The 57,671-nt window shown below is 50.5% G+C and carries 48 protein-coding genes and 2 tRNA genes (1 of these 50 running past the window's edge); 20 read left to right on the forward strand and 30 right to left on the reverse strand.

What is annotated here, in order from left to right; all coding sequences use genetic code 11:
• Nucleotides 1–4 precede the first annotated feature (4 nt).
• The gene (locus tag AAC022_RS01905; protein WP_339727443.1) at nt 5–1,489 is read right to left on the reverse strand and encodes an HlyD family efflux transporter periplasmic adaptor subunit; all 1,485 of its coding nucleotides are present in this window, start codon (nt 1,487–1,489) and stop codon (nt 5–7) included.
• The gene (locus tag AAC022_RS01910; protein WP_339727445.1) at nt 1,479–3,665 is read right to left on the reverse strand and encodes an ABC transporter ATP-binding protein; all 2,187 of its coding nucleotides are present in this window, start codon (nt 3,663–3,665) and stop codon (nt 1,479–1,481) included. Before AAC022_RS01910 ends, AAC022_RS01905 begins: the two co-directional genes overlap by 11 nt.
• A 449-nt stretch (nt 3,666–4,114) precedes the next feature.
• Here AAC022_RS01910 and AAC022_RS01915 point away from each other — a divergent pair, with 449 nt between their 5' ends.
• The 11 genes from AAC022_RS01915 (at nt 4,115) to AAC022_RS01965 (ending at nt 14,136) form a co-directional block, all read left to right on the forward strand.
• Nucleotides 4,115–4,939 carry a glycerophosphodiester phosphodiesterase family protein gene (locus tag AAC022_RS01915; RefSeq protein ID WP_339727447.1) on the forward strand — a complete coding sequence of 275 codons (825 nt, stop codon included), beginning with the start codon at nt 4,115–4,117 and terminating at the stop codon, nt 4,937–4,939.
• A gap of 62 nt (nt 4,940–5,001) precedes the next feature.
• Complete coding sequence (locus tag AAC022_RS01920; protein ID WP_339727449.1) at nt 5,002–5,982, forward strand: hypothetical protein; 981 nt, start codon at nt 5,002–5,004, stop codon at nt 5,980–5,982.
• Nucleotides 5,983–6,139: 157 nt separating this feature from the next.
• Nucleotides 6,140–6,661 carry a MarR family transcriptional regulator gene (locus AAC022_RS01925; RefSeq protein ID WP_339727451.1) on the forward strand — a complete coding sequence of 174 codons (522 nt, stop codon included), beginning with the start codon at nt 6,140–6,142 and terminating at the stop codon, nt 6,659–6,661.
• Nucleotides 6,662–7,068: 407 nt separating this feature from the next.
• Nucleotides 7,069–7,578 carry a diaminobutyrate acetyltransferase gene (ectA, locus tag AAC022_RS01930; protein WP_339727453.1) on the forward strand — a complete coding sequence of 170 codons (510 nt, stop codon included), beginning with the start codon at nt 7,069–7,071 and terminating at the stop codon, nt 7,576–7,578.
• Nucleotides 7,579–7,600: 22 nt separating this feature from the next.
• Nucleotides 7,601–8,896, forward strand: coding sequence for a diaminobutyrate--2-oxoglutarate transaminase (gene ectB, locus AAC022_RS01935; RefSeq protein WP_339727455.1), 1,296 nt, complete (start codon nt 7,601–7,603; stop codon nt 8,894–8,896).
• 30 nt (nt 8,897–8,926) lie between these two features.
• Entirely contained in the window at nt 8,927–9,322 is a 396-nt protein-coding gene (locus tag AAC022_RS01940; protein ID WP_339727457.1) for an ectoine synthase, read from the forward strand.
• Nucleotides 9,323–9,369: 47 nt separating this feature from the next.
• Entirely contained in the window at nt 9,370–9,900 is a 531-nt protein-coding gene (locus AAC022_RS01945; protein ID WP_339727459.1) for a TRAP transporter small permease, read from the forward strand.
• A 56-nt stretch (nt 9,901–9,956) separates the two neighbouring features.
• On the forward strand, nt 9,957–11,219 hold the full coding sequence (locus tag AAC022_RS01950) for a TRAP transporter large permease (RefSeq protein WP_339727648.1): 1,263 nt from the start codon (nt 9,957–9,959) through the stop codon (nt 11,217–11,219).
• Between the two features lie 124 nt (nt 11,220–11,343).
• Nucleotides 11,344–12,303 (forward strand): TRAP transporter substrate-binding protein DctP, encoded by a 960-nt coding sequence (gene dctP, locus AAC022_RS01955; protein ID WP_339727461.1) that lies wholly within the window; start codon nt 11,344–11,346, stop codon nt 12,301–12,303.
• Between the two features lie 193 nt (nt 12,304–12,496).
• Nucleotides 12,497–12,568, forward strand: a tRNA-Met gene (locus AAC022_RS01960).
• 461 nt (nt 12,569–13,029) lie between these two features.
• Nucleotides 13,030–14,136, forward strand: coding sequence for a slipin family protein (locus AAC022_RS01965; RefSeq protein ID WP_339727463.1), 1,107 nt, complete (start codon nt 13,030–13,032; stop codon nt 14,134–14,136).
• 77 nt (nt 14,137–14,213) lie between these two features.
• On the opposite strand, the gene AAC022_RS01970 is transcribed toward AAC022_RS01965, so the two are convergent.
• Nucleotides 14,214–14,690 carry a hypothetical protein gene (locus AAC022_RS01970; RefSeq protein WP_339727465.1) on the reverse strand — a complete coding sequence of 159 codons (477 nt, stop codon included), beginning with the start codon at nt 14,688–14,690 and terminating at the stop codon, nt 14,214–14,216.
• Nucleotides 14,691–14,964: 274 nt separating this feature from the next.
• Between AAC022_RS01970 and AAC022_RS01975 the strand changes: the two genes are divergently transcribed.
• The gene (locus AAC022_RS01975) at nt 14,965–15,423 is read left to right on the forward strand and encodes an NADAR domain-containing protein (protein ID WP_339727467.1); all 459 of its coding nucleotides are present in this window, start codon (nt 14,965–14,967) and stop codon (nt 15,421–15,423) included.
• 7 nt (nt 15,424–15,430) lie between these two features.
• Here AAC022_RS01975 and AAC022_RS01980 read toward each other — a convergent pair whose 3' ends face one another.
• The 12 genes from AAC022_RS01980 to AAC022_RS02035 form a co-directional block, all read right to left on the reverse strand.
• A complete protein-coding gene (locus AAC022_RS01980) occupies nt 15,431–15,976 on the reverse strand; it encodes an RNA 2'-phosphotransferase (protein WP_339727469.1) in 546 nt (181 codons plus the stop codon).
• Nucleotides 15,977–16,021: 45 nt separating this feature from the next.
• Nucleotides 16,022–16,618 (reverse strand): bifunctional nicotinamidase/pyrazinamidase, encoded by a 597-nt coding sequence (gene pncA / locus AAC022_RS01985; RefSeq protein ID WP_339727471.1) that lies wholly within the window; start codon nt 16,616–16,618, stop codon nt 16,022–16,024.
• A gap of 38 nt (nt 16,619–16,656) precedes the next feature.
• Nucleotides 16,657–17,346: an NUDIX domain-containing protein gene (locus AAC022_RS01990; protein WP_339727473.1), complete on the reverse strand. Its 690-nt coding sequence runs from the start codon at nt 17,344–17,346 to the stop codon at nt 16,657–16,659.
• A gap of 114 nt (nt 17,347–17,460) precedes the next feature.
• Nucleotides 17,461–19,443: an NAD(+) synthase gene (nadE, locus tag AAC022_RS01995; protein ID WP_339727475.1), complete on the reverse strand. Its 1,983-nt coding sequence runs from the start codon at nt 19,441–19,443 to the stop codon at nt 17,461–17,463.
• Between the two features lie 43 nt (nt 19,444–19,486).
• A complete protein-coding gene (locus tag AAC022_RS02000; RefSeq protein WP_339727476.1) occupies nt 19,487–20,959 on the reverse strand; it encodes a nicotinate phosphoribosyltransferase in 1,473 nt (490 codons plus the stop codon).
• A 218-nt stretch (nt 20,960–21,177) separates the two neighbouring features.
• The gene (rfbA, locus tag AAC022_RS02005) at nt 21,178–22,062 is read right to left on the reverse strand and encodes a glucose-1-phosphate thymidylyltransferase RfbA (RefSeq protein WP_339727478.1); all 885 of its coding nucleotides are present in this window, start codon (nt 22,060–22,062) and stop codon (nt 21,178–21,180) included.
• Nucleotides 22,063–22,436: 374 nt separating this feature from the next.
• On the reverse strand, nt 22,437–22,910 hold the full coding sequence (locus tag AAC022_RS02010) for a prepilin peptidase (protein WP_339727479.1): 474 nt from the start codon (nt 22,908–22,910) through the stop codon (nt 22,437–22,439).
• A gap of 231 nt (nt 22,911–23,141) precedes the next feature.
• Nucleotides 23,142–24,365, reverse strand: a complete 1,224-nt coding sequence (locus AAC022_RS02015; protein ID WP_339727480.1) for a serine hydrolase domain-containing protein — start codon at nt 24,363–24,365, stop codon at nt 23,142–23,144.
• Nucleotides 24,362–26,332, reverse strand: a complete 1,971-nt coding sequence (locus tag AAC022_RS02020; protein WP_339727481.1) for a sulfatase — start codon at nt 26,330–26,332, stop codon at nt 24,362–24,364. Before AAC022_RS02020 ends, AAC022_RS02015 begins: the two co-directional genes overlap by 4 nt.
• 86 nt (nt 26,333–26,418) lie before the next feature.
• Nucleotides 26,419–27,897, reverse strand: a complete 1,479-nt coding sequence (locus tag AAC022_RS02025) for a sulfatase (protein ID WP_339727482.1) — start codon at nt 27,895–27,897, stop codon at nt 26,419–26,421.
• 413 nt (nt 27,898–28,310) lie between these two features.
• The gene (locus AAC022_RS02030) at nt 28,311–28,730 is read right to left on the reverse strand and encodes a hypothetical protein (protein ID WP_339727483.1); all 420 of its coding nucleotides are present in this window, start codon (nt 28,728–28,730) and stop codon (nt 28,311–28,313) included.
• A gap of 118 nt (nt 28,731–28,848) precedes the next feature.
• On the reverse strand, nt 28,849–29,295 hold the full coding sequence (locus AAC022_RS02035; protein ID WP_339727484.1) for a MarR family transcriptional regulator: 447 nt from the start codon (nt 29,293–29,295) through the stop codon (nt 28,849–28,851).
• A 283-nt stretch (nt 29,296–29,578) separates the two neighbouring features.
• Here AAC022_RS02035 and AAC022_RS02040 point away from each other — a divergent pair, with 283 nt between their 5' ends.
• A complete protein-coding gene (locus AAC022_RS02040; RefSeq protein WP_339727485.1) occupies nt 29,579–30,937 on the forward strand; it encodes an alkyl/aryl-sulfatase in 1,359 nt (452 codons plus the stop codon).
• A 147-nt stretch (nt 30,938–31,084) separates the two neighbouring features.
• Here the strand turns inward: AAC022_RS02040 and AAC022_RS02045 are convergent.
• From AAC022_RS02045 to AAC022_RS02060, 4 genes are all read right to left on the reverse strand, one after another.
• Nucleotides 31,085–31,157: transfer RNA gene (locus tag AAC022_RS02045), tRNA-Asn, on the reverse strand.
• A gap of 155 nt (nt 31,158–31,312) precedes the next feature.
• Nucleotides 31,313–31,840, reverse strand: coding sequence for an ATP-binding protein (locus AAC022_RS02050; protein ID WP_339727487.1), 528 nt, complete (start codon nt 31,838–31,840; stop codon nt 31,313–31,315).
• 108 nt (nt 31,841–31,948) lie between these two features.
• Entirely contained in the window at nt 31,949–32,305 is a 357-nt protein-coding gene (locus AAC022_RS02055; RefSeq protein ID WP_145220013.1) for an STAS domain-containing protein, read from the reverse strand.
• A 482-nt stretch (nt 32,306–32,787) separates the two neighbouring features.
• On the reverse strand, nt 32,788–32,949 hold the full coding sequence (locus AAC022_RS02060; RefSeq protein ID WP_339727490.1) for a hypothetical protein: 162 nt from the start codon (nt 32,947–32,949) through the stop codon (nt 32,788–32,790).
• 124 nt (nt 32,950–33,073) lie between these two features.
• On the opposite strand from AAC022_RS02060, the gene AAC022_RS02065 reads away from it, so the two are divergent.
• Nucleotides 33,074–34,261 (forward strand): hypothetical protein, encoded by a 1,188-nt coding sequence (locus AAC022_RS02065; RefSeq protein ID WP_339727491.1) that lies wholly within the window; start codon nt 33,074–33,076, stop codon nt 34,259–34,261.
• On the opposite strand, the gene AAC022_RS02070 is transcribed toward AAC022_RS02065, so the two are convergent.
• Nucleotides 34,223–35,050 (reverse strand): arginine deiminase-related protein, encoded by an 828-nt coding sequence (locus AAC022_RS02070; RefSeq protein ID WP_339727493.1) that lies wholly within the window; start codon nt 35,048–35,050, stop codon nt 34,223–34,225. The two genes, AAC022_RS02065 and AAC022_RS02070, sit on opposite strands and share 39 nt — an antisense overlap.
• Nucleotides 35,051–35,269: 219 nt before the next feature.
• Here AAC022_RS02070 and AAC022_RS02075 point away from each other — a divergent pair, with 219 nt between their 5' ends.
• The 3 genes from AAC022_RS02075 (at nt 35,270) to metW (ending at nt 39,305) form a co-directional block, all read left to right on the forward strand.
• Entirely contained in the window at nt 35,270–37,084 is a 1,815-nt protein-coding gene (locus AAC022_RS02075) for a M3 family oligoendopeptidase (RefSeq protein ID WP_339727495.1), read from the forward strand.
• Nucleotides 37,085–37,347: 263 nt separating this feature from the next.
• Nucleotides 37,348–38,550 carry a homoserine O-acetyltransferase gene (locus AAC022_RS02080; protein ID WP_339727496.1) on the forward strand — a complete coding sequence of 401 codons (1,203 nt, stop codon included), beginning with the start codon at nt 37,348–37,350 and terminating at the stop codon, nt 38,548–38,550.
• Between the two features lie 59 nt (nt 38,551–38,609).
• Nucleotides 38,610–39,305: a methionine biosynthesis protein MetW gene (metW, locus tag AAC022_RS02085; RefSeq protein WP_339727497.1), complete on the forward strand. Its 696-nt coding sequence runs from the start codon at nt 38,610–38,612 to the stop codon at nt 39,303–39,305.
• A 109-nt stretch (nt 39,306–39,414) separates the two neighbouring features.
• Here metW and AAC022_RS02090 read toward each other — a convergent pair whose 3' ends face one another.
• On the reverse strand, nt 39,415–39,558 hold the full coding sequence (locus tag AAC022_RS02090; protein WP_339727498.1) for a hypothetical protein: 144 nt from the start codon (nt 39,556–39,558) through the stop codon (nt 39,415–39,417).
• 161 nt (nt 39,559–39,719) lie between these two features.
• Here AAC022_RS02090 and AAC022_RS02095 point away from each other — a divergent pair, with 161 nt between their 5' ends.
• A complete protein-coding gene (locus AAC022_RS02095; RefSeq protein ID WP_339727499.1) occupies nt 39,720–40,544 on the forward strand; it encodes an AAA family ATPase in 825 nt (274 codons plus the stop codon).
• Here the strand turns inward: AAC022_RS02095 and AAC022_RS02100 are convergent, their stop codons facing one another.
• The 4 genes from AAC022_RS02100 to AAC022_RS02115 all read right to left on the reverse strand — a co-directional run bounded on the left by AAC022_RS02100 (nt 40,545) and on the right by AAC022_RS02115 (nt 44,512).
• Nucleotides 40,545–41,990: an NADH:flavin oxidoreductase gene (locus tag AAC022_RS02100; protein WP_339727501.1), complete on the reverse strand. Its 1,446-nt coding sequence runs from the start codon at nt 41,988–41,990 to the stop codon at nt 40,545–40,547. It lies immediately after the preceding gene.
• A 137-nt stretch (nt 41,991–42,127) separates the two neighbouring features.
• The gene (locus AAC022_RS02105; RefSeq protein ID WP_339727502.1) at nt 42,128–42,811 is read right to left on the reverse strand and encodes an SDR family oxidoreductase; all 684 of its coding nucleotides are present in this window, start codon (nt 42,809–42,811) and stop codon (nt 42,128–42,130) included.
• Between the two features lie 31 nt (nt 42,812–42,842).
• Nucleotides 42,843–43,700: a ThuA domain-containing protein gene (locus AAC022_RS02110; protein WP_339727503.1), complete on the reverse strand. Its 858-nt coding sequence runs from the start codon at nt 43,698–43,700 to the stop codon at nt 42,843–42,845.
• Between the two features lie 92 nt (nt 43,701–43,792).
• Nucleotides 43,793–44,512 carry a DUF1080 domain-containing protein gene (locus AAC022_RS02115; RefSeq protein ID WP_339727504.1) on the reverse strand — a complete coding sequence of 240 codons (720 nt, stop codon included), beginning with the start codon at nt 44,510–44,512 and terminating at the stop codon, nt 43,793–43,795.
• A 358-nt stretch (nt 44,513–44,870) separates the two neighbouring features.
• Here AAC022_RS02115 and AAC022_RS02120 point away from each other — a divergent pair, with 358 nt between their 5' ends.
• Entirely contained in the window at nt 44,871–45,152 is a 282-nt protein-coding gene (locus AAC022_RS02120) for a hypothetical protein (protein WP_339727505.1), read from the forward strand.
• Between the two features lie 179 nt (nt 45,153–45,331).
• On the opposite strand, the gene AAC022_RS02125 is transcribed toward AAC022_RS02120, so the two are convergent.
• From AAC022_RS02125 to AAC022_RS02140, 4 genes are all read right to left on the reverse strand, one after another.
• On the reverse strand, nt 45,332–45,997 hold the full coding sequence (locus AAC022_RS02125; RefSeq protein ID WP_339727506.1) for a SpoVG family protein: 666 nt from the start codon (nt 45,995–45,997) through the stop codon (nt 45,332–45,334).
• 37 nt (nt 45,998–46,034) lie between these two features.
• Entirely contained in the window at nt 46,035–46,952 is a 918-nt protein-coding gene (ispE, locus tag AAC022_RS02130) for a 4-(cytidine 5'-diphospho)-2-C-methyl-D-erythritol kinase (protein ID WP_339727508.1), read from the reverse strand.
• Between the two features lie 252 nt (nt 46,953–47,204).
• Entirely contained in the window at nt 47,205–54,173 is a 6,969-nt protein-coding gene (gene uvrA / locus AAC022_RS02135) for an excinuclease ABC subunit UvrA (RefSeq protein WP_339727510.1), read from the reverse strand.
• A gap of 86 nt (nt 54,174–54,259) precedes the next feature.
• Entirely contained in the window at nt 54,260–54,703 is a 444-nt protein-coding gene (locus AAC022_RS02140; RefSeq protein ID WP_339727511.1) for a hypothetical protein, read from the reverse strand.
• A 174-nt stretch (nt 54,704–54,877) separates the two neighbouring features.
• On the opposite strand from AAC022_RS02140, the gene AAC022_RS02145 reads away from it, so the two are divergent.
• Complete coding sequence (locus tag AAC022_RS02145) at nt 54,878–55,897, forward strand: DUF368 domain-containing protein (RefSeq protein ID WP_339727512.1); 1,020 nt, start codon at nt 54,878–54,880, stop codon at nt 55,895–55,897.
• 15 nt (nt 55,898–55,912) lie between these two features.
• On the opposite strand, the gene AAC022_RS02150 is transcribed toward AAC022_RS02145, so the two are convergent.
• Nucleotides 55,913–57,671: the 3' portion of a VCBS repeat-containing protein gene (locus AAC022_RS02150; protein ID WP_339727513.1), read on the reverse strand. 578 nt of this gene lie beyond the right edge of the window; the window shows 1,759 of its 2,337 coding nt (coding positions 579–2,337); its start codon lies off the right edge, out of view; its stop codon occupies nt 55,913–55,915.

Genomic DNA, 57,671 nt, shown 5'->3' on the forward strand with positions numbered 1-57,671 from the left:
ATTCTCACTTAGGCAGCTTGGGAGGCTTGCTCTTATTACTTTTCTGGCCTGGCTCATTGATTGAGACCACAGGTGGGAACCCATTGAGCTTTCTCCAGACTTCGTACCAGAGAGGAACCCGTTTCAGCAAAACCCAGGCGTTCGTACGCACGCCCTGTCTAAGAAACCGATCTTGAGGCCAGGGTATGTCTGCGGGATCCGGGCGAACCAGAATTCGGAATTTTCCGTTCCCGTTGTCGGTGGCATCAACAGAAACAACTGTTCCGCCAAAGGTCCCGACGGCCACCGAAGGCCAACCGGCAAACTGGACTGCCGGCCATCCCTCAAACTGCAGCCGCACAGGCTGCCCTGGTTCAACGAGTGGTGCGTCATTCCCATCGAGCCAGACTTGAACAGAACGTTCGGTCGTATAAGGCACAATAGTACAAATCGGATCACCCTCTTTCAGGATCCCGGTTCCCAGATTCGGCGTGATCTGAACAATGTAGCCATCGAAGGGGGCCTTAACCACCTGAGTCTCTTGCCGCGAAACTTTGACCCGCATATCGAGTAGTTCCTTTTCGGCCTTGTTCAGCCCCTGTTGCGCCTTGGCGATATCGCTTTCGGCTTTGGAGACATCCCCGTTCGCTTTTCGTAACATTGCTTTCGTTTTGTCGATATCCGCCTGAGCTTTCTCAATTTTTGCTTTTCGCTCACTCTGCTTTCCTGACAATTCATCTTGGGCGGCCCCGTAGTAAAACTTGGCTCCTTTCGCTTTACTGGCTGCTTCTTTTAGCTTTCGATTCACTTCCTGTAGTTTCTGCAGCGAGATATTGTTCTCAGCCTGTAGTGTTTTCATTCGATTATACTCGGCCTGCAATTGCGGTAATGCGGCTTCATATTCAACCAGTTTCTGGTTCTCGGCCTTCACTTTTTTGGCGACCATTTCGATATAGGCATCCTGGGCGGCAATCGTCTCCCGCTTGACAATTTCATAAGCCTGAACTTGTGCCTGATAGGATTCAACGATCGTCTTCGCCGCATCCAGTGCGTGCTGACTCGCTTCCAGTTGCTGGCCGGCAGCTGTCACTGACTGCTGGCTGTTCATCAACTGCAAATCCAGACGCTCCGCATACGATTCGTCCAAATCACTTATCTGAGCAATCACTTGTCCCTTATCGACGCGCGCATTTTCAAAGATTTTATCCCCCCAGCGTGCAATCCGTCCTTTAATCGGTGCTTGAATTACCTGTTGACGCTGATCCGGGGCATAAGCCAGCACATTACCCGTGCCGGTCACAGACTGCTGCCACGGAGCAAACGCCATCAAAATAATAGTTAACAGCAGCGTCACAAACAGAAATCGGGCAATTTTTCGCGCAAGCCGCGATGATCTTGCCAGCCTCAACGCTGGCATACTAGATTCACTATAAGCCACGGGTACCAGCATTGACCAACGTTGATTCTGAGTCTGTGATGCAGGCGTATCAAGCTGCTGTTTAGCTGACATGACTTCCCCCTTCTCCCGAAGTGACCTGTCCCCCGAACTCCTGTTTTGCCGTTCCCAGTTCAGCCAGATTGAGACGCCCGGTGACCATGACCAGTGTCCAGAGACGCGCTGGATCGACCAGCATTTGAGTCAACTGCTCTGCTTCACGATCGGGAAAGACATCGATTATTCCGTCAATCAGTAATAGCCTGGGACGTCCGACGATGGCACGTGCCAGCATCAATTTGCGCGCCTGATTTGATGTGAGAGGATAACCGGTCTCTACAAGATGAGTATTCAGCCCTTCGGGGAGCCGCAGGATATCATCAACCAGTCCCACGCGTTGCAGTGCTTCACGCACATCACTCGTGGAAACGTTGGGGCGTTCCAAATGAACATTCTCCTCCAGAGATCCTGAAAATATTTCAATATCCCGCACCAATGCCACATGTTTCCTGAGCGCATCAGGGCGTAGATCGTGAGGATCAATCCCATTGATGGAAACATGTCCTTCCGCTGGTGTCCTCAGTCCAAATAACACATCCAGTAATTGACTCTTACCTGTTCCACTGGGCCCCATCAACATTAATCGTGCGCCAGCCTCAACCTTCAGGTTGACTTGCTCTGTAGGAGAGGCATGATGAGTCGCCGCGTAGCTGACATGGCTGACTGTCACTTCAGCAGGTTGATGATGCGGCATTTTGAGGAGTCCATCCTGGCGTTCCATAGGCAGATCAAACAAAACCCCGAGTTTGTCAACTGAAGCCAGGAGATCATAATAGCTCTGCAAATGTTTGCCCATTTTGGCAAAAGAGCCTACAATGACAGTCACAATTAACTCTGCCGCCACAAGCTGCCCCAGAGTCAATTGCCCAGAAATGACAAGCCAGCCTCCCAAGCCCAGTAAAACGGTACTGGCAACGGCCTGCATTCCCAACGCAAAAATAATCTGTCTCATTACAATCCGAAAATGCTTCTTACGCGCGCTCAGATATTCGTAAGTTAAATGATCTGCCTGATCCAAGGCAAACTCAGCGGCCCCCCGATATCGAAAAGCAGTTCCGCAACTGACCAGATCTTCCAACCAGGCTGCTACTTTATACTTTGCCTTGGACTGTTTAATACTGCTATTAACGGCACCACGCCCCAGCACGAAGATCACAAAGACAATCAACATCAGCAACACAATATCAAAGCCCAGCAACCAGGGATGATAAAAAGCCAGAACTGTCATACCAATCAAGGTGCTCAGCACCAGCGAAATGCCGTCTAACAGGAGCGAAGCTGTCGCTTTTTGGACTGTCATGACATCAAAAAAACGGTTGACCAGTTCCCGCCCCGACTGACCATCCAGAGCAGCAGGAACCACGCGCGGCAATCGAAACGAAAGATCTGCGGCCACGCGCGCGAAGAGACGTCGTTGAATGATCTCTGCAACATAGATCTGCAATCCGAGCAAAGCCGCGGAGAAGGAAAGAAAGGCGAGCAGCATTAACGCCAGTATAACTACGGGTTGAAGTAGCCGACCGAAGGCGACTGTATTTACCAGCGTTTCGACAGCCAAAGGCGTCGCCAGTGCCAGCAAGCCCGTGACGAGCGCAAAAACCGTGATAATCCAGATGTCAGAAAACTCTGGCTTCAACAACTTTAGCACTCGATCAAGCGGACGATGGGCGTGAGTATCTCCTGATACTGCATGAGTCGCTGAGAGCTCTGGTTCAATAACCAGGCATCGTACCACTTGCTCCTGATCCGAAAGCTTTAAGACACTCCGTATCCTGCGGGAGCTGATCCAGATCCGGGTTCGATCTCGCTGTGGTTGTAGAATCTGGAACCGACGCCGTTTTGCCGAAAGGATTGCAGTCCAGCGATGCTCATCGCCTACACGGGTGATGACTCGCCCCCCTTCACTGGTGATTGCAACCAGTTCATGGAAAGTACAATCCATCACTTTGTATTGGAGCTCTAAACTGCGGCTTGCTTCGACTAACCAATTCCACCAGTCATCGTCAGTTTCGGAGGCCCTCGCAGAGGCTGCTTCAATCAGTGCACGTCGAATTCGTGTCCGATCAGCTGAATGACCGGCATCAACGGCCAGTTGCTCAAACAACCAGGCAGCCGCTTTGATATCGATTTGGACCGACTTCGCATCAGCGTCTGCCAAGATGTCCGCGTTGTCAGGTGGAGTGGTAGACATGAGCAGTTCGTAAGTACAGGACCATCAAATATAGAAATTTTCGACTTTGACCTGCTGAAACACGTTCAACAAAGCCAGTGAATCTTCAATAGGCAGGGCACGACCATCCCAAGTCACATCCGATGCAAAGCAGTTTGCAAACAGACAAACGTGGACACTTGTATGGATCGCAAGAATAGCACTTCATTTTCTATCGTCTATTTACTGCATGGCATCCCATAAAACTTACTACAACACTGCTCTTGAGAGCATTCTCGTCAAATTCTAGACACCCCAAACCGAGAGACAAGAAATGATCTCCCAAGGTAAGCACAATTTTCGATCCCGCATTTCACAAGAATGGATTTGCATAACCGATGATTGAACAATTGATTCCCGACCTGTACCCTGAATGAATCAGTTTGAAAAACAACGCGTATTGTAAACCATCATGAAAAAAGAAGACAGGCATGAAAAGACTTTACGACTTTTTGATTCTGGTAATCGCAGCTCTCTCCTTGCAAGTGAACATTCACTCTACACCTGCGGGACAACCTTTGATCGTCGCTCATCGGGGACTATTGAAAGTCGCCCCGGAAAATACGCTGTCAAATTTCCGGGCCTGCCTGGAATTGCGGCTCGGCTTTGAATTTGATGTGCAACGCACAAAAGACGATCATCTGGTTTGCATTCACGACAGTACCGTCAACCGCACCACGAATGGCTCGGGAAAAGTGAGCGACCTGACGCTGGCAGAAGTCAAACAACTTGATGCGGGGAGTTGGTTTGGTTCCCCTTTTGCGGGTGAAAAGGTGCCGACGGTGGAACAGGTTCTACAGTTAGCCGCCGGTTATAAACAGCATCCCATTTTAATCGCCGTTGATTTCAAAGATGAGAACGTCGAACAGGACGTCGTTCGCCTCGCGAAAAAACATGGCATCTTGAGCCGGCTGATTTTCATTGGCAGAACCATCCAAGACCCCAAAGTACGCGCGAATATCAAAGCCACTTCCCCCAAAGCAGAAACCGCAGCCGTCGCGAATAATGCCAGTGAATTTCCCACTTCGCTGGCCGACACCAGTGCCGACTGGGTGTATGTGCGATATATCCCTTCGAAGGCAGAAATGGAACGCGTGCATCAAGCCGGCAAACGGGCCTTCATCGCAGGTCCGACTGTGGGTGGGAAGATGCCAGAAAACTGGCAACGTGCAGCGACCGTGGGCATCGATGCAATTCTGACCGATTATCCTCTTGCCTTACGAGCAGTGCTCAAACAGAATGCGGTCCGCGATTAGCTTCGTCTCATGACCTCCAGTCGGAAATTGCTTGACCGTGACACTCTGACAGGCGAAGATTGATGTATGCATCATCAATGGGAGCGCAAACCATGATTGAATTCGATTACCTGTATAAGGGCACCTGTGGACTGGCCCACTCGCATCTGGCAGGAGAGATGGCCGGGCACTTGGGCGCTGCGGTCGCCGCCGGTTATTTCTTTGGCGAAGACCAAAGCGAGCTTCCCGATGAAGTCTTTGTTGGCATCACCGGTGAGCTGAAACGCATCATCGCGGGTGAGGAAGCATTCTGGTTCAACGCGAAAAAAGCGGGCATCACACCTACCGAACTGTTTAAACCATACCCACAGGAAGCCTCAAATGAAGCTGCGATCGACTCGATTGTGCGGGCCCTGCAAAAGAATGTCGGCCAGACGCGGCAATCAGGTCACAATATTATTTTCGCCTCGATCGGCGTCCGTGCCTTGCGTGACCACACTGATTTTGCCACGCCTCAGATCATCGACGGCATTCGCAAGCTGACCGCAGGATTCAACAACACGCATGCGGGCCGCGGCTATTATGGTAAAGAGAAAGGCTGGCGGACCGGGAAACAGATCAAGCTTGCTGAAATCAATAACTTTCCCAAGTATGACTCGATTCAGGCAATGGTCGATGTCACGATCGCCGAGCTAATCTCGACTGCTGCGATCAAAAAGCAAGGTTTCGGCGGTTTATGGCATATCATCAACCATGCGGCTGCGATTACCGAATTGAACCGCTTTGGCTACGAAAAGGTCGCCCAACTGGCGTTGCCCGCACATCATCAGCATATCCGCTTATGGCGTTCACTGCCCGATGTGGAGCACGAACTCGGACCCGTAGTCAAATCCGCACACGATCCCCGCGAACCGATCTACTGGGAAGGCATGTTCAAGCGAGACGAAGCCCGTCTGACACACCGCATCAAAACGCTGTATGGGTATTACACGATCCGGCGTTTCATCGAAAATGACGACACAAAGCAAAAAGCCGATGACGCGTTCCTGTTTCTGATGGCATAATCGCAGTCTGATCGAACAACCATCTTGAACATCGTACATATTGCTTTTCACATCAGATCTTGAACCAAGTTGAAAACCGTTGCTTTGTCTGCATAATATCGAGTAAGATCTGCTTTGCTCTCTATTTATTTCCAGAAAACATCGAGAACCCCATCCCATGTCGCCTCTTAGTATTGAGGACCAGGTCCTTGTCGCGTTGCGACGAATTACGCGTGCGATTGATTTACATTCCCGCGGCCTGATGCAGGAAATCGGCCTGACCGCACCACAACTGGCATCACTACAAACCATCGCCCGCATGCAACCGATTACAGTGGGGGCTCTGGCAAAATCCATTCATTTGAGTCAGGCCACGATGACCGGTATCCTGAGTCGACTCGAAGCACGCAATCTTGTTTCCCGCTCACGGAGAGGCACAGACAAACGCACTGTTGTCGTCGAACTCACCGAAGAAGGTCGGGCAGTACTGAAGAATGCCCCATCCCTGCTACAAGACCGCTTTCGTCGAGAACTGCTTAGACTTCAGGAATGGGAACAGACGCAGATGTTGTCGACCTTACAACGAATCGCTTACATGATGGACGCAGAAGATCTCGATGCATCGCCCGTATTGTCGGCAGGTGAAGTCACACCGACCACAGAAGAGGAAAATACGGCTTACCTGAACGAACAGCCATAGGCATCCTCGCCCCAATCTCCGCATACTGCTGAGAAACCAACCTCTTTCATCTCCTCAATGGGAATTGCTTGCGCAAAATTAATGCACTCAGGGAAACTGCGATTCGTATAACCCTTGCTCCTTTCATCTGCATTTAAAAACAGTGGGGGGTTGACACTCCCAACTCATTTGCATACAAAGCATCGTACACAAACCATTCAAACAGAACGCTTGTACCCATCCGCTCTGTAAAACCTTCGACAACACACGTTAATTTCCGTATTTTATTTAACAGCACAGATAAAACACCCCTTATTACTGAAAATTTATCAAGAAGTAATAAACAAACAAAACCATCCATATACTTTGGACACTAAACATATTTTTGCAAGAGAAACGTTCTCAGAAGCTAATTACTACAAAGTCCCATGGAACAGGCCATCCAATTGATTTTTCGCGAGCCCCGGTTGACCGATGCCCTCGCAATAACCAACCTGATTAAGAGTTGCCCCCCGCTTGACGTCAATTCCCATTACGTCTCGCTCTTGCTGTGTCGTGACTTTCATGACACCTGTGTGATTGCGGAATCCGATTCAAAAATTGTCGGTTTTCTTTCCGCCTATCATCCTCCCCAACAAGAGAATACCCTTTTTATCTGGCAGGCAGCCGTCGATAGTAACGCGCGTTCCTGCGGCGTCGCATCGCGTATGCTTGATGCACTGCTATCTCGCCAGATCAACTCCAATGTGAACCACCTCGAAACGACGATTACACCATCCAACCAATCGTCTCAAAAACTATTTCGCTCACTAGCGAAACGGCTCAACGCAGAATGCCGAACTTGTAACGGTTTTTCTTCGGAACTGTTTGGTCAAGCTGAAGAACACGAACCCGAAGAACGATACCAGATCGGCCCCTTCTCACTGAATCTAAATTAGAGAGAGAGAAATCACCAGTATCATGTCCATATTCAATCGACTCGAATCAAATGTTCGCGGTTACTGTCGCTCATTCCCCACTACTTTTACGAAAGCTCAGAATGCTACTTTGCACGATGAAGCGGGTAACAAATACATCGACTTCCTTGCTGGCGCAGGAACCTTAAACTACGGTCACAACAACCCAAAACTGAAAGAGAAACTCATCGAGTTCCTGGAACGTGACGGAATGCTGCATGGGCTCGACATGCAAACCGATGCAAAGGCCCACTTCCTGGAAGTTTTTGAAAAACTAATTCTCTCCCCGCTGGAACTCGATTACAAAGTCCAGTTCACTGGTCCGACTGGGACAAACGCTGTGGAAGCCGCATTGAAACTGGCCCGAAAAGTAACTGGGCGCACGAACGTTATCTCGTTTACGAATGGTTTTCATGGAGTAAGCCTGGGATCCGTTGCCGCTACGGGAAACAGCCATTTTCGTGATGCTGCAGGCACCCCTCTGAATAACGTGACCTTTATGCCTTACTATGGTTACATGGGCTCCAACATGGACACGCTGGAATACTTTGAGGCGATTCTCAAAGACAGCAGTAGCGGTTTAGACCTGCCTGCCGCTGTGATTGTCGAAACGGTGCAAGGTGAAGGTGGTGTGAATGTCGCCAGTTCAGAATGGCTGCAACAACTTGAAACACTCTGCCAGGAACACGGAATCTTGTTGATTATCGATGACATTCAAGTTGGCTGTGGTCGTACGGGGAACTTTTTCAGCTTTGAAAAAGCGGGAATTGTGCCTGATATTGTCACGCTTTCGAAATCTTTGAGTGCTTATGGTTTACCAATGTCGCTGGTACTAATGAAATCAGAACTGGACCAATGGAAACCGGGTGAGCACAACGGAACCTTTCGCGGCAACAACCTGGCATTTGTCTCTGCTACCGAAGCGATCGAGTTGTACTGGAGCGATTACCGCTTTGCACGCGAAGTCCTTCGTAAAGGAGCCTTGATTCAAAATCGACTGGAAGAGATTGCAGAAAGCGTGAATGACGTTGAACTGGAAGTGCGCGGTACCGGCATGATCTGGGGACTGGCCTGTCAGGAATGTCCTGCATTACCAGAAAAGATCTCAGCCGCTGCATTCGAACGCGGATTGATTATCGAGACGAGCGGGACAGATAGTCATGTCTTGAAATTTCTCCCACCGTTAACCATCGAAGATGACCAACTGCTACAGGGTCTGAATATTGTTGCCGACAGTCTTGAAGCAGTATTCAACGACGAGAACACCTTAAAAGAGCTGGGCCTGGTTCACGCAGACTGATTTGCACAGCACAAAAGAAAGACAGACATCATGATTGTACGTCAACTAAATGAAATTCTCGGAACTGATCGCGATATCCAGGCCAAAACCTGGAACAGTCGACGGTTATTACTCGCGGATGAAAAAATGGGATTTTCCCTGCACGATACGATTATTCATCCGGAAACGGAAACCGAAATCTGGTATCAAAATCACCTGGAAGCCGTCTATTGTATTGAAGGGGAAGGCGAGATTGAACTCATTCCCGATGGCCCCACCCATCCGATTTCCCCCGGCATGATGTATGCCCTCGATGAGAATGATCGTCACCTGTTAAGAGCGAAAACAAAGCTGCGCATGATCTGTGTCTTTAATCCTCCCGTCACCGGCCAGGAAGTTCACGACGAAAACGGCGCCTACCCGTCTGCTTCTGCGACTGAAAACTGAATCAACAAAATACAACCGTTTCCTGCAAGTAAGCTAAAGCCGTTTTGATGAACCTGCTCTTCCGCTTTATCCAACGTATTGAATCATTTCTACTTGCCTGGTCGATCATCGCGATTGCCGTGCTGTCGATCGGCAATGTGTTTTGTCGTGCGTTCCTCGGCTTCAGTTTAGCATTCACCGGCGAACTTTCACAATTTCTCATCATCATCGTCACATTCATCGGTCTGAGTTACGCGACCAGCCGCGGCAGACACATCCGTATGACTGCCTTTTACGATCAGCTCAATCTACGCTGGCGTAAAATCTTGATGACTTTCATCAGCGGATTCACTGCCCTGTTGATGTTCGCGTTGACCTGGTACTCATTTGAGTATATTTCCACCGTGTATTTCCTTGGGACGGTCTCTCCCGTTTTACAGGTTCCCCTGTATCTGGTTTATCTATGCGTCCCGCTGGGGTTTACGCTGTCAGGTATCCAATACACGTTGACGGCTGTACGTAACGTAATTTCTCCCGATGTTTATATTTCGTTCACACAAAAGGACGAATATGAAACACCTGTGGTTGGAGAAGTGTAACTTGAACTTTTCCGATCTGAGGTAAATTCGTGGAAGCGTTACTCATCGTCGGGGTTATGCTCTTGCTGCTGATGACAGGGTTCCCAATGAAGGTGCCCCTCATCGTGGCTGCATTTGCCGTTCTGCTGGTCTTTCATCCGGATGTCACCCCCGCAGTCCTCATTCAACAGATGATCGGTGGGATCAAGCCGGCGGCACTGATTTCCGTCCCGATGTTCATCTTCGCCGCCGACATTATGACACGAGGCAATTCAGCGAATCGACTACTGGATCTGGTGACAGCGTTCGTTGGACACCTGCGCGGAGGATTACCGATTGCCAGTGCCATCAGTTGCACACTGTTCGGAGCGATGTCAGGCTCAACGCAAGCCACCGTGGTGGCGATCGGCGGCCCGTTACGCCCACAGCTTTTAAAAGCCGGCTATCCCGATTCCTTCACGACAGCCCTCATTATCAATGCCAGCGATATTGCCCTGTTGATTCCCCCCAGTATCGGCATGATTGTATATGGCGTGGTTTCCGGTACTTCGATCGGAGAACTGTTTATCGCCGGTATCGGTCCCGGACTGCTGGTGCTGTTTCTGTTTTGTATCTATTGCTGGATCGCTTCGATTCGGATGAAAATCCCACGACAACCGAAGGCAGACTCCGCCACACGCAAGACAGCAGTGAAACGAGCCTTGCTCCCACTCGGATTCCCCGTCATCATCATTGGCGGCATCTATTCAGGAATATTCAGCCCCATCGAAGCGGCAGCAGTTTCGGTACTTTACGCGGCGATTCTGGAAATTCTCTTTTTCCGTGAACTTTCGTTGAAAGACATTCCGGAGATTGCCCTCTCGACAGGTTTAGTCACCGCTGTTGTGTTTATCCTCGTTGGAGCCGGTGCATCCTTCAGCTGGGTGATCTCATTTGCACAACTTCCCGATGCACTGATCAATGACTGGCTGGGGCTCTCTGCCGCTTCCGGCTACTGGACGATCATGCTTACGATTGCCATCGCATATTTTATCGGTTGCATGTTTGTCGATCCGATCGTGGTGATTTTGATCCTGACCCCCATCTTTCACCCCGTTGCCGCCGCAGCCGGCATTGATCCCGTACTGGTCGGAATCGTGGTCACACTGCAAGTCGCCATTGGTTCTGCTACGCCTCCCTTTGGCTGTGATATCTTTACGGCGATTGCCGTCTTCAGGCGTCCCTATCTGGAAGTCATTCGAGGCACCCCGCCGTTCATTGCGATCCTGTTATTTGCAGCCGTGTTACTGATTGCCTTTCCCGACATTTCCCTGTTCCTGCGCAATCTTGCCTTTGATTGATCGAAGTGGACTCGCCATGGTTTTTTTTCAGCGACACAGATTATTCCTCATCGTCAGTACTCTGATCTGCCTTGCTCTGCTTCCTGCGTGCAGTTCAGAAAACATGACGCAGTCCAGGAAACCAGTGCAGTGGCGATTTGCGATAGAAGAAACCATCGGCAGCGTCCAACACAAATACGCTCTCAAATTTAAGGAACTCATCGAAGCACGTTCTGAGGGGCAAATAGAAGTGACGATTTACCCCTATGGGACGATGGGAACGTCAGACCAGATCACCGAGTTGGTCGATATGGGGGTGATTCAGTTTGCCATGGCATCCCCGGGACATCTCGGCAAGCTGATCCCGGAAGTGCAGGTCTTTTTGTTACACTTCCTGTTTTCAGACGACGACGAAATCAATAATCAAGTTCTCAATGAAGACCCCCAATTACGCGAGACCTTCAACGAACTCTACGCCCGCAAGAACTTGAAGCTACTCTCCATTTTTTCAGAAGGCTGGCAGGTCTGGACCACCAAGAAATCGATTCAAACCCCCGATGACTTCCGCGGCGTTAAAATGCGTGTAATGACGTCTCCCTTACTTCTGGCCGCGTATCAAGCCTACGGAGCAAGTCCGACTCCGCTGCCGTATTCCGAAGTCTATTCGGCTCTGCAATTAAACATGATCGACGGCCAGGAAAATCCGGTGTTTGCCATTCAGGAAATGAGCTTTTACGAAGTCACCAACTGGATGATTTTCGCCCGGCATGCCCCCTTTATTAGTACCTCGGTGACCAATCGGGAATTCTTCGACTCGCTTCCCCCAGATCGCCAAACGCTGATTACTGAAGTCGTCGGCGAATTGAACGGATATATTCTTGAAGTACAGAAACAGTTTAACCGTGATCGCCTGGACTTAATTCGTAAGAATAAACCCAAACTGAAAATCATCACCGAACTCACTCCTGAGCAACGTGAATTATTCCGCCAGGCAAGTCAGCCGGTGCGAGAGCAGTTCATTGAAATGACCGGTGAAGACGGACAACGCCTGCTGGAAATGATCAAAACAAAAATCAGGGCCTTGGAAGCTCAACGAGACGATTAGATCCAGTCCGCTGATTTCTAAACAGCATCCATCGTTTCGTTTCATCTTCTGTATCGCCCCCGAACCACGGCCTCTCCCTGCTTGTCCAAGTGGGAAGTGTTGTATGTCGTCTGTCCAGCGGCGTGCGGGCCACCGAACAGGTTAGGCGCTGCACGTCCCGTGTATGGGTTCTAAACCAGATGACGTCAACGTCAGGATAGCTCAAATGGCAGAGCATCAGACTCATAATCTGAAAGTACGGGTTCGAGTCCCGTTCCAACTACCAGAGCCGGCCAACCGCCGGTTCACCAAATGCTTAAAAAGCATTACCCTAGAAACCGGACGAAGGCAGATGTTTTGCAGATCGGCTTCAGAGGACGGACTAAATGTAAATCGCTTGCGACTTGCATCAGGAACGTTGTCTGAAGCAGCACGCGGCGACGCTTTGCAGTACGTGGATACCGTGTTCGCACTTCCGTAGTGGAAGCGCATCGAAACAAAGTGGAGTTTCCAAATGGAATCCTGCGGGAGACCAGGACGAAAATCGACCGCGTGACGGTGTGTGGACGCTATAGAAGACGTTCACTCAAGCGTACTCCGTGATTCGCGCGTGTGATCGGCGAACATTCTGTCTTCGAAAGGTGTCTGAATCGAACAGTTCGCGGTACTGAAGCCGCATTTATGTTGTATGTGCTCCCAACCGAGTGGAGACGAAAGGACCAGGGACATTCCCTGAGGAGGTATGAGATGTTTGGTATCAAACGCTATGAGATTCGCAGCTACGAACTGGGTCTGCTGTTCCAGAATGGGGATTTTCAGGGACTGCTCAACGAAGGAACGTACTGGTTTTTCAAACCATTCTCAGACTTCTACGTGGATGTGATCTCGCTGCGCGAACCATTGCTGGTTCATCAGCATCTGGATCTGATCGTCAAATCGAAAGCGATCCAGGGACACGCCATCGTACTGGACCTGAAAGACCACGAACGCGGTCTGGTCTGGATTGAAAATCGGTTCAGACACATTCTATCACCCGGCCCTTATGTTTACTGGACGGGCCAGAAAGAGGTGCGGGTTGAAGTGGTTGACATGCACGACGTCCGTTTCGAGCACGTTGATCTGAAACTGATCGCGCGCTCTCCAACGGCGAAGCAGTTGCTCGATATCTGCACGGTAGTGCGTGACCGCGTGGGTGTTTTGTTTATCGACGGTCTTTATGTCGACACGCTGTCACCAGGACTCTACGCCTTCTGGCTGGGTCAGTCTAATGCACTGGTGGTTGAAATCGACATGCGGGAAACGACGATCGACGTGAACGGTCAGGACATCATGACGGCTGACAAAGTCACGCTGCGTGTGAATGCTGCGGTAACGTACCGCGTGATTGACGCGCAAAAAGCGGTCAGCCAAACCGACGATGTGCGGCAGGCGCTGTACCGTGAAACGCAACTTGTGCTGCGTGCGGTTCTGGGTACGCGTGAGCTGGACGTATTCCTGACGGAAAAGGATGCGCTGGCGAACGACATCGAGGAAAGTATTCGTCGTCGTGCAAGTGAACTAGGTCTGGAAATTGCTTCGGTCGGCATTCGCGATGTCATCCTGCCGGGCGAGATGAAGGACCTGATGAACAAGGTCACGGAGGCCAAAAAAGCAGCCGAGGCTAACCTGATCGCACGCCGTGAGGAAACGGCGGCAATCCGCAGCCAGGTGAATACGGCCAAGCTGCTGCAGGACAACCCGGTTCTGATGCGGATGCGGGAACTGGAAGTCCTGGAAAACATCGCTTCGAAAAACAAGCTCAACATCGTCCTCGGCGAGAAGGGCCTGGCAGATCGAGTGGTCAACCTGCTGTAGACCGTCAGATGGTGTCATCTGCTCCCCGGGGTTCGAGAAATCGACCCCCGGGATTTTTTCAATCAACGAATTCGATTTTAATCATCTTCATTGATTGAAATCCGGCTCTTCACAAACGCAGCCAGATTTTCGGCATCGTCGCTGCCAACTCTTAACGTTCCCTTGCGAAGCTTGAGCACAACGCAGTCGCGCCCCCAGAGATTCCAGACCCAGCCTCCACGCAAACTGAGATGAATGCCCCAGCCATCTAGAAGAGTTGTGCGGCCGACTTCGGCACTGAGAATGTCTTCATACGGAACTGCTCGTTGAAAAATCGGCAGTGGTCCAAAGCGAATACGCAGGCAATCAATTTCATCGGCCACCGTCAAATGATGGAAGGCGGATGCGACAACCGTCAGTAACAGCCCCACCCCGAAGAAATAGAGACTCATGTAGGGTTGAGGCGGCTCGTTCTGCGTGAACCATGCTGCCAGATAGAGCAGCCCCGCGGCTGCATAGATCAACAGACAGAGCGGCCCCCGCTGCGTATGATAATAGATGGCCAGGCTGTTCATTGTTCTCCACTCTCATGCTCAAGACGGACTCTAAAAGAGACTCAATCACTTTGAGACCTCTTCTAATACTTTAACGCATTCATGAGTATCCCGAATAGAGAACTTTCTTCTCATAGTAAGCTTCATTGTTCACTCTGGTGTCGTAATCAGAGTCCCGGTAAAATAGAAGTTTCATTTAATGAACCATCATTAAATGAAGCGTGTCACTCCTCGAGTAACTCTTCCCAAAGCACTTCCCTTTTTAACGCCGTAATCCCAGAGCAGTCAGACCACAATGTCAGAATCAGGCAATGCCATCATATTTTACAGTGTAACTGAAGAGTATGGGGAGTTCTCCAATTTTGCCGCGTATCCAATTCAACTGGATAGAAAGCGCTGGCCGACCTCGGAGCATTATTTTCAGGCGATGAAATTTCAGGATGCATCACACCGGGAAGCCATCCGTAAAGAGAAATCTCCGATGCGTGCGGCGCGTATGGGCCGTGATCGGAAACGTCCGCTCAGAAAAGACTGGGAGTCAGTCAAAGTCTCTGTGATGCGAAAGGCGGTCATCTGTAAATTCACTCAACACGAAGATCTGCGCGAACTGCTGCTTTCAACAGGTAATGCCAAGCTGGTTGAGCACACGACGAATGACGCTTACTGGGGAGATGGAGGAGACGGGAGCGGCAAGAATATGCTGGGGCGGATTCTCGTGGAACTTCGCGAACAACTCAGGCAAGAAATCGAGTGATGCCTGCTCAGGGAAAATCGATATACGACGCAGGCACACTCTCGGTCAGCCAGACTTGATTGGGGGTCACGAAAAATTCGCAACCCGCCTGATGCATTTCGAGTGACCGGACTTTCAGCAACACCGGCACACCCCGCCTGCGTCCTACTGTCAGGCTGGTCTGCTCGTCAAGGTGCAGATGCACATGGTGCCGCTGCATTTTTTTGAGTCCCTCACGAGCGATGGGATCCACAAACTGTCGAGGCGTGCCGTGAAATAATATCTCTGGAGGGATAGCGGATTCATAACCCAGATCAATTTTGACCGAATGCCCCTGATTAGCGCGGATCCGTGTGCCCGTTTCATCAAAGGAGAACCGCTGTTTATCGTTCGTCCGCACCACCATCTCCAAAGTGTCCCGCGACATCGATTTACCGTGTCGCGTCATGGAAGTGAGCAGCTCTTCTACATCAATCCAGCCCGACTCATCCAGGCTGATTCCAATTGTTTCCGGCTGATGTCGCAGCACCAGACTGAGAAATTTGCTTTTTCTTCGTACTTCTTTTTCATTCATTCTGCTACTCTTTTTTCTTTCTTAGTTTTCGATTTATTATTTGTATTAAATGTGTTTCACACCGGCAGCCTGCATTTCTTCACAGGCACGTTGTACATCGCCGGGATTTAAATTCACCCCGCGACACCCTTCCAGAATCAGACTGGTTTTCAAACCCAGTTTGATCGCATCAAGGGCCGTATATTTGACGCAGTAATCTGTGGCGAGGCCCATGATGGAGACTTCGTTGACGGCTCGTTCTTTTAAATATTCCGCCAGACCCGTGGAATGCTGATGGCAGTTATTGAAAAATCCGCTATAGCTGTCGACATAGATATCCGTGCCTTTCTGAAATACTCGCGTAATACGATCCGTGTCCAGATCGGCATGGAGTTCCGCGCCAGGCGTTCCCTGCACACAGTGATCAGGCCACAAGACCTGTTCCAGGCCTTTCAATTCAATCAGGTCGCCAATCTGTTTGTCAGCATGTCGACTGGCAAAACTCTGATGATTCAGAGGATGCCAGTCCTGCGTCGCGACAACAAGTTCAAAACGAGGCATCCAGTCATTGGCAATCGAGATAACTTGATCTCCCTGGGGAACAGCCAGCGCCCCACCCGGCAGGAAATCATATTGCAGGTCAACCAGGATCAATGCTTTCATCGTTCTAGAACTCTGTTTAATTTGAATAATGGTCCATGTCAGATCTCGAAGTGAAATCCCTGTTTGGTGAGACGCCGATACTTACGGCGATCAAATTTATAAAGTCGGGCCGCGCGATGGGCGACGTCCGTTTCAACTTCATCCAGTTCGACAAGAATGCCCATGCTCAGAATTTTTTTGCGGAAGTTTCGTTTATCCAGTTGTCGATCGAGAATGACCTCGTATAGATGCTGAATCTGCCGCAGTGTGAACTTGGCAGGCAGTAGCTCAAACCCAATCGGTTGATAGCGGACTTTGCTTCGCAGTCGCTCATGCGCCATCTTCAATATTTTGGGGTGGTCAAATGCGAGAGAGGGCACATCATCAATAGCAAACCAGGCCGCATTTCGGGCATCGGTGGCGGCATGCACGCGGTGATCGGAAAGATTCACTAGAGCATAATAGGTCACCGTCACCACGCGTTCGCGCGGATCACGGTCGACATCGCCGATTGTGTAGAGTTGCTCCAGGTAGACGTTTTCGATGCCGGTTTCTTCACCCAATTCACGACGGGCCGCTTCTTCCAGTGTTTCTTCCAGACGGACAAAACCGCCGGGTAAAGCCCAGCAACCTTCGAACGGTTCCAGATCGCGCTGAATCAGCAAGACTTTCAAATCTTCCTCATCCAGACCAAATACAACGCAGTCAACTGTGAGTGCGGCCCGTGGATATTCATATTGATAATTCATCTTCAAACCTTTAGTGTATAGTAAACACTAATATTAGTGTCTATACAACACCATGACAATCAAAAAAGAAACAGGTTCACAAAATTCATACTCTTAGTCGAATGCTGACTGAAATTACAATAGATCTCGCATTTCGCCCAACTCCTGCTCATAACCACCGGAGAGAATCGGAAAGCGGCACCAGGTTTTCGGATCCAGATTCTCATCGTCCACATGAAACGAGGGTGCATAGCGCTCGCGTTTCCACTGATTCCGTGACCAGAGCCGAAAAAAACGCTCAATCCACTCCGCAAGCTGTGCTGGAGAGTAAACTGGAAATTCAACTCGTGCCATGCGAAATAGATCAACGGGGCCCTGCTTGTCTCGAATCGCGGCCCGCTCAATCCAGTCGAGCAGATCATAGGGCATCAGGTCCCCTTCGTCCGTCTGCTCCGCTTTCTGCGGGCGTAATTCCGCCGTCGGTTCCTGCCGATTGATCAACTCCAACACGGGAAGACTCCCCGTTTCCTGCGGCCCGGCCTCACACATCCAAATCAGCCAGCTGCGTAAAAACGCTTTATCGATTCCTGAAATCGGCGAAAGCCCACCGCAGGTATCACCGTCCATCGTCGTATATCCCACCGCCGCCTCTGATCGATTACTTGTCGCCAGCAACAGTGAGTCGCGCAGATTGGCAACCAGCCAGACGCCCGGGGCACGCACACGGGCCTGGATATTCTGCAGTGGAATGTCATCTTGATCCCAATTGAGATCCCGGCCCATCGCTTCTGAAACAATGCCCACGTACGATTGTACGATCGCATCCACATCCAGCCTGAGATATTCCGCCCCGACTGCTTCCGCAAGTGATGCGGCCGCCTGCGCAGTCGTCTCGGAACTGTTGCGCGTCGCCTGATAGACGCACGTCAGCAGTTTTTGAACGATTGCTTCGGGCGTCTTCAGCTCCGCCAGACCTTCGATATAAGCCAGTTTGGACAAGAATATTTGTGTCCCCAATTCATCCAGTCCAAGCTGCACCAGCAGCCAGACCAGCACCGCCGCCGCAGCCGAATCCGCACCGCCACTCAAAGAGATCACGAAACCCTTCGCACGACTTTTACGCAAATAATCAAACAGCCCCAAAGCGACAGTTCGAGAAAACTCCTCTTCTTTGATTGAGGCGCTCTGTTCCCACGCGGGAATTCTGTTTTCTGTCTTTTCTGGTTCGATGTCCACAAATGAAAACGGAACATCTATTTGATTAGCTGACTGGAGAGTTTGACGCGGTTGAAAACTCATCAGCCGTGCACGGTTCATGCGTGTGAGATCGATGTCGACGACCGTCGTGGTCACCACAAAATCCGCAAAGGATAGTCGGCGTCCTTCTGCCAGCAGTATTCCACTACTGGCGATCAGCGCGGCACCATCGTAGATAATGCGCCCTGCTTCATTCCCGAGCAGATTCGTATACACATAAGTCACGCCGTACGCCCGAGAGCTTTCGAGTACCAGCCGACGACGAATCTCCTGCTTGCCAAATGCAAAGTGACTGGCACTCGGATTCAAAATAATATCGACGGCCGCCTGCGATAACGCATGCGCGGGACGTCGTGCCGCCCAGGCATCTTCGCAGATTTCAAAACCGATCCGCACGCCTTCACAGTTGAAAATCAGATTCCCGACCGGATAGGACCGATCCCCAATCTCAACTTCGCTCACCTGCTGGGCATCCCAGGGTTTGAACCAACGGGGTTCATAATGAATCCCATCACCGGCGAGCTGATTTTTGGCGACAAATCCCAGGATCTGCTGATCGGCGATCAGACAGGCACAATTGTAAAGGGCGCCGCCATGAAACAAAGGCAGCCCCAGCGAAACAACAATCCCTTCCGTTAGTGGAACCAGATCCTGCAACGTTCGCAGCGCCCGCTGTTGAACATCCTCTGAGAGAAATGCATCTTCACAACCATAACCAGTGATGCACAATTCCGGCAGACAGATCAGACTCGCTCCCTGATCGCGGGCTGCGGCGATCGCAGACTGAATGTTTGCTGTGTTGCCTGCCCAGTCCAGTGGTGTCTGATTCAGGGCTGCTGTTGCGACTTTGATGAGTTTCATCGTCGTGTCATTTCATATTCTACGGTTGAGTTGTCAAGTTCTATCATTGTAGGGTATGTGAATCGCGTGCCCGAAAAATCCGTTCTGTTTTTAAATCATGCAGTTCCTGCTCTAAGCCCACCGGGTAGTGGTGCGGATTCACTTGTCGCCGCACCCCTACATGAAATAACTCGAGTTGCTGTTGAACCCGCTGTCGAATCGTTATTAGTGGCTCGTGTTGATATACCGTCTCGCCGCTACGGACCACAGGAACCAGCAGATCAACGGAGTTCAGATCATCTTCCAAAATTCGACGCCTTGTTGGATCCAGCGGATCAACCATGACGATCGCATCCAGTTTGGCGTTGAATTCATTGTAGATCACATCGGCAACCGCGCCGGTTTCGTTCTGGAATCGCCGCACCTGCAGCATACCGGGTGTCGAGGTTTTGATCGCCTGCTCTGACAATTTCAGCTTCGGCTCCCAGTTGCCGGCTTCATTTTTAATCGCTCCCAGTTTGTAGACGCCTCCCAATGCGGGCTGATCATACGCGGTGACCAGCTTGGTCCCGACGCCCCAGACGGCAATCGTCGCCCCCTGCGCTTTCAAACTGGCGATCACCGTTTCATCAAGATCATTACTCGCGACGATCGCCACATTGGTGAGCCCGGCTGCATCCAATAGTTGCCGTGCTTCGATACTCAAAGAGGCCAGATCACCGGAATCAAGCCGAATGCCTACCATTTCGTGGCCTGTTTCCCGCAACCTCAAACCAACCTGGATCGCATTTTGGACGCCATCCAGCGTATTGTAGGTGTCTACAAGAAAGACACAATTATTCGGCATCGCGTCGGCGTACTCTTCAAACGCAGTGAGTTCATCATCGAATGACATGACCCAGCTGTGAGCGTGTGTCCCTTTGACGGGAATCTTAAATAATTTTCCCGCCAGCACATTCGAAGTGGCCGCACAACCGCCAATATAAGCGGCTCGGCTGGCAGCTAAGCCACCATCGATTCCTTGAGCGCGTCTCAGCCCGAATTCCAGAACAGGATCGCCTCCCGTGGCAGCACAAATCCGCGCGGACTTGGTGGCAATTAACGTCTGGAAGTTGATGAGATTTAACAGCGCCGTCTCCATTAGCTGACACTGCAGGATCGGGCCTGTTACACGCACCAGCGGCTCATGTGGAAACACAACCGTTCCTTCAGGGACCGCATCCAGATCGCAGCTTAATTTGAGTTCCGACAAATAAGTCAGAAACTCCCCGGCGAACAGCGGCTGCCCGTCGTTACCTTCCAGCTGTGAAAGGTACTCGATGTCGTCTACTGAAAACTGGAACTGCTTCAGATACTCAAGTACGTATTCCAAGCCCGCAGCAATGGTATAACCCCCTTGGAACGGATTGCTACGGAAAAATAAATGAAATACCGCTTCCCGTTCGGATCGCCCCGATTTCCAATAGCCCTGTGCCATCGTGAGCTGATACAGATCTGTCAGCAGCGCTAAAGAGGTTTCATAGATTTTGGTCAGCATAATTGTTTCTCCTTGAACACTTAGTGTATATTACACACTATCGTAAGGAAAATCAAGATTTCTTGAGTCCTATTTGAAAAATCAGCCAACCGCCTGGTACTCGATCCTAAGGACCGGCGCAATCAAAGGGCAGACAGACTATGAATACGCCACAGCAAATCATCGTTGATGCGGGATGAGAATGGAATGAAAAACGAGATTATCGCGCTGAATTGGGGCTAATCGCTGGTGAGGCTGTCCCTGATTTTCAACAGGTATTCCCCATAATTGGTATTGGCCAGTACTTCCGCCTGCTTTGCCAACTCTGCTTTGGAAATCCAGCCTTTTTGGTAAGCAATTTCTTCTAAACAGGCAATCTTGAGTCCCTGACGTTTTTCAATCGTCTGAAAGAAGTGTCCCGCATCCTGTAGACTCTCATGCGTCCCGGTATCAAACCAGGCGTGTCCCCGGCCTAGTAGTTCGACTTTTAATTCACCCTGTTTTAAATAGGTATTATTCACAGAGGTAATTTCCAGTTCCCCCCGCGCAGAAGGTTTCACATTTTTGGCGATCTCGACCACATTGTTATCATAAAAATAAAGCCCAGTCACCGCATAGTTGGACTTGGCAACTTGAGGTTTTTCTTCGATGGAAATCGCACGCTTATCCTTGTCGAATTCCACTACACCAAATCGTTCCGGATCATGCACCTGATAACCGAACACAGTGGCCCCGGTTTCCCGTTCCGCAGCCGCCCGCAAACTTTCGGTCAGACCATGACCGTAGAAGATATTATCTCCTAGAACTAAACAGACCGGATCCGGACCAATAAAGTCTTCACCAATCAGAAACGCTTGCGCGATGCCCTCTGGTGCAGGTTGTGCCGCATACTCAAACCGAACGCCCCATTGTTCTCCAGTTTCCAGCAAGTCCTGAAACATGGGAAGATCGTGCGGAGTGGAAATGATCAAGATGTCTCTGATTCCCGCTAACATCAAAGATGAAAGCGGATAATAAATCATCGGTTTATCGTAAATCGGAAGCAACTGTTTGGAAATGACTTTTGTAACCGGATGCAGCCGGGTACCGGCTCCGCCTGCTAAAATAATACCTTTTCGCGACATTTATTTTTCCTGTATCTCGCTTTAAATTCCAGTGGTGATATTAAGCACCGAAAAGGCGCGGGGTCTCTGTGAAAACGAAGACGGTTGCTCGCTCCCACAATCAACTTGGTTCAGAATACGACAACCATATTGATATTGCAATATACCAAAATAAACGTAGCTCAACACCCCTATTTTCGACAAACGTTTCGGCATTCGAAACTGCAGTCAACTGCTTTGCCCGATGCGTGGGAATCAGACCGCGTTCATAAAAGGGAATCGAAAAAACTAGTGGAGCGTCATTTTTAAATTTTGGGTTGATCGATATCACGAGAGTGCGACAACGGAGCACGTAAACAACACCCCCAACCCTCAATTCCTAGCTTGACAAAGCACTAGTTCCAAGGCTGATACAGAAGCAGAAGCCCGAACAGAGTTACCACGAGAAGAAATAACGATCCCTTCACTAGCCCATCCGATGTTTGCTCTTCTTCATATTCCAACTCGGGAGGTACTTTAAATTTGTGATAGAGATAACCGCAGATAGTGAGCAAGCCCCCTAAGATCAGTGAGACCAGAGCGACCACAGGCCCCATGATTGTACTGAGCGCGATCAATAATTTCACAAACCCTGCAGAAGCAAACCCTTTTCCCCATGCGAAGACACCGATCACAGCCCCCAGGAAGAAACCAGACAAATGCAGAGACCATTGCTGGTCAATAGCGGAAATCACAAAACCGGTAATAACCCCTGCCAGCGTTAACCAGTTTGGAATGCGGCGAGTCCGAAGTTCGAACCAGATGGACACACAAAGTAGAACAGTGAGACTGCAAATCACAGATAGAGCATAAACAGGAACATCAAACATAAAAAGAATGGCTCCGCAGTCGATACGACACACGAATCAGATGATCCGCAGAACGACTAAATCAACGTGAAGGGAAATAGATTCCAAGCTGGTAAATACCCTTTTAGATATAAAGCCTGGCCAGCTCAACCCAAAACACCCGGTAATCGAACACTTCAGAACCGAATGTTCTCTCACCAGTGGCATCGAGATCGAATTGAATCAGTCCCCGTGCTCAATTCGAACGAACGCTCAACGCGGCGTTTTCTCCCCTGGAATAAATCGATAGATCGTATCGATGATGCGATTATGATGTTTCGTGCGATTCACTGTGTTACTCTGCATAAGCAGTACACCCACCAGTTCGCGTTCAAAATCAACCCAGGCGACCGGGCCCGAATATCCGGGATGTGACAGAATCCGCGAGTTGCCATTCACTTTGCTTTCTTTAATCTGAAAAGCCAGTCCGTAACGGCCGTTGGTGCCGGGCTGCGACTGGTAAAGTTGCTGTAATGACTCCGCGTTGATGAGCTGCTTCCCCTTGTGAACTCCGCGGTTCAAGTGCAATTGCATCAGCGTGCCGATATCATCGAGCGTCGAATACACACCGCCGCCAGCAGTCGAAAACCGCTGATTCTGGCGTTCGGCCACGTCCAGACCAAAGTTATCTGGCTCAAAGACGCCTGCTTTTTTCGACTGATACAAAGGCGCGAGTCGTTTCAATTCTGCTTTCGTCGGTTGAATGGTGGTATTCTTCAAATTGAGCGGCTTGAAGACGCGTTCCTGCATTAATTCGACAAATGTTTTTCCCGTAATTTTTTCTGCCACGCAGGCAGAGAGATCGATGGGGCGACCATACATCATCCGCGTTCCCGGCTCGATAACGAGGCCCTGCTTCAAACAGCCATTCACAAAGTCCTGGGATGTCTGTGGAAAGATATAGTCTTTGAGTTCAGAGCTGGTTTTCTCAAGCTGCTTTTCCGATTTCAGCCAGTTGTCATTCGGAATGCCCGACGTGTGGCTGAGCACGTGACGTAAACGGACTGGTTGTTTCGGTTTCGAACCGTCGAGCAGACGGATCTCGGCAAACTCGGGAAACGTTTTTGCGATCGGATCATCAAACGCAAGCAGACCGTCATCCACCAGAGACGCCATCAAAGTCGCGGTGAACAATTTGCCGGTTGAGGCCAGCCAGCAGAGTTGATCTACGGTAAAAGGCTGCTTTGTTTCAATATCAACAACACCGTGTGCTTCACGCATGATGACTTTGCCGCGATGGATGAGCAGCACTGAGATCCCTGGATAATAACCTTCGTTGATCACGGCCTGAATTTCTGAGCGGATGGCAGCACGCGCCTCCTCCGACAGTGTGAATGGGGGACGCTCTTGACGAATCGTCGGTTCGTCGGCTCTCACAGAAACAGGCATGCTAGAAAAAAGAAGCAGAACAAGCAGCATTCGTGTCATCAAGTTCATGGTTGCACCCTTTCAAAAGACCAGCTTTTTTCTCCCGATCCCTTACCGGTAAATCGGATTGTCTGAATTTCCACAGGAGACGCGGTTGCCGGCAGATAGAGCCGCACGATTCCCGGATTTCCTTGGATAGGAAGTTGAAGCGTGACATCCTGCCACTGTTGGCCCCCTTTGAATGAATACTCCACAGACTGTCCCGTTCGCGAAAAAGTTTTCTGAGCCGCCGTCTTCCACTGCACTTTGCCCGTGCCGCCGGCGGTACTGCGGATGCGGAGTTTCAGTGTCAGCGGTCCGGGTAGCTTGACCTGTGCCGTACCGAGAAACGGGGTGCGCCCGTCGGCTTCAATCCGCGCGGCACCTTTCACAAGCGTCAGCTTACACATTTTAGGCACCAGTCCGAACGAGGGACCGCGTGTCGGTATTTTCAGACGCGGTTTAAAATCAGGATTCGGCTTCGGCGCGAGTGCGCCCGTTCTTTCAATGAAATCTTCGATCAGCGCGTCGAGTTCCTTGACCTTGCCTGGCATTTTTGCAGCCAGATTCGTCGTTTCGCCGATATCCTCTTTCAGATTATAGAGTTCATACAGGTCCGGGTAATTTGGATGTGATTCCCAGCGGCGAATCAGTTTATAATCTCCCGCACGCACCGATACGGCCGGAATCAGATGCGGGAACCAGGTGAAGAATGCTTTGCGGTCCAGCGTTCCCTGTTGCAACAGTACTGGTAAAAAAGACACGCCGTCCAGAATATGCTGACCCGGTTGTTCAACTTGAACAGCCTCTAGAATGGTCGGATACATATCGATGGGACCGACGACCGTATCTGTCAGTGAACCAGCCTCAATGCGTTTCGGCCAGCGGACCATTAGAGGTACGCGTTGTCCGCCTTCGTAGATCCGGCCTTTCCCTTCACGGAGCGGTGCGTTGTTGGTGGGTGCTTCCGGTCCTGCCCACTTGCGGTAGCTTTGGATCGTTTCGTACTTGGGATGTTTTGGAGTCACATTCCTTAGTTTCGGATCGTCCGCACGCCAACTATGCGTATTGCCGCCATTATCCGAATAAAAAATGAATAGCGTTTTATCAGTAAGATTCAATTCTTCAAGCTTATCCAGCACGCGTCCCAGACTTTCGTCGACGTTCTGCAGCATGGATGCCATAACGGGATTGCGCTGCTCACTGCGGGGATCTTTTTTCTGGGCATACCGGGCTGTGTACTGCTCCTTATGCTGCCAGGGGCCATGCACGGAGTAATGCCAGAAATTTAGATAAAACGGCTGTTTATGATTTTTCTCAATGAACCGAAGTGCCTCGTCAGTCAGTCGATCAGAAATGTGTTCTCCCTCGGGACCATCGGTAATGTTGCCGACTTTGTGCCTCGCCGTCGGGTGGCCTTCTGCGTGAACTCCATACGGCGAAAAGTAATTCGGCGGCCCGGGATCGGGTGCGCAATGCCAGATCGTTTCGAAGCCCTGCTTATCAGGCCAATGTTGCGGCATCACTCCCAAATGCCACTTTCCAAAATGGCCCGTGCGATAACCGGCATCACGGAGCACTTCCGCCAGGGTAATCAGTTTTGGATCGAGATAGCGTTTGCTTTCGGGATAAATAAACTTTTTGTTCGGAGAGGTCTTTGTCGAATAGTGGGGACCTCCCGACTGCGGCGGCTGATGGCCAGCGGCACTGGTAATTCCGTGCCGTGCGGAATACTGTCCGCTTAAAATGGAAGCGCGTGTCGGCGAACAAAGCGGCACGGCATACGCATTCGTAAACCGCATCGACTGTTTCGCCAACCGTTCCATGTTCGGCGTTTCGTAGTATTGCGATCCGTAAACCGAACTATCCATCCAGCCCATATCGTCAACAAGAAACAGAACGACATTGGGTCTGGCGGGGGCATCAGCAAATGCCGGTACCTGGACAGAGAATAAAAGAACCAGAACGAATATTGATTTCAAGAGCGTTGATTTCATGTTGCAAATCACCCAAACAAGAGCGGCATTGAATTGATCAATCAGGACGGATGGCTCTCAAGCTCTGCAGAGAAACATGTCCGGTATTACAGATCTTTTTCCGTCGGTGGAAAACGTTTCCGTTTGTCGCTGTCGACCGGCTTGCCGCTGCCTGTGTTCCACCATTCCGCAGCGCGGTCTGGATCGTAGCTCGGATTGGGAATCGGCATCCGGGCATTGACATCCTGCCGCCACGCTTTGAGTTTTTGCTTCAAGTCCGCGACACGCCCCTGCTTTTCATTCGCCAAATTTTTTGTTTCACCAATATCCGCGCTCAATTGGTATAACTCGACATCGCCGGTGCCATCAAGATACTCGATCAGTTTCCAGTCCCGCTCGCGAATACTACTGGCAGGTCGGTCATGGTGGTAGTGCGGATAGTGCCAGAAGAGCGCACTGCGTTTCAGTTTTGCGTCCGGGTTGGAGAGTAATGGTAGTAAACTCACCCCGTCGATTGTCTGATTTTTCGGCAGCGAACCACCGGCCAGCTCAACAAACGTAGGATAAAAGTCGTACGTGATCGTTGGCTCTGCACAGACTGTTCCGGGTTTCACTAGCGGCGGATACTTAACAATCAAAGGCACGCGGACGCCCCCTTCGTGCAACGAACCTTTCTCGCCTTTGAGTGGTGCGAGGCTCGATACATTGTCATCAGCCTGTTCCCGATAGTCATAGCGACGGTAGAGTCCCCCGTTATCGGATGTAAACACCACCATGGTATTCTCGGTTAATCCTTCGGCTTCGATGGCATCGACAATCCGCCCGACCATGTCATCGCAATGCTCAATCATCGCGGCATAAACCGGGTGCGGAAATTCGCGTTTTAAACTGGCTGACTTCTGCCGGTATTTCTCGACTTTTTCTGACATCGCTCCCAGTGGAATGTGCACTGCGAATGGAGAGAGCAGCAGAAAAAACGGTTTTTGCTTATTGCTGCGAATGAAATCGATACTGAGATCGGCTTCAAAGTCGGTTCGATACTGGCCTGGCTTCGGTTTCAAGTCGCGCCGTCCCCGAACTCGATACTTTCCAGGCAGATGTGGCCCGCCGATGACGGCCGAAAAATCGTATCCCTGTCGGTCTGGCTGAAATTGAGCGCCGGTCCCCAGATGCCACTTTCCGATATAGCCAGTCTCGTAGCCAGCCGATTTCAATGATTCGGCAACGGTTACGGTATCCAGTGGCAAAGCCATGGTGGGGCGCGGCGTGATCACTCGCTCAAAGGGTCGCCAGTGACCGGGTATAAAATCGGTAATTCCGATGCGGGCCTGATTCTGTCCAGCCTGTAACGCACACCGCGTAGGAGAACAGACGGCGCCAGCCGCATAAAAATCGGTGAACCGCATCCCTTCCGCCGCGAGTTGATCAATCCGCGGCGTATCCACGAAGTCATTGCCATAACAGCCCACATCCTTCCAGCCCATATCATCAATAAAGATGAGCACAATGTTGGGTTGGTCGGCGGCGATCGCCGATGCATTCGCCCACAATAGAGCGAGAAAGGACAGAAAAATCACTCGCGCCATGATTTCAGCTCCCGTTGTTTAGAGTATTCGTACTGCCGTTGAAACGACAGATTTCCAGCCGATTCACTACAACGTACATCTTACACGGAAACAGATCCCACAGAAATGGTAAAGCGTTTTCTCACAACCCATTGTAGAAACTGAAACTGAAAATACTCCGAGAACAGATACTCCTGACGTTATTTTTAGAGTCCGACAGAGGGATCATTAGCCACATATGATGTTCAGATTCGCCTGTACGACGTGAGTGGCAAGCATTTGCAGACGCGGAGAAATCAGAGAAGCTTCAGCTCATCGAAGATGGCGAGAGAAACGCGATCACTGCTTTGCTCCCCTTCCAGCTCTGAGTGTAACACGGATGCAGACGACGGGGTGTCAAACCTTCAAGAGACTGCAGGCTGGAGTACGCGGCGTCAATCTTCAAAGCAACCTTTGTACCAGTCAAACCATGCGTAGATGAGAAACGCGTTGCAAAGAAAGTCAGGCACTCCCAGAAGCAGGTACTGGTTGGCGATGAAGATGCAGTACAGCAGGATGTTGACGGTATATGGCAGAGCAATCAACAACGCCAACGGAACTGTTCGACGGACGAACAACAGACTACCCGCAATGAACTTGATTAACCCTACCCAGAAGATGATGTAGCCGGTGTCGTCCATCGCCTTCATGAAGTCGCGAAATGGCGAAAGCTCGTCAGGAAGCGGGTAGCCCTGAACGCCGAACATCATCGTCATCAGGCCCGTCAATACCAGAAACAAGGCGAACAAGTACCTCGCGGATGTCGCAAGTTTCGGATGTCGAACGTGTTTTGCACGTGTGGTGAGTTCACTCATGGTACTGGTCTCCATCTGATTTTGCTGCTGGTGGCGTTAATTCCAATCTCAGTCGTTTCCGTGGCATGTTTCCCCCAGGCACATCGCTCCAGCTGACACACGCACAACGGCGTTGACGTCATTTTTTTGTATCCATGGCGATCAAGTTATTCTTCATTTGCCCCATGACCCTCATGCCGATCTCCCATTCTTCGGCACTCAATCCACGTTTCAGGCTTTGCCGGAGTGCTTTAGCATGGGGCAGGAGCTTACTCATCTGACGGGTCCCTTTGGAGGTCGGGTAAATTAAAACCGCGCGGCCGTCACTTGGATCCTGCTTTCGTTCCACAAGCCCTTTCGCCTCCATCTTGTCTATCTGACGTGTGATGGTCGTCTTATCGCGCAACATGATTTCGGCGAACTCACCGCGGCGGAGTGGCTGCTCAGACTCGACCAGCACCATTAACAAGGCAGATTCTTCCGCCGAAAGTTCGGAATCGTTGTCTGCCAACAAATCTTCAATGCGCAACCGGAACAGATAGGCCAGACGGCTGATCAGAAATCCGGGGCGTTCGGGCTGCTGCATGAGTGCTCTCTCTATGGTAACCAGAAAGGAATATTTCATTTCGATCTATTCAAATGCGGGTTGACCCCCACTTATGTGTATTATACACTTATAAAACAACGAAGCAAGCCTCACTAGCGTGTTATACGACTCGGAATGATGAAAAGAGGCCCTGAAAGGGGCTTCTGGTAATTGGTTTGCGACCAGACCGGACGTGCGAATTCAAACAGATTTGAAAATTGCCCCCTGAAAAATTGCCCCCTGAACAGACAAGACAATTGTTCTACAAACCGAGGAGCCCAGAATGAATCAATTTACCCTATCGCTCGTTTTTTCACTTCTTTTTACTGCGTCCGGTCTAGCCCAGGACTCCAGTTCTCCAACAGATCGGCTGAATAAGCAAAGCGAGCAGTTTCAGGAACAGACCATCAAGGTTGCTGATAATGTTTACACGGCAGTTGGATACAGCGTTTCCAATGTCTCGATGATTGTAGGCGACGACGGAGTTGTGATCATTGACACGGGCATGATGCTGGATGACGCCAGCCGCATCATGGCAGAGTTCCGCAAGCTGACTGACAAGCCAGTCAAAGCGATTATCTTTACACACTCACACGGCGACCACACCGGCGGAGCGAAAGCGTTTCTTGGAAACGAACGTCCACAAATCTGGGCTCACAAAAACTTCGGCAGCGAAGCGGGCCCACTGGTTGCCGGGGGCGTCACTTTTCAAAGCGTCCGAGGTGCAAGGCAGGCAGGATTCAAATTGCCTCCAGAGCAGAGGATTAACAATGGAATTGCGCCTGTACGTTACCCCAAACGCGGCGGTAAAGCGTTCGCTTCAGGCAACGCGACCAATCCAACTCACTTCCTTGAAGGTGACCGCCAAACGATTCAGGTCGCCGGGGTTGAAGTCGAACTTGTATCATCCCCCGGGGAGACCAACGATCAACTGTTCGTCTGGTATCCGGCTGGCAAAGTTCTGTTTGCTGGAGATAACTTCTACCGCTCGTTTCCGAATCTTTACGCGATTCGAGGCACCCCCAATCGCAGCGTGCGTCTGTGGGCTGAAAGCCTGAGCAAATTAGCAGACAACAATGCCGTTGCCCTCGTCGGTGGGCACACCAAACCAATCCTCGGAGCCGACAAGGTCAAGCAAGTCCTCGGCGACTACCGCGATGCCGTTCAATTCATTCACGACAAGACGGTCGAGGGAATGAACAAGGGAATGACGCCCAACGAACTGGTCGAGTACGTGCAACTTCCCGACAACCTCGCCAGCAAAGACTATCTACAACCATTCTATGGCCATCCTGACTGGGGCGTCCGCAGCGTCTTCAACGGATACCTCGGCTGGTTCGATGGCAACCCATCCAATCTGTTCCGTCTTTCACCGAAGGCAGAAGCCGAACGTGTCGCAAAACTGGCCGGAGGAACGGACAAGCTCCTGGCCTCTGCCCACAAAGCGCTTGCCGCCGACGATGACCAATGGGCCGCGCAACTTGCCGATTATCTGTTGGCGATCAACAAACAAGACTCGGCGGCCAGACAGATTAAGGCAAACGCATTAACCAAGTTGGCGCACGATATGGTTAATGCCACAGCAAGAAACTACTACCTGACAGTCGCTCGCGAACTGCGTGAAATGGCAAAGACGGAGTGACAATAGCGATTCTTTGTGCAGTTGGAGACCACTCAGGGATTTTTCAGGAACCTGAACTCTGACTGGATGAAGTGTGCGTGATAGAAAAACAAAACCCTCGACCGCAAAATGTATTGCAATCGAGGGTTTTCTAGTTCATGCTGAAAGCTCCTCGAGTAGGACTCGAACCTACAACCTAGCGGTTAACAGCCGCTCGCTCTACCAATTGAGCTATCGAGGAAGATGTTGGTGGTAAAAGAAAGCTCTCAACCACTTTGTGCGTATAAGATATTGTGAGATATGAATGAAGTCAACCGATGTTAATCATGAACCAGATGTGTTCTGGTAAAATTCTCAAGAAAAATGAGGCTGACTGGACATCGTAACTGTTTTATATCACTTAGCTTCTGAGTCCGGCTGTTCGGGGGCAACCCCTTTGATCTTTTCCAGGGTGACCTTATTGCCTTGCTCATTGTATTCGATGAGATTCATAAAGGCTCCCATTAGCATGATTCCCCGGCCACAGGGGCGTTCGAGATTTTCCAGCAAGGTGGGGTCTGGGACGACAGTTCGATCAAAACCATGGCCCTCATCCTGAATTTCGATGCGGACTCGTTCGTCGCTCAACCAACAGCTGATATCGACGCTTTTATCAGGCGACATACGATTACCATGCTTGATGGCATTGACCAGCGCTTCTTCCAGAGCAAGGCGCACGGCAAAGACATCGCGATCTGGATATTCACGTACCTCAAGAGCCTCGACAATCCTGGCTTGAACAGCCTGACCTTCCGAGGTATCGCTGGGAATCGTTACTTCAAAGTGTTCGTCCGATGACATGTATTTGGCCAGCACACGATTTCTGGTGTTTATCCAGTTACTAATCAGAGATAATTCAATCAAATCTAAGGAAATCAGTTTCAAAAATGAACGCTGGTATTCCTTACTGAACTATCACACAATGTTTTGTTCTCCAAGAGTGTTTCGTAACGGACCGGGAAGGAATTCGAACTTGTCATTCCCGAACCATAACTAAAACCCTTCGAGAGCAGCCTCCTGTGTTTCGGCAATATCAAAAAGTTGATTCAGCCTTGTAATAGCGAATACTTCATAGATATCAGGACGAATTGAACAAAGTTTCAATTTTCCCTTTGCCTTTTTCACTTTTTTATCCAGTGTAATTAACTTTCCGAGTGCTGCACTGGAAAGATATTCGACATTGGAAAAGTCGAGAATAATCTTCTTGCGTCCATCCTCATCGACAAGTCCGAATAATTGAGTCCCGATGATTTGGATGTTTCCCTCATCAAGAATCTTTTTGTCAATAAATTTTGCAATGGTGACATCATTCACTTCCTCGATGTCAACACGACGGTGACCAGCTGCCATAATTCCAGCCCACCCTCTTCTAAAAAGACAAAATCCGACGTTGGCTCATGTATTCCCTATGAACACATTATCGTTGACTTAAAATACCTACGATTGCCTGGCCCGATCGGAATCGATCATAAAAACGAATTGAATTAAGTAACAAATTATATCTGCTACGACCAAAAATGGAATCACCTAAACAGATATTCCCATTAGACTAACATCAATTTGCATCCGGACAACACGTTCCCGGCTATCCATGATCATCACGCTTTCCTTCCTTGCTGTCAAGCATATTCGCAAGATAGTTTACGGGAATCTCCGGGTCTAAGTGCCATATCCAGCAGACTTTGTGTAATCTCGCAAACTCAGGTTCTCTAAATCCCCCGGTTATTAAGGTAAAAAGTCACCACGAATTCGACAGTACCTTCGAGAATCTCTGCTGGCGATGTCCAACACCGCTTATGTAAAGTCTTTGATACGTCTCTGTGTGCAACGTGTCAAACAACCGAAACAGCTAAGCCGCCTTCCTTCAAGCAGACCAGAATTAATCCAGAACAACAGCCCGGTTCCAGCACGGAAACCAGCAGTTTTCCTGATTTCTCCACAGTGGCAATTGTCATAACCCTGACAAATTGTCTGACCACTTGAAAATCATCCATTTCGAGCGTTCCCCTAAGACCCGCGCCCCGACATCAGGCGCACTGTTTGCCCTTAAGTGCTGTTTGACAAACTTCCTTTCGCCGAAACCGGCGGTTCTGTTTGACATTTCAGCCGGGGAACGCCATGCAACGTCGATTCAGCTATGCACTCATCATTCTGATTGTGAGCCTGTGCTTGGTTTCCAACACACAAGCGGAAATCGAAATCGAGCTGACAAACGGAAGCGTTGTCACTGCCGACCGCATTGAGTGGGGTGATTCGTCTACATTACTCCTTGAAACAGCCCGCCAGACAGGCATTGTTCAATTATCACTTTCCCTGGAACAGATCAAGCGTCTGTCGCTTGATGGCTCGCATTACGATCAGGAGACCATTCAGCTTGCCGCGGCAAATCGTGACCTGATTCAACCAGCCGCCTACACGTCGATTCAAAAAGAGCCGACGACGACCGAAACCGCACCCGCTTTTGATTCCAGACCAAAATTACCACGGCCCTGTTCTTCCGACTGCAGCCGAGGCACGATTCTTGGCATTCACGATGATCCACTCAGTGCCTACGAGCCCATGTTGAGTCAAGTTTTTCCTAAAGGCGTACCGACTTTGGAACGCGGGTTTGCTCTGGAATTGATGCGCTCGCAAGTGGCCCAGCAGGTATTGGGAACTCCCCCGCCCCCTCAAGGCTACCCGCTGCCCTCGGAATCTTCTCCGATCTCGGGAAAACTAAGACAGATTGCGGTCCAGGCGACGCCGCTCAACACACAGGGAAAAGCAGATTGGAACGCGCTCGCGATTCGCGTGCAAGGCTTTGATCGAATGGGGAATCCCGCACGCATTTCCGGAAACATCCGCATCACCCTGTACGGTCAGCGTCAATTGCTGTTGCGTGTCTGGGATCAGCAGTTTCTGGCAAAGCCAATCGAGACCATTTCCCTCGCACAGTGGACGCGTAATTGTGCAACCACGCCACGAACACAAATCCCACGTGCCGGAAACTCGTTCGGTGCAGGCCAGGCGTCTGATCAGACTTGGATTGTCAAATTGCCACCGCCGATTCCCGAACACAATCTGAATGTCTACGCTCTAGGAGAAGTCCAGGTCGCACTGGCGTCTCCTGGCAACGGAACGTTCGAAGCTTCGACTCCCGCTGTTCCCTTGAAGCACGTTTCGCTCCCCCGTGATCTCTCACTGGCGAACAGCGGCTCCCGCTTCTTTCCGTCCGAAACGACTTCCGCAGGAGTTTTCCGGGCCAAACGTTTGAATTACAATGCGCCATCAAGGCCAAGCAGCCGCACCCTCTCCGTCCAGCCTTAAGGTCAGACATTTGGCCGAGCCGCCTGCTTTGATGAATTCATCCAGGGGCGTACTGTGCGCCTCATAGCCACGTTCCTTAAGATCTTTCTCCAGTTGCGGGCAGCCTGTGTTCAAAGCAACCGATTTCCCAATCACGACCGCGTTGCAAGCAAACCGCTTCGCTTCCTGATCCACAACGGGAATCAGATGCGGAATGTGTTCTTTTAAAGCCTGCTGCGCGTAGCTGTCAAAAGCGGGAGGATAATAGATGGCTTCCGTGGCACTTAAAGGACAGAAACAGGTATCGAGATGATAATAGGACTCATCGACCAGTTGTAATGGAATCACGCGGCAATTCATTTCCCCCGCCACCCATTGCATCGCCTTCACATCGCTGCGAATGAGATAACCGGCAAACAGCGTGTCTCCACAAAACAACGCATCGCCGGCGCCTTCAAAGAAATGATCTTCGGGCATCTCAATCGTTTCAAAGCCGGCGCTTTGAAACCACTCTCGATCGACGGGAGTTTCCCCTTGTCGGGCCTCATGCCGAAACAGAGGCAGAAAAACCTTATTTTTCCAGACAAGCCCGGCGTTCGCCGTAAAGACCAAATCCGGTAGCCCTTTTACAGGGGTCATTAATTCAACACGGGCGTTTAAGGTCAGCAGAAGCTGATGCAAGACCTCCCACTGGGCACGGGCGAACTTCGGATCACTCTGCTGACTGCGACTCATCCAGGGATTGATTTCGTACTCAATCCCGTAAAAATCGGGCGGACACATTAATATGGTGGGGGCATTATATTTCAATGCAGTTCGCTTTCTTTATCGTTAGCCTGACTTAGGTCTCTTTATTTAATCAGCTTCAGTCACCTTAATTATACCATCGTCAATAACCCCTTGTTTGAATTATTCGAAAGTGGAACCGAGTTTTCGAATCTGGCTGTGTTTAATTGACGGCATGACCGGCAATCGAATACAGTCTTGAGATGATCGCAACTTCTTCCTTATTGATCGGGATCTTTCACCATGACTGAGGCAACTTCGTACCCCCTGACCTGGGACCTGGCTTCCCTGTACCCTCATCCGGAACATGCCGACTTTGAGAACGGTTTGAAGCAGATGAAAGCGTCTCTGGAAGATCTAGTGACGCGAGTCGCGCAATTGTCGACGTCTACCAATCCGCAAACGGATGCCGGCGTCTGGGGCGACTTTCTGTCGGACTATCAGTCGGCCGTCTCCGAGTTAGCGGGGCTGTTTGCCTGCCTGGAATGTTACTGTTCCGAAGATGCAAACAATAAACACTATCAGGTATTGATGGCGCGTCTGGCCAGTATTCGTCCGTTGCGAGAAAATATTGAAACACAACTGCAGCTCACCGTGCGCGATATTTCAGATGAAGTCCTGCAACAATTCTGTCAGCAGGATGCCCGCCTTCAAGAGATTCAATTCTTCCTGGAAGACTGCAAACGAAATGCAAAATTAAGACTGCCTAAAGAGCAGGAAATTCTGGCATCGCAACTAGCGGTGGATGGATTACACGCCTGGGGGCGTTTGTATGATCGGCTGTCGGGCGATCTCAAAATCCAGATCATGGAAAAAGGGGAACTGGTAGAACGCTCTCCCGGTCAGGTTCACTTTGATTCGCCACAACGGTCGATCCGGGAAAATAATTTCTACGCCGCCAACAAGGCCTGGGATACCATCGCGGATTCCTGTGCCGATGCGCTGAATCATCTCGCGGGAACCAGACTCACCGTTTACAGCCATCTGCCTGTGGCCGATCATCTGGATGCACCGTTGATTTATAATCGGATGCAGCGTGGCACGCTGGATACGATGTGGTCCGTCATTTCAAAACGGAAACAGAAGCTGGTTCAATTTCTGGAAAAGAAAGCGGAAATGCTGGGTCTTTCCAAACTCAGCTGGTACGACCTGAATGCGCCACTGCCTCTGTCAGGCGGGGAATCACCGGAGATCCCCTACGATCGCGCGTGCGAATTGATTGTCAATTCCTTTGATAAATTCAGCCCCGATTTAAGCGAGTTCGCCGAACGGGCACTCCGCGAACGCTGGATTGAAGCGGAAAATCGGCCAGGAAAACGACAGGGTGGCTTCTGCACGACCTTTCCTGTTCAAAAGCAGTCACGTATTTTCATGACCTACACGAATTCCGCCGACAGCATGTCGACACTCGCGCATGAACTGGGACACGCCTATCATTCGTATGTTCTGAAAGACGCGCCTTATGCACTCAGTGACTATCCAATGAATCTGGCGGAAACGGCTTCGACGTTTGCAGAAGCGGTGCTGGGGGAACAACGCCTGAAAGCCGCAAAATCCAAAGCAGAAGAACTTCAAATTCTGGATGGCATGCTAGGAGACTCGGTCTCGTTCATGATGAATATCCACACCCGCTTCCTGTTTGAAGACCGGCTGCATCAAGAACGACAAGAAGGCGAATTGACGCCGGATCGTTTTTCGGAGTTGATGCAACAGGCTCAACAAGAGGCATATGCGGATGCTTTGGATGAGTCCGGTTTAAATCCACAGTTCTGGATCTCCAAACTGCATTTCTATATCAGCGAATTACCGTTCTACAATTTCCCTTATACGTTTGGCTATTTACTCTCACTCGGCGTTTATGCTTTGGCTGATACGTTTTCCGATCCGTCCGAATTTGCAGAGAAATACCGTGAACTGCTGATTGCCACCGGGTGTCAGGTAACTGAGGAAGCTGTTGCTAATACATTTGGCTACCAGTTGGGAGAAGCCGACTTCTGGAACAAGAGTATCGATATCATCGATCGCCGCGTCGATCGCTTCCTGGAACTGGCAGAGTGAAGGCTGTTGTCATTGCACACAACTCCTGTTGGAAAGCTTGATGAGTACCGGAAATCGACTCAACCGCGCATGGTCTCAGCCTGATATTCCGTAAATATTCTGTAATTGGACTCATTTACTGCGAGTGCAGGCCTAAAATGGGGACAGTTCCGGATTTAAAGAATCGGTCCCGTGTCGAAATATGGGCAGACCTTCGGTATACTGACTCCACGATAATGAGATGACTGTCGATTCTGCAGGTAATCTGAAAAGCATTTTTTTCTATGGCAACACAACAGGAAATAACGGAAGCCCGCCAACATTCAGGGGTGGGTTTTGTTCAGAGCAAACTGGCGACCTTGTTTGTGCCTCCCCACTGGTTGAAACTGGCGGGTGGAGGTGAACTGGGACCGATTCAGGTGGCTTATGAAACGTATGGCGAATTAACGCCTGCGAAAGACAATGCGATCTTCATCTGCCATGCGCTGACCGGAGATGCCCACGCGGCTGGCTATTATGAAGATGATGACGAAAAAGCAAAACCGGGTTGGTGGGACGATCTGATCGGACCAGGCAGAACACTCGATACTGATAAATACTTTGTGATTAGTGCGAATGTGCTAGGGGGCTGCCAGGGCACAACAGGCCCCAGCAGTATCAACCCCGAAACCAACCAACCCTATCGGCTCAGTTTTCCCTTTATTACTGTCGGCGATATTGTCGAAGTGAATTCGGCACTGACCCAACATCTGGGCATCGATCAATTGCTGGCCGTGATTGGTGGAAGCCTGGGAGGCATGCAGGTTCTGGAGTGGGCGGCGCGCTTTCCAGATCAGTTACGCAGCGCTATCTGCCTGGCATCGGCGGCTCAACTTTCAGCCCAGGGAATCGCCTTTAACGCGGTCGGCAGACGTGCCATCAAAACAGACCCCGAATACAAAAACGGCGAATACGAAGCAGGTGCCGGCCCTCGCTATGGCCTGGCCTTAGCCCGCATGATCGCACACATCACTTACCTGTCGGACCAGTCGATTGAAATGAAATTTGGCAGGCGTCTGCAGGATCATGATACCTTTACTTATGAAATGCTGCCGGAAGTCGAGTTTCAGGTCGAGAGCTATTTGCATTATCAGGGAAAACGATTCGTTGAACGATTTGATGCCAACAGTTATCTCTATCTTACGCGGGCCATGGACTACTTTGACCTCGAATCTCAATATGGTTCGCTGACGAACGCGCTGGGCAAAACCGATGCCCGGTTTTTAATCGCTTCTTACGACTCAGACTGGCTGTTTACCACCACTCAAAGCAAAGAAATTCTGCGAGCGCTGATTGAATGCGGCAAACATGTATCGTTTATCGAATTAAAAAGCCCGTTCGGCCACGACTCCTTTTTGATTGAAATTGAACAACTGCAAAACATGATCACTCCCTTTCTGGAACAGGCCTATCAGCCCCGACAGATTGAGAGTGCTCAAACGACATAACTGAGATCAGTGGCCATGTGGCTACTGTGATACTCATAAATTGACGCGGATATTTTTTCATGTGTGCACAACATCGATACTGTATGCAGGACCCGTCGCTGGAAATGACGGACAGACTGCTACTGGAACAGATTCAGCCGGGCAGTCGCGTTCTAGACCTGGGCTGCGGCGATGGTCGTCTGTTGGCCCGATTGCGCGATGAACGCGGGGCATCTGTACTCGGAATTGAAATCGATATCACGCAACATCACGCCGCAATCGCACGAGGCGTGCCGGTAATTCAAGCCGACCTGGATGAAGGCTTGCAGGATATTCCCGATGGTGCCTTTGATTACGTAGTCCTCAGTCAGACGCTGCAACAGGTACTCCAGCCGAAACAACTTCTGGAAGAAATGGTCCGTGTCGCAAAACAAGCGTTGGTCGTGGTACCCAATTTTGGAAACTGGCGGATTCGTCTCCAGGTTCTGAAACAGGGTCGTGCCCCAGTTACCAAGGTCTTACCGTATGAATGGTATAACACCCCCAACCTGCATCTGATGTCGATGCACGACTTCCAGGATCTGATGCGGCTGCTGGGAATCGAGATTCTCCAGGAAATCCCGATTATCAACCATCGCGCCGTCGAACGAGCCTGGCTGGCCAATCTCCGTGCGCAACACGTTCTCTATGTTTTACAACGACAGGACGAAAACTTAGCCGCGCAGAGCCAAAGTAAATTAGAGAGCGAACTTGAATCTCCCCAACCAGGTTCGTAATAATTTGAGCAACGATCGACCGTAAATCGAAAGCACGATTGCGAACTGCCCTGCTTCATTTCTGTATACCAGATCAGGAATCACTGATTTTTTTTCGAAACAGTCTGCGTCAAAAACGCATAATTCTGCAGCGATTTCCGGTAAAATCCCCCTTGTTTCCCGGTGCGTTTCCCGGTGCGTTTCCCGGTGCGTTTCCCGGTGCGTTTCCCAGTGCAAAAATTCCAGGTTGCGACGCCTTAATTCCTGTTTCCATAAATGGAATTTCCCGATATACTGCCTCACCTTCAGGTCAGAAATGACACAACCTCACCTGCGTCCTCAGTAAAAACACAATGACGTAAGGTGAAATATAATAATCGTTTAAAACAAGACAGCGACCCAGTTTTTTGAAGAGAAAGAGGGAAGGGACTCCCGATGCGTATCATTGCAATCATGAATCAAAAAGGGGGCGTCGGCAAAACGACGTCAAGCGTAAACATGGCTGCCGGGCTGGCAATGCAGGGCAAAAAAGTCTGCCTGGTCGACCTCGATCCGCAAGGCCATGCCTCGTTACATCTGGGGATTGAACCGACGGGAAATGTTCCCACGTCCTATGATGTTTTCTCGGGATTTAAAACCCTGGCAGAAACCCGCCAACTGGTCGCGAAAAATTTGTGGGTCGTTCCTGCGACGCTGGATCTGGCTGCGACTGAATTGGAATTGGTCGATGCCGACAACCGGGAAATTGTTTTGCGTCAGGCCATAGAGAAAATGGCGGAAACAGAACCCTTTGATTATCTGATCATGGACTGCCCCCCTTCGCTGGGTGTGTTAACGGTCAACGCATTGACGGCTGCCACCGAGGTGATCATTCCTCTGCAGCCTCACTTCTTTGCACTGCAGGGTTTGTCCAAACTGTTAGAAACAACGGCCTTGGTACGGCGTCGCCTGAATCGCAAATTACGTGTCTCCGGCGTCGTTTTGTGTCTCTACGAAACAGGAACACGCCTGGCAGCGGATATCACCGATGACCTGTGTGCGTTTTTGGGTGCAAGCGCTCCCGACGCACCGTGGGCAGATGCAAAAGTATTCCAGAACCGAATCCGACGGAACATCAAACTGGCAGAAGCCCCCAGCTTCGGGCAATCCGTGTTTGATTATTCCAGCTCCTGCCCGGGTGCCAAAGACTACGGCGGTCTGGTCCAGGAAATCATCGCGGATGAACAGGCAGAACAGTCTCCCCTGCAACAGGCTGCCTGATTACTCAGACGCGGGTTTCTGTTTTTCTTCCAGCTTCGCTTTGGCTTCTTTCCACAGCGGATCGTACACTTCTTTATCAAACGGAGGACATCCTGTCGGGTACTGCCCGAGTGGATGATCTTTCGTGCGCATCAGGTTGGTGCAATAAGAAAACGTACGGCAGACGGTTTTTCGTTTGAGTTTTCCGTCTTCCTTCAGCAGCTTGGCAAATTCCGGCTGTGAGAGTGTTGCGCGGCCCATGCCGACAATGGAAATATTCCCTTGTTCAACATTCGCGGCAGCCGCGTGCATCGCAAAATCCTGTAGCCAACTGTAACCGCTTCCGACGACCGGAATATCTGGAACGGCGGCCTGAATCTGTGACGCAATTCGAAAATGTCGTGCGACGCCGATCAGTGGATGCTCGGGGGCATGATAACCGTCGGTCGGCGGGAATTCCGCCGGACGGACAATATGTGGATTGGCATACGGGTTTCCGTTGGAAATATTGATCAGACCGACGCCCCACTCCCTGAGCAGTTTGGCAACTTCCAAGGGCTCAGTCAGATCTTCCTTCAAATGATCATTCGGATCAGTACCAAAGGCGGTTTGCAAAGGCAGCTCGTGAGGACAGGGTTCTCCGACAAAGTCATCGCCGGCGCCCTGATAGGGAATTCCATCGTAGCCATTCATGCGGGTGCCGATGACCAGGCTTGGACACTCTTCCCGAATGCGTTTGACCACATTCCGTACCAGGCGTGTGCGGTTTTCCAACGAGCCGCCATACTCTCCCGGCCGGTTTTTCGCTGCCAGTAATTCTGAGAGCAAATATCGATGACACTGTTTGATATCAACAAACCCTACCCCAATCGACTCTGCCAGTTTTGCAGCGGTCACATATTGATCTTCGATGCGTTTTAAATCGTCATCAGTGAGTATTGGATAGCTGTCATCAATGGGATGCCCCGTTGATTTATCAATCGTTCGCGGATCAAGTACCTGATCTCGGGTCACGACGAGCGGTTTTTGAAAACTGAATCGGCCTGAATGGGTCAACTGCAGGCCGATGACTAAACCGTCATCGGAACCAAACACTTCTTTGTGGGCATCGCGACAGCCGGCGAGCATCGTCTCTAATGCGGAAGCAGTCTTATCATTGATCATCAACTGACGTGGATTCATCCGCGCTTCAGGGCCAATGGCCGTCGCTTCCCCCCAGATCAATGACGCGCCGCCCGCACCAAATCGTTGATAGCGACGATACGTTAATTCATCGGGAAATCCGTCAGTGGTACCATCGCAGCCTTCCATCGGCTGGATACCCAGACGGCTTTTCGCTTGCAGATGACCGATTTGAATCGGCTGGTATAACACGTCAAAGTTGTCCGACACTTCAATCGGACAGCCTAATCGTTCTGAATCGGCAACGACGTCGGCGGGAGTTTTATATTTATAATATTTGGCCATGTCTGATGACTTTATGCAAGCAAATTTGATGACGGTGAAGGTATCGAGGGTCTGACTGATTTGAGTTTACTCAAACTCGAAGTGAATTACCATTCAGAGGATAAAACCGGAATATATCAAGATTTCCAGTCTGTTTCCTAGCCGGGAACCGTCAATTGTTTTCCATTATCGCTGGCAGACAGGCCCAACAGAAAGGGGACCGCCGTCTTCGCCCACTCGTCTGCCGACGGGTAATATTCTGCTTGCGATCCAAAGCAACTCTGCAGCAGTTCGGTATTGATAATCCCCGGATTCAAGGGAATCGCCGCCATGCCCCGTGGCAGTTCCTGAGCCAGCGCCTGGGTCAGACCTTCAACGGCCCATTTCGTCGCACAATACGAGGCAACTTCTGCAGAAGTAGAGCGACCCCAGCCGGAACTGAAATTCACAACCACGCCGGTCTGCCGTTCGAGCATCGCAGGCAGAAAATGACGAATGGTGTTGGCGGTCCCTTTGATATTCACGTCAATAATCGAGTCAAAGTCTTCCGCAGGTACTTCCCAGAGGGGCGCGTTCTCATTGATTTGGGCTGCGTTATTCAGGAGCAGGTCCGGCGCACCAAACTGGTCAATCGCGCGGGCCGCCCAGGCTTGAACAGAACTGTTGTCGGCAATGTCAACGACTGAAAACTGATGCGCGGCACCAAACTGCTTTGACAGGTCAGAAATTTTTTCTTCTGACCGACCGCAGCCGATCACCGTATGCCCTGCTGCGATGAAACCGGCTGTCATGGCGCGGCCCAATCCCTGGGTCGCGCCAGTCACGACAATCACTTTTGACATGAACTTTTCCTGTACTTCGCTTAATCGGAACTTATTTCGTTTCCGCCTTGCTGGCAGCAGCCGCTTTTGCATCTTCCCGTTTGGAAAGTTCTGGATTCACGGGAACCGCGGAGGGTGCATCGCCGCGAATCCATTTCATGGCTCCGATGACCGATTCTTGAAATGCAGGATTGGCCCATGTTTGCGGGTTGTGTCCCAGGTTGTTTACAAAGACTTTGCCTTGCCCCCACTCTTTAGCCCATGCGACCGGAACCTGATAGGGACGTTTGGGATTGCACTTTTCCATATTCAGGCTCATCAGCACATGGACTTTTTCTGGCTGCCAGTTTTTGTACTGATAGATTTCGTCCTTGATCTGAAATTCTTTCCCGAACGATTTCATCGCCGGATGCTCGGTGTTATGGACAGTAATCGTGACTTTGTTGCCGGAACCCCAGGGATGCCCGTTGAACGAACCACCAACCATATCCCAATAAGGTTCGTACGATTTATAGGTATCTGTCGCAGAATGGAAACCGATGAAGCCATGCCCTTTCTGTTTCAGCCAGTCATTCAGAAAATATTGCATATCTTCTTCTTTGATCGGGAGCATGCCGGTCGTATAAAACATCACGATGTCATAGTTTTTCAGATTCTCTTTCGTGAAGTCAGCCGCCGCATCCTGAGTACAGTCTACCGTGAAGAGGCCGGACTGCTTGCCCAGTTGCAACATCGCGATTTCAGCAGGTGCCAAATCAGTTTTGCCCCGCTTTACAGAACCGTGCGTATACCCTTTGCTCTGAGTCAGCATCAGAACTCTGGTTTTTCCCGATTCCGCCTGAGTAAGAGAGGGGGTCAGCAACAGGGTACATGCCAAGAGGCAGCAAGTCGTCATTAATCGAAATAGCATGGTGATCGCTCCACGGTTGGGTAAAATAAAACTCAATACTTTTAGTCTGCCCATTTTAAAGAGAACAGGCAGTCCAATGCAAAGCAAAACGCCTAATCCGTTAATTCCTGCACGCGAATGTTGCGAAACTCGACAGCGTCTCCCTCGGATTGAATGCCGAAGAAACCTGCTTTGAGTTCACTGGGCTTGCTGGAAGCGATGGGCGTGCCATTCAGGACCGAAGTCAGTGCGCCATCTTTGCAAACGACTTCGATGGCGTTCCACTCGCCAATCGGACGTCTGGCAGTTTCGCGGGCCGCCTGATTATCGGTTACTTCCAGAGTGATCTCTTTGCTGTTTGATTTGATATGGGCCATCTCCGCAAATTTGCCTTGCACTTCCAGGCACTTCGGCCAGATTCTGTTTTCCCCGGTGATGAAAAACAGAAAGCCCGTGTTGGGGTTCTCATTTTTCTCAGCCGATTTCGGGAAACGATACTCCAACCGTATGGTGCAGTTGCCCAGGCTTCCCAGCGAGTACAGATAGCCGCGCGGGTTTCCCGTGCAGGAGATCACACCCTCTTTTTCGGTCCAAGTTGGATCTTTGACCGGCGCTTTTGATTTGCCTTGGAATTCTTTGAAGTCCTTCAGGCTCAGTAGTGTAAAACCATCTTCGACTTCAAATAACGATTCTAACGTTTTTTCGGGCAAGTCGATGGCAGGAACTTCATTGAGGGCTTCCTCTTTTTGTTTTTCGGTCGATGCCGAATCACTGCAACTTGCCAGAAAACACATCGAGATCATCAGTAACAAAAATGCAAGCTGGGATTTCATCGAATATTCTCTTTCAGGAAAGTCAAATTAAAATCGGTCATTACAGGGAAACTTAATCGGGTTTCGTCTCCGTATCATACCGATTCCGTATGACACACTAAAGCCTGCTGTTCTGACTTCTGCACAGGACAGCTATAATCGATACATCTTTCTACGCTCCCCCCAAATTACTGAATCCCGTAAACAATACATGAGGGAGATGCTGCAAACTTGACCGATAGAATTAGTGTTCCCTCCTTAAACTGATTCGCTTCACAGGGACAATGATTGAAACCTTCATCACGGAATCATTTCCTTCCTGTGCTCAGATTGATCAGTTGATGAATTCGGATCTCCACCGAGAAAGAAACGGGCCAGAATGCAAGAGTTAATGATCTCCCCTCAGCAGGATCAATTCAAGATAATCAGACCAGCGGCATCTGCTCTGGACCATACCCCTTCGGCTGTAACTGAGGACAGCTCTCAGAACCTGAGCATCTCGGTTCTGGAATGGTTGAACTCTGAACTACGCAAAGAGGTGGAAAAGCAGGAAATTGTGGATCTGCAATCCAATGAGAAAATGATTGATCGTTTGCAGCACATGCTGACATCCAAAGCAACGGGCATCACAATCATGGTGGCGGGCCTGTTTTTGATGTGATGCAGACCCGCTCATTGGCAATCTGAGACAGGAAGCATGTTGTTGATTCTGCCATGAAACAGGATCATTTATAGCAGAATCCGAAACCCGCCTGGTTCCGGGCTTCCCGCCTGGTTCCGGGCTTACTGTAGCGTGCGAGCATCGCTTGGATTACGCAGCATTACAGGGAACGCTCAGACTCAAACAATTCCGGAACCAAATGAATCCCCTCTTGAACGAGGGATGCTTTCATTCGAGGAGACTTTATCTGATTCAGGCTGTTCTGCTGCAGTGTGATGCGGCTGACTCGACTCTTGAGAGGTTTTGGCAGAGTCGATTCTGAAAACCTGATTATTTTTGCGGATGTGGATTGATTCGGAACCTGATGTTTCGGCGGGAGCCTTTGTTTCTTCGTGGTCTTCCTCATAAGGGCTCAGACGGGCATAATCCTCTTCGCCGAAATCATCATAGCGGCAAATATATCCATCCTTCTGAGCAGTAATCTTTTCATCCTGATAGGCCTTGAGGACTTCTTGTTGAATCAACTCACGGCACTCAGAATTGATCGGGTGAGCAATATCGGCGTAAAGTCGGGCGCGACCCGCGTCGTCCTTCTCGGCCCGATTTTCATCCAGCCGCACACCACACTGATTGCAAAACGATGCCCGCAGGTGATTTTTGTTATGACACTTGGGGCAGCGATCCATCAGCTTGCGGCTGGGCATCGCGACAAAGGCGCCTTTCGCCCCCTGAATAATTTTCAAATCCCTTATGACAAACGAGACATCGAAAGTAATCGAGCAAAAAGCAAGTAATCTTTCATGCGGATCATTCATCAACTTGATGCGTACTTCACTGATATCCATGGCTCACTCCATTTGTGCCAAATTTTGAATTGCTCATCTATAGTCGGTTCTGGACGACAAATATGTGCCCTTTGACTGTGGAACGTAATCGTGCCGCAATCTGAGATGCCTGAGCCCGGTTCTGGCAGATACCGAAATAGGCGGTCCCACTTCCACTCATCATATGACCCAAAACAGATTGTTTTGAGAAGTAATCTTTTAAAATTAATATTTCTGAATTTAGTGTTTCAGCAGGAGCCTGCAGATCATTCAACATCAAGCTGGATAGTGAATGAAATTGCCCAGAAGCCAAATTGTCTACGAGTTGCTCTACCTGATTTTCCGAATGGATTCCCACTCGACAGTGCCGATAAACGTCAGCAGTGGATAATCCCGAACTGGGACGCACAACCACAAAGTGGAGACAATGGGGAATTGAAACAGGTTCTATAACTTCACCTCTTCCCCGGCAGATTGCACTCGTGCTTTCTGTCAGAAAGAAAGGAATATCACTTCCCAGTTCCGCCGCCAACTCACGTAGTTCGTTTAGCGACAATCCCAATTGCCAAAGTTTATTGACTGCAAATAAGGCTGCAGCTGCATCGCTTGACCCCCCGCCTAATCCAGCCTCTGAGGGAATTCGTTTCGTTAACTGAATCCGAACTCCCCGCTGTTTACCCGACTTTGCCTGAAGCAACCTGATTGCGCGAACTACCAGATTTTCTTCTCCGCTCGGGACCGACTCTTGGGCTGTAAGTTGTTGGGGCTGAAGAGAATTTGCTGCGACAACACGCAACTCAACTTCTGATGAAGATTCCTCCGTGAAAACCAAAGTGTCGTATATTCCCACCGAAAGCATTAACGACGTAATGTCGTGAAAGCCATCGGATCGCTTATGATCGATGCTTAAGAACAAATTTAACTTTGCAGGAGTATGAACTGTAATGGAGCGCGAATTGGAGTAAGAAAAGAGCATCCGTCACATTTCCATAATTCCTACCAAAACGAATTCAGTGTCGTTTTATTGAACAGGTCCCCACTGATAGTGAGAGATTAGAGCGATTTGACCTGATTAAGATTCGATTGTGATACGACGTAACAATATTAAAGACTACTGCTACAGCGAGTATCCTATCTGTTAAAACAAAAAACGTCAACATCTTTTCCAAGAAGCGGGGATTTCCCCCCTTTCTTTCAAAGCGTTTTTACAGTACCAGCTCGGAACGACTCACTCGTCAGCCATCGATATGAGCAGCTGTTTGAACCCTTTGACTTGTACTTGTTTCTGGTTCGTGAAGCGAATTCGCGCCTGCTCTTTGCCTTTGGAATCGGTTTTGATTTCTCGCTCACTGCCGAGGTCGGCGATCTTACCCAGCGTGAGTTGACCTGAAGAAGACTGCAGCGTCAGATCGACTCCTTCGCGGCGTTTGGTATGAATCGTTAGAAAAGATTTCTTCTTACCCGCGCGGATGAATTTGACCAGCGATTTACTGTCCCATTGAATTTCGGAATCGGGATAAGTCTGCTCCACCAGATCGAACAGAGACTCCAGCAGCGCGGCATCCCAGCCAACCCGTTTGTTGTTAGGGAAACCTTTGCGCGACAGATGCCACTTCTTCTTCAAGACTTTCCAGGGCATGATGTCTTCGGGTTTGATCTGATCCTGGTTGATCAAACCGAGATACGATTCACACGCCGTTTCCAGGAATTCCATAAATGCGGGCGTGCTGATTTCTTCCTGCCAATGAACCGTCAGACTAACTTCCTGCCAGGGGCCTTTCAGGTTTTTAACCCGCACTCGATTCGAACGCCCATAGATCGGAAGTTCATCCAGATCATCCAGCGATTTCAAAGCCAACTGGTCCCGCAGATCATCCTGCTTGAACGTATTCCGTTTGACTCGAAAATTGAGCCGCAGTAACCATTCATCGCCCGTATTGGCGTGCAAGAACCAACCCTGTTTTTTGACCGGCCCGTTCACTTCGATAACGCTGCGATGATTCCAGTTGATCTCACCAAAGCCCTCTTTGTTTTCGACAAAGTCGATCACCGCTTCCAACGCCCCGCCTTCCCACTGGCAGGCAGCCCCCGAGAGAGCAACATGGTCCTGTGTATGCCAGCGTCGGCCCGCTTTCTGCCAGGGCATCTGCGCGTCGCTGCCGATCTGTTTCAAGTCGAGATCGCCTGCCTGCTTTTTTCCCAGCGACTGCGCGTCGAAGACTTCGCGTTCCTCGCGTTCACCTGAGGCGAGAATCGGCTTGAGAATTTCTCCCGTATAGGATCTGAGCAGGAGAGGCTGTTTTGATTTTCGTGAGCTGACTTTGATTGTCTGTTTTTGATAGCGGTCTGCATGTTCCACCAGTTTTTCCGGTGTTCCCGCAGCGATGATTTGTCCGCCACCAATGCCTGCTTCCGGTCCGACATCGACCAGCCAGTCGGCTGTTTTGATTACATCCAGATTATGCTCAATGACGATCACCGTGTTTCCGAGTTCGACCAGGCTGTTGAGCACCTTCAGCAGTTTGGCGATGTCATCGAAATGCAGGCCGGTCGTCGGTTCATCCAGCAGATACAACGTTTTCCCGGTACTGGGTCGGGCAAGTTCCGCAGCCAGTTTTACGCGCTGAGATTCGCCCCCAGACAAGGTCGGCGCAGATTGGCCCAACGTCAGATAATCCAGACCAATCGCACACAGGGTTTCCATCGTCCGTCGGATGGCAGGAATGTTATTGAACAACTCCGCCACTTCGCCGATCGACATCTCCAGCACATCGGCGATCGACTTGCCTTTATATTTGACGGACAGCGTTTCCTGGTTATAACGTTTGCCATTACAGGTTTCGCAGGTCACCCAGACATCAGGCAGAAAGTGCATTTCAATGCAGCGCTGGCCGTTCCCATCACAGTCCTCACATCGTCCGCCCGAACGATTAAAGCTGAAACGCCCTGGTTGATAGCCGCGTACTTTAGAGTCGGGCAGTCGTGAAAACAGTTCTCGAATTTGATCAAACACGCCGGTATATGTGGCCGGGTTCGAAGCGGGTGTATTCCCGAGCGGCCTTTGATCGACGATGATCGCTTTATTAATCTGCTCCAGCCCCAGCAGGGCATCATGCGGACCGGGTGCTTCTTTGGAACGGTGCAATTTTTTGGTAACCGCCCGCGCCAACGTCTCTTCGATCAGCGAACTTTTTCCCGAGCCACTCACCCCGGTAATACAAATAAATGCTCCCAGTGGAATCGAGAGATCGACCGACTGCAGATTATTCTGGCGGGCGCCCTTTAATTCCAGCCAGTGACCGGTGGGTGAAATCGCAACGTCTGTCTTGCCTTGTTTTTCATAAATCACGCGGCGTTCCTGAGGCAGCGAGATCGTGAGCTGATTTGACAGATATTGTCCTGTCAGTGATTTCTTTTTACGTTTTAACTGTTTGGGCGAACCTTGGCCGACAATCGTTCCACCAAACCGCCCTGCCCCCGGACCAAAGTCGTACAGGCAGTCCGAAGCTTCGAGCACTTCGCGATCATGCTCGACCATCACAATGGTATTGCCGATGTCGCGCAGTTTTTTGAGCGTGTTGATCAACCGTGTGTTATCGCGAGGATGCAGGCCGATCGTCGGTTCATCCAGCACATACAATACGCCAGTCAACGAACGTCCCACCTGGCCGGCCAATCGGATTCGCTGGCTTTCTCCCCCTGATAGTGTGGGCAAGGGACGACTCAGGGTTAAATACTCCAAGCCGACATCGACCAGGAACTCCAGGCGGCTGGTGGCTTCTTTGATCAGATCGCCGGCGATCTGTTTTTGTCGTTTATCAAGCTTGGCGGTTTTTATAAACGCGAGCGCATCGCTCAAAGGGAGATCACAAAACTGGCCGATGGTCTTACCCTGAAATCGAACGGCTCCCGCATCGGTCCGCAAGCGGCTGCCATGACATACCGAACAGGGAACTTCCCCCGTCATTTCATGCAGGCGACTGCGAAACGCAAAAGAGAGACGCGATGCTTCTTCAATGGCCGGGTAGAGTCCCTTAAATTGAAATTGAATTCTGCCGGAATCGTCGAGAGGAATCCAGCGTTCTTCATCTCCGTACAGAATGACGCGCTGCTGTTTCACGCTCAACTGATTAAAGGGGACATCCAGCGGAATTCGAAACTGTTTTGCGAGCGCGACGAGTGTTTTGTTAAATTCGGAATTCTTACGCGGATCAGGCCAGGCCGCAACTGCGGCGTCCTGCAGACTGCGGTTCGGATCGGGAATCAATTCAGATAAATTCGTGCCCAGTTCGGTCCCCAGACCTTCACAATATTCACACCAGCCCAGCGGACTGTTGAAGGAATAATTATGCGGCGTCAACTCTTCAAAGCTCTGCCCACACTGTTCGCAGAAATAAAACAAGCTGAAGGTTTCGAAATCCCATTCCTCTTCCGGAATCGTATCATCACAATAGCAGGCATACATCAGCCCTTCGCCAAGCGCCAAAGCCGACTCTACGGAATCAGCGATCCGCGAACGGTTTTTGGCGGCGACGGTAATTCGGTCGAGCACCACTTCGACTTCATGCCGACGCCGGCGATCAATTTCCGGTACGTTTTCCAGACGGTATGTGACCCCATCGATGCGGACCCGCAGGAACCCCTGTGACTTTAATTTTTCCCAGAACGCCTCATACGCCTGACCGACATTGATCTCCACGGGAGCCAAGATCAAGAGTTTGGTCCCCGCTTCCATGGACAGGATGCGTTCGACGACTTCATCGGTCGTCTGTGTTTCCACGGGCACATCGCAGTCCGGGCAATACATGGTTCCCAGGCGGGCATAGAGCACTCGCAGGTAATCATAAATTTCGGTCACGGTGCCGACGGTGGAACGCGGCGAATGGCCAGTTGTTTTCTGTTCAATGGCAATCGCTGGCGAAAGGCCGTGAATGTGCTCGAACTTCGGCTTAGGCATCTGGCCAAGAAACTGACGTGCGTAGGCGGACAGTGATTCCACATAACGACGCTGCCCTTCTGCATACAGCGTATCCATCGCCAGAGAACTCTTACCGCTGCCACTCGGGCCGCAGAACACATTCATCTGATTACGGGGAATTTGCAGATCCACATTCTGCAGATTGTGTTGGCCGGCACCACGGATCGTGATCTGTGTGCTATCCCCTTTGGGTTTTCCATTCCGTTTTTGATTCGCCGACTGCCATCGTAAGTGTGGATTGCTCAGAGTCAGGGCGTTTGCTTTTTTTCTGCCTTTTTTCAATTTCGCAGGCACCAGTTCCGTCTGTTCTTTCAAAGCCAGTCCGGTATAGGAATGGGAGCAGGCGGCAACTTCTTCCGGCGTACCTTCCACCAGAATTGTACCGCCCCCCTCGCCTCCCTCGGGACCGAGATCGATCACCCAGTCGGCCGTTTTAATCACATCGAGATGATGTTCGACCACCAGCACCGTGTTCCCGGCGTCAACCAGATGATGCAGCACTTTGAGCAACAGTTTGACATCCGCAAAGTGTAAACCGGTCGTGGGTTCATCCAGCAGATAAAACGTGCTGCCTGTCGAACGTTTACCAAGTTCTCGTGCGAGCTTGACCCGTTGTGCTTCGCCGCCGGACAGTGTGGGGGAAGGCTGTCCTAACTTAAGATAGTCCAGACCGACATCATGCAGTGATTCCAGCAGCTTCAGAATTTTGGGAACGTTCTGGAAATGTTCAATCGCCTGTTGAATATCCATTTCGAGAACTTCGGCGATGCTGGCGCCTTTATAACGAATCTCCAGAGTTTCATGATGGAAACGACGGCCTTCACAGACCGGACAGGGAATCCAGACATCGGCCAGGAAGTCCATTTCCAGTTTATTCGCACCGTGCCCTTCACAGGCCTCACAGCGTCCCCCGGCGACATTGAAACTGAAACGACCGGCTTTGTAACCACGAGCGCGGGCATCGGGAAGTTTGGCATAGAGGTCGCGGATCAGATCAAAGACTTTCACATACGTCGCCGGGTTTGAGCGGGGCGTACGACCGATGGGAGATTGATCAATGTCGATCGCTTTGTCGATGAATTCCAGGCCGGTTACTTTCTGATGTTCGCCGGGATTGCCTTTTCCTTTGTTGACACTCTTATTAAGTACAGGCCAGAGAATATCATTCACAAGCGAACTTTTCCCGGAACCACTCACGCCGGTCACACAGATAAAGCCTTTGGTGGGAATTGTGGCGTTGATGTTTTTCAGGTTATGATGCTTGGCCCCTTTGATCGTGATTGATTCTTTTTTGACGAGTGGGCGGCGTGTTTCCGGAATTTCAATTTTTTCTTTGCCAGATAGAAATCGCGCCGTTACGCTGTCTTTCGCTTTCAGGACTTTCTGATAGGTGCCTTCTGCGACGATGTGACCACCTCGCACACCGGGCCCCGGGCCGAAGTCAACGATATGGTCGGCAGCACGCATGGTCTCTTCATCGTGTTCGACGACGATGACCGTATTGCCCTGATCGCGCAAGTCACACAAGCTTTCCAGCAACATCGTATTATCACGGGGGTGCAAGCCGATGGATGGTTCATCCAAAATATAAACCACGCCCACCAAGCCGCAGCCAATCTGGCCCGCCAATCGAATTCGCTGGCTTTCACCACCAGAAAGTGTGGGTGCGGTCCGTTCCAGGGTCAGATAATTCAGGCCACACCGCAGAAGAAAGCCGAGACGTCCGCGAATTTCTTTTAAGACTTCGTCCGCAATCAGCAAACCGGTTTCGTCCAGCTCCAGTGATTCGAAGAAGGTGGCTGCTTCTTCAATGCTGAAAGCACAGACTTCGGGCAGTGTTTTAGCAACCGATTGCTGACTGCCGTTCGATGAAAAACTGGTCGAGGTAATGCGAACGTGCCGCGCCTGTGTATTCAGGCGTGCTCCGTGACAACTGGAACATTGCACGAAGTCCATATACTTTTCGAGCTGTTTCCGCCGCATGGGGTTGCTGGTTTTGCGATAACTCTCCAGCAGTTCCTCAATGTATCCGTCCCAGGTGCCGCCATGCTTCCAGACGCCGCCGGAATGCCGCCAACTGTAAGTAATGTTGCGTTCGCCGGTTCCATAGAGGAACTGGTGTTGCGCTGCTTCAGGCAGTTCGTTCCACGGCGTTTTCAGAAAACTGTCTTCGGAAAGTTTGAGATCTTTTTCGATGGATCGCGCCACGCCGTTGTAGATGTGCCGTCGCCATTTGCCGACTTTAGTTATCGGACCTAACAGCTCGAAGGCCCCTTTTTGAATCGAAAGCGATTCATTCTTCAATAACTCATCGACTGGAAAATCATACCGCATTCCGAGGCCGTTACATTCAGTGCACATCCCCAGGGGACTGTTGAAACTGAATAACTGCGGCGTCGGCGGTTCATAGCTGATGCCACAATCGGAACAGGCATAACGCGAGCTGAAAATCTTATCCTGCAGCGTCTCTGCATTTTCTTTGTCGGGATGTTTCGCTGAAACTTCCTGGGCTACGATCAGCGTTCCGTTTGCCAGTTTCAACGCCAGTTCCACGGACTCTGCCAGACGCGCGCGACTGACTTTGCCTGCCACCAGACGATCGATGACGACTTCAATCGTATGTCGCATCTGACGGTCGAGTTGAAGTTGATCGGAAAGCTGGACAATGCGGCCATCGACGCGGGCCCTGAGGAATCCTTGTTTCGAGAGATCCTCGAACAGGTCTTTGTACTCGCCTTTCTGCTGTTGGATTAACGGAGCCAGAATCGAATAGCGGGTTTTCTCCGGCAGCAGCGCAATTGAGTCGATAATCCGTTCGCTGCTCTGAGAGCTAATCGGTTTGCCGCAGTTCTCACAAGAACCCAGCCCGACCCGGGCGAATAAGACGCGCAGGTAATCATAGATTTCCGTAATCGTCCCCACGGTACTGCGCGGGTTGCGGCCGCTCATTTTCTGTTGAATCGAGATGGATGGCGCGAGGCCCGTGATGGCATCGACTTCCGGTTTCGGCATCTGTCCCAGAAACTGACGCGCGTAACTGGAGAGCGACTCGACGTAGCGCCGTTGTCCTTCTGCATAGAGCGTATCAAACGCGAGGGAGCTTTTGCCGGAGCCACTGACTCCGGTCATGACGATCAGCCGATTGCGGGGAAGTTGAACACTGACGTTTTGGAGATTGTGCTCGCGAGCACCCGTAATAATGATATCTGTTTGTGACATGGACCGCGTTATACCAATCGGCTGATGCCGAGATAAGAATATCTAACTAAATCGTGATCAAACCGAACGCATCGATTCAAAGTCGCTCAGAGTAGCCCGCCGCCGAAGCTATCCTCTTCTTCTTCCGGATCTTGACTTGGTGGATCTTCATTCGGCGGATCTTGATTCGAAAGCGTCTCCGGTTCAGACTGCTCGGGAGCCGTTGACGAAATTTCTATCGATTGCTCTTCTGTCACGACGATTTCTTCGATCGGCTCCGTTTCCGGTTCCGGTTCCTCAATCGAACGCGCTGCCGCGGCGGCCCGTTCTGAGGAAGACTGATCGCCTTCCGGTAGTTCATAATAGTCAAAGTGAAAAGGATCCCGATAGAGACTCCGTTTTTCTTCGACGAGCTGCATGAAGACCGTTTCCCCATCGACTTGCGTTGTTTTAGCAGTGACATTACCGCTCAAACGAATCGTTTCGCCTGTTTGAGGACACTTCCAGAGTCGCCTGATATCAAGGTCCAGCTTCAGTCCGGGGCCTTTCATAGTGCTTTTCTCTTTACTATTGGGGGATCAGAAATCAACGCTTTTCAGAAACGCTTCACTACATTACACTTTGGATCTCTATGAAACATACCTGATCTCGTATCCTGTGTTCAATTGCTGACGTCAAAATAATTGAATCGAAGATCCTTTTGTTCATTAAATCAAGGTTGATTGATGTCTGATTCCGAACCATCCGTTTCCCAATCCCAACCCAAATTTCCTGCGAAAGCTGATCTGATCCAGCTCGGACGGGGACTTTTGATGGGGGGTGCCGACATCATTCCCGGCGTTTCAGGGGGCACCGTCGCTTTGATTCTGGGAATCTACCAGCGACTGATTACGGCAATCAGCCACTGTGATGCCCAGTTATTTCGACTACTGCTCCAGCGAAAATGGCTTGAAGCGGCGCAACATCTCGATCTGCGTTTTATCATTCCGCTGGGAGTGGGAATTTTGACGGGAGTCGTCAGCCTGGCCAGCCTGATGCATTATTTGCTGGATTTTCATCTGCAATTGACGCTGTCGCTGTTTTTCGGACTGATCCTGGCTTCCAGTTTTCTGGTGGCACAAATGGTGGATCGCTGGACGGTTTCGAATGTGATTGCGTTTGTGGCTTCCCTTGTGGGCATCTATCTGCTGGTGGGAGAACATTCCGTGAAACCACCTGAAGGGAATCTGTATGTCTTTCTGTGCGGGATGATTGCCATCTGTGCGATGATCCTGCCCGGAATCAGCGGCGCGCTGATTCTGATTCTGCTGGGAAAATATCACGACATCACCGGCTTACTGAAAACCATTCCCAAAGAACTGCTCAAAGGGAACGTCGACTGGAACGGGTTGCTCACCGTGTTTGTCTTTGTCTCGGGTTGTTTACTCGGATTGATCCTGTTCAGCAAAGTACTGCGGTGGCTGTTGCACAGTTATCACACGCTGACGATGGCGGTGCTCTGTGGTTTGATGGTGGGCTCACTACGACGGATTTGGCCGTTCAAAATTGACGCAACCCCCTACACTGCTGACCAGACACCCGAAATGGTGCCCTTCAAACATCGAATCTATGAGAATGTCTGGCCTGTCAGTTTTGATGGCATGTTCTGGGCTTCGCTCGCACTGATAATCGGCGCCGCCTTTCTAGTCTGGGGGCTAGACCGGCTATCCCAAAAATATGCGATGCACGACACATCTGACGTTTAGCCGCTTGGCTCATTCCTATTTTCCATCATCCTGTGGATAAAGCAAAATACGATCGTGGCACAACAGGATCAGATCCTTCCGGTTGTCCCCGGTCAGATCGGCGATCACAGCTTCCCGCGGATTGACTCCGGCCCGGTTTGACCGGGAAAACGTTTTCTCTTCAAAGACCTTGAAGTTTAACGCATGCTTCAATTCCCGCTTCGCACCAAAGTTCAGGATCTCCACATGATGTGTCCGCGTATCGAGAATCACCAGATCAGCGCGACCATCGCTATTCAGGTCGCCTGCGACCGAATCGGTAAAATATGCCTGGGGCAGTTTTGATTCAAACGAGGCAACTTCTTTCAATGAAGGAGGCGTCTGACCGGAGTAAAGAATCCCGAATTGCCCCCGTCCGAATAAAAACAGGTCGGGCCGCTGATCGCCATTCAAATCGGCGACATGAGCGGAGAGGAAAGGAAACTCGCCAATTTCCACTTCTTTCCAGGGGCGATAGACGTTGGACTCTTTCCGCAGAATTCGAAGTTTCTGGACTCCAAGATCAACCAGTACAATTTCGTCCCCTGGTTCGCCATCAAGGTCAATATTAACCGCACCGACGACGCGGGCTTTGCTTTCTGGGGCGTTAAACTGATCGACAACCTGCCATTGATTGGCTGAATTCAAAGTCAGGCGACGGGCAAAGTTGTTCTGCGCGGTCAGAATCCAGTCGCGTTTTTTGCCGCCGATGAAAATGGATTCCGGTTTGATTTCATCTAAGTTAATCCCGCCGGAAGGCGTGATGAGTTTGGGAGTTTGTCTTGGAGGCAGCGAGATCATTTTTGGAGTTCGCGAAAGTCCGTAAAACGCCATCAGTTCAAAAACACCATCCCCATTTGCGTCCAGCTTGACTAAAGATTTCGGTTCCCCCAAGCTGGGAGGAGTACTTGGGAACTGATATTCGCTCCACTTGCCATCTTTCCCCAGACGGAGTGCCTGCAACTTAAAGCTATACCTGTTTTTGTCCCCGACCTTGGCAACATAAATCAATTCGGGCGTCTGGTTTCCATCCAAGTCAGCCAACTCAAACGCCAGAGGCTCTCCAATGATCGGCAGAATTTGAGGAAACGTTAAACGTTGATTTTCCAATGAACTGACGCCGATAATTTTTTCGCGTTCGCTCAACACAAATACTTCGCCCAGTCCATCGCCGTTCACATCCCCGATGCGTAACTGCTCTACACCCAGCAGGCCGGGATAGGTTTGTCCCAGATCGAGACCGCGGTCTTTAGTTTGCAGATAGACGAGCATTTGCGCGGTTTCTGGATCGGAAACGACGGCGTCACTTAATCCATCTCCGTTGATATCTCCCAGATCAAAGCCACGATTACGGCCTGAGCCTTCTTCGCCGAATCCATACAGAGTGAGTCGTTTGGAGAGATTTCCGTTTTGATTTTGCGAATTCTCGAGCTGTTGCATTTTCAGGCGACCAGTTTGTGAATCAATGGTCATGATTTCAGAACCGGGCTTACCATCAATGTTGGACAGCGTGACGGAACGCGGATTGGAAAGCTCGAATCGGACTTCAGGTCCCAGTTTCCCATTCTGTTTTTGCAGGCGGGCACATAAAATCTGGTTTTTCCCATCGCGGGTGGCGTAGGTAAAATCGTTCCGTCCATCGCCGTTCAGATCAGCAATCGCAGCGAGGCCCAGCTTGGGAGAGGTATTCAGAATCGATCGAGGCGTATTCAACTCTCCCTGTGCGTCCTGCAGAATGACGTAGGTATGATTTTTT

Origin of the sequence: uncultured Gimesia sp., from assembly GCF_963976445.1 — a bacterium.
GTDB lineage: Bacteria > Planctomycetota > Planctomycetia > Planctomycetales > Planctomycetaceae > Gimesia.

Coding starts and splice junctions, on each gene's coding strand:
- AAC022_RS02015 (WP_339727480.1), bottom strand. CDS start 24,365: ATGAACTTGATGACACGAATGCTGCTTGTTCTGCTTCTTTTTTCTAGC.
- AAC022_RS01980 (WP_339727469.1), bottom strand. CDS start 15,976: ATGAATGAAAAAGAAGTACGAAGAAAAAGCAAATTTCTCAGTCTGGTG.
- AAC022_RS02055 (WP_145220013.1), bottom strand. CDS start 32,305: ATGGCAGCTGGTCACCGTCGTGTTGACATCGAGGAAGTGAATGATGTC.
- AAC022_RS02065 (WP_339727491.1), top strand. CDS start 33,074: ATGCAACGTCGATTCAGCTATGCACTCATCATTCTGATTGTGAGCCTG.
- AAC022_RS01925 (WP_339727451.1), top strand. CDS start 6,140: ATGTCGCCTCTTAGTATTGAGGACCAGGTCCTTGTCGCGTTGCGACGA.
- AAC022_RS01905 (WP_339727443.1), bottom strand. CDS start 1,489: ATGTCAGCTAAACAGCAGCTTGATACGCCTGCATCACAGACTCAGAAT.
- AAC022_RS01950 (WP_339727648.1), top strand. CDS start 9,957: ATGCTCTTGCTGCTGATGACAGGGTTCCCAATGAAGGTGCCCCTCATC.
- ectA (WP_339727453.1), top strand. CDS start 7,069: ATGGAACAGGCCATCCAATTGATTTTTCGCGAGCCCCGGTTGACCGAT.
- AAC022_RS02075 (WP_339727495.1), top strand. CDS start 35,270: ATGACTGAGGCAACTTCGTACCCCCTGACCTGGGACCTGGCTTCCCTG.
- AAC022_RS02000 (WP_339727476.1), bottom strand. CDS start 20,959: ATGCTGACCAAAATCTATGAAACCTCTTTAGCGCTGCTGACAGATCTG.
- AAC022_RS01910 (WP_339727445.1), bottom strand. CDS start 3,665: ATGTCTACCACTCCACCTGACAACGCGGACATCTTGGCAGACGCTGAT.
- AAC022_RS02100 (WP_339727501.1), bottom strand. CDS start 41,990: ATGGCCAAATATTATAAATATAAAACTCCCGCCGACGTCGTTGCCGAT.
- AAC022_RS02120 (WP_339727505.1), top strand. CDS start 44,871: ATGCAAGAGTTAATGATCTCCCCTCAGCAGGATCAATTCAAGATAATC.
- uvrA (WP_339727510.1), bottom strand. CDS start 54,173: ATGTCACAAACAGATATCATTATTACGGGTGCTCGCGAGCACAATCTC.
- ispE (WP_339727508.1), bottom strand. CDS start 46,952: ATGCTCTTTTCTTACTCCAATTCGCGCTCCATTACAGTTCATACTCCT.
- rfbA (WP_339727478.1), bottom strand. CDS start 22,062: ATGTCGCGAAAAGGTATTATTTTAGCAGGCGGAGCCGGTACCCGGCTG.
- AAC022_RS02090 (WP_339727498.1), bottom strand. CDS start 39,558: ATGGAAACAGGAATTAAGGCGTCGCAACCTGGAATTTTTGCACTGGGA.
- AAC022_RS02125 (WP_339727506.1), bottom strand. CDS start 45,997: ATGGATATCAGTGAAGTACGCATCAAGTTGATGAATGATCCGCATGAA.
- AAC022_RS01920 (WP_339727449.1), top strand. CDS start 5,002: ATGTATGCATCATCAATGGGAGCGCAAACCATGATTGAATTCGATTAC.
- AAC022_RS02140 (WP_339727511.1), bottom strand. CDS start 54,703: ATGAAAGGCCCCGGACTGAAGCTGGACCTTGATATCAGGCGACTCTGG.
- metW (WP_339727497.1), top strand. CDS start 38,610: ATGTGTGCACAACATCGATACTGTATGCAGGACCCGTCGCTGGAAATG.
- AAC022_RS01915 (WP_339727447.1), top strand. CDS start 4,115: ATGAAAAGACTTTACGACTTTTTGATTCTGGTAATCGCAGCTCTCTCC.
- AAC022_RS02145 (WP_339727512.1), top strand. CDS start 54,878: ATGTCTGATTCCGAACCATCCGTTTCCCAATCCCAACCCAAATTTCCT.
- pncA (WP_339727471.1), bottom strand. CDS start 16,618: ATGAAAGCATTGATCCTGGTTGACCTGCAATATGATTTCCTGCCGGGT.
- ectB (WP_339727455.1), top strand. CDS start 7,601: ATGTCCATATTCAATCGACTCGAATCAAATGTTCGCGGTTACTGTCGC.
- AAC022_RS01945 (WP_339727459.1), top strand. CDS start 9,370: ATGAACCTGCTCTTCCGCTTTATCCAACGTATTGAATCATTTCTACTT.
- AAC022_RS02025 (WP_339727482.1), bottom strand. CDS start 27,897: ATGGCGCGAGTGATTTTTCTGTCCTTTCTCGCTCTATTGTGGGCGAAT.
- AAC022_RS01970 (WP_339727465.1), bottom strand. CDS start 14,690: ATGAACAGCCTGGCCATCTATTATCATACGCAGCGGGGGCCGCTCTGT.
- AAC022_RS01965 (WP_339727463.1), top strand. CDS start 13,030: ATGTTTGGTATCAAACGCTATGAGATTCGCAGCTACGAACTGGGTCTG.
- AAC022_RS01940 (WP_339727457.1), top strand. CDS start 8,927: ATGATTGTACGTCAACTAAATGAAATTCTCGGAACTGATCGCGATATC.
- AAC022_RS02060 (WP_339727490.1), bottom strand. CDS start 32,949: ATGGATGATTTTCAAGTGGTCAGACAATTTGTCAGGGTTATGACAATT.
- nadE (WP_339727475.1), bottom strand. CDS start 19,443: ATGAAACTCATCAAAGTCGCAACAGCAGCCCTGAATCAGACACCACTG.
- AAC022_RS02105 (WP_339727502.1), bottom strand. CDS start 42,811: ATGTCAAAAGTGATTGTCGTGACTGGCGCGACCCAGGGATTGGGCCGC.
- AAC022_RS02020 (WP_339727481.1), bottom strand. CDS start 26,332: ATGAAATCAACGCTCTTGAAATCAATATTCGTTCTGGTTCTTTTATTC.
- AAC022_RS01990 (WP_339727473.1), bottom strand. CDS start 17,346: ATGAATTATCAATATGAATATCCACGGGCCGCACTCACAGTTGACTGC.
- AAC022_RS02035 (WP_339727484.1), bottom strand. CDS start 29,295: ATGCAGCAGCCCGAACGCCCCGGATTTCTGATCAGCCGTCTGGCCTAT.
- AAC022_RS02010 (WP_339727479.1), bottom strand. CDS start 22,910: ATGTTTGATGTTCCTGTTTATGCTCTATCTGTGATTTGCAGTCTCACT.
- AAC022_RS02080 (WP_339727496.1), top strand. CDS start 37,348: ATGGCAACACAACAGGAAATAACGGAAGCCCGCCAACATTCAGGGGTG.
- AAC022_RS01975 (WP_339727467.1), top strand. CDS start 14,965: ATGTCAGAATCAGGCAATGCCATCATATTTTACAGTGTAACTGAAGAG.
- AAC022_RS02110 (WP_339727503.1), bottom strand. CDS start 43,700: ATGCTATTTCGATTAATGACGACTTGCTGCCTCTTGGCATGTACCCTG.
- AAC022_RS02115 (WP_339727504.1), bottom strand. CDS start 44,512: ATGAAATCCCAGCTTGCATTTTTGTTACTGATGATCTCGATGTGTTTT.
- AAC022_RS02030 (WP_339727483.1), bottom strand. CDS start 28,730: ATGAGTGAACTCACCACACGTGCAAAACACGTTCGACATCCGAAACTT.
- AAC022_RS02040 (WP_339727485.1), top strand. CDS start 29,579: ATGAATCAATTTACCCTATCGCTCGTTTTTTCACTTCTTTTTACTGCG.
- AAC022_RS02095 (WP_339727499.1), top strand. CDS start 39,720: ATGCGTATCATTGCAATCATGAATCAAAAAGGGGGCGTCGGCAAAACG.